The organism is Gordonia aquimaris (assembly GCF_026262595.1).
In the GTDB taxonomy this organism is placed as follows: domain Bacteria; phylum Actinomycetota; class Actinomycetes; order Mycobacteriales; family Mycobacteriaceae; genus Gordonia; species Gordonia tangerina.
Genome location: NZ_JAPKFM010000015.1, coordinates 55,906 through 113,576, shown reverse-complemented (window position 1 = coordinate 113,576; position 57,671 = coordinate 55,906). Strand labels below are relative to the sequence as shown.

The following is a 57,671-nucleotide window of genomic DNA, read 5'->3' as shown; positions in this document are numbered from 1 at the left end:
GCTCGTGATGGCAGATCGACAGCCCCGCGCGGCCTTGCTCGCGTCACTGGGTCCGAAGACAGTCTCGCGCAGCGTCCGGACCGCGCGGCATATACGCCAACGCAAACAATCTCGGATTGTGATGCAAATCTCATTTATTGCCAGGCGGGCCGCGGCTCGCAACGCTAATGCAACTAAATGGCGCTCGTTCATCCATACGTTCTAACGCTCAGCGGCGTCCCGGATGGATGTAACGCCAGAACTGCGGCGATGGACGACTAAGGGGGTCCACTAATGGGACTCTCAGGTCCTGAATCGCACGGAAATTTACGATAGTGAAATATCGCTAGGCATTCGGTTGCGTTGTCGGTGAGTGTGGATATGCTCTACCCACTGTCGTCTTGGAGTCGGACGACTTGAGGTGGCGTTGCTCACAGAAGGGCTGTCTGACATGCAATTACAGGCGGATGAGCGGCACGTGTCGGTTGCGTGTCATCGTCTGTTGGCAAGGTGTGGCAACCGGGTAGCTGGCCGGCACGCAACGGTAGTTGTGACTCAACGGTAAGTGGAAAATCGAATTTGAGTACACGCTCTTCAAGTTGTCAAACTGCGAAGTCTGTCTTACGCTCTCAGCATCCGCTTAGGTCAAGAAAATGGCCGACTATTGCCGGTTGAAAGCCATTTCTATCCAGAACCTGTTGTTCATCTTCGGGTGACAGTCTCTTCTAGTTCTATGTCGGGGAGGTATTGCGGTGGTCAACAGTCGAGCCTTCGGGGGGGCTCGCGAGGATGACAGTCGTATTCAGCGGTTGCGCTTCGTGAGTCGCGTACAGATGCGCTCGCGGTCGTGGATGCATAGCTATTTGGTGTGCCTGGCCTGGTCGGACGCAATTGTGGTTGCTATCGCGATCGCGGTGGCCCAAGTCGTTCGCTTCGGTACGGACAGCGCCACCACGCCCAACGGTGCGATCCAGGCGCCGGCCGCACTGGTGTCTGTGGCCCTCGGCTTCGCATGGGTGTTGACACTGCGTGCCTTCCATACGCTGGACCGTCGTGTGGTCGGGTCGGGCTCGCAGGAATACAGCCGCATCGTCACTGCTTGCCTCTCAGTGTTTGGTGTTCTTGCCATGTTGGATCTGCTGTTCAGGTTGAACATCGCGCGAGGATTCCTGGCCTTGGCGTTGCCGATCGGAACGGCGGGACTTCTGTTGTCCAGATGGCTCTGGCGCCGGCGGCTATCGAAGCAGCGTGCACAGTCACGCAACTTGGAGCATGTACTCGTGGTAGGAGAGCCGGGGTCGGCCGTCACGCTGATGGAGCGATTGATGGACAATCCCAGTCTTGGCTATCGAGTCGTTGGGATCTGTCTGCCGACTCACACAAGTCGGCGTGAGACGGTTGCCGTCCGAGGCCAGAACGTTCCGGTCTTAGGCACTTTCGACGATGTGTGCCAGTCGGTTGCTGACGCCGGCGCGACGACGGTGGCTATCACGTCGGCTGAAGCGCTGGGCCATCACGCGATGCAGAGCCTCTCATGGGACCTCGAAGGGCTTGAGGTGGACATGGTTGTCTCGCCCGGCGTTGTCGACATCGCTGGTCCGCGGATGATGCTGCGACCGGTTGCGGGGCTGCCGATGCTGCATATCGACAAGCCGCGCTATGAGGGTGCCAATCGTTTCCGAAAGGCACTTGTGGACCGGGTGGGCTCTGCAGTGCTCATTCTGATGATCTCTCCGTTGCTGGCTGTTGTTGCTGCCGCGATCAAGCTTGATTCGCCGGGGCCTGTCTTCTACAGGGCGACGCGGGTGGGGCTGAACAACGAGCCGTTCCAGATGTGGAAGTTCCGGTCGATGGTGCAGGACGCGGATTCCCTCAAGGCCAACCTTCGCGCGCTCAACGAAGGGTCCGGTGTTCTATTCAAGATGCGCGACGACCCACGCGTCACAAAGGTCGGCGCGTTCATCCGGCGCTACAGCATCGACGAGCTCCCTCAGCTGTTTAACGTGCTCGAGGGAACGATGAGCTTGGTGGGGCCACGACCACCATTGCCCGACGAGGTCGAACGATATGACGGCCGTGTGGCACGTCGAATGCTCGTGAAGCCCGGCATGACAGGGCTTTGGCAGGTCTCAGGCCGATCTGATTTGTCATGGGAAGAGTCAGTGCGACTGGATCTCTCGTATGTCGAGAACTGGTCGATCATGCAAGATGCGTTGATTATGTGGAAGACAGCACGCGCTGTCGTGGGTAAGGACGGAGCCTACTAATGCGAATCGTCGTCTTGGGACTCGGATACCTGGGGGCAACTCATGCAGCTTGTATGGCTGAACTGGGACACGAGGTTCTCGGAGTTGAAGTGGAGCAGAGCAAGCGAGAGATGCTCGCAGCCGGTGAGGTTCCATTCTATGAACCAGGGCTGCCCGAACTTTTAAGCAAACACATCCAGTCCGGGCGAATGAGCGTGACAGGCTCGTACCAGGACGCGGCAGACTTCGGGGACGTGTTCTTCATAGCGGTCGGTACGCCGCAGAAGAAGGGCGAGTATGGAGCTGATCTCAGGTATGTAGACGCGGCACTGGAGGAACTAGTCCCACTGCTAACCCGGGATGCGCTAATTCTCGGAAAAAGTACGGTACCTGTCGGAACATCGCGGCGACTCTCCGAACGAGCAGATGAGCTCGCAAAAGATATCGATGTAGAGATCGCCTGGAACCCTGAGTTCCTGCGCGAGGGGTACGCGGTCAGGGATACACTGACGCCAGATCGTCTAGTGCTCGGAGTCTTTCCTAGCGGGAACGCCGAATCGGTCGCGCGAGAGATATACGCAACAGCCTTAGGGAACGGAACACCACTGGTCGTCACGGACCCGCCGTCCGCTGAACTGGTGAAGACGTCTGCTAACGCATTCTTAGCAACCAAAATCTCGTTCATTAATGCGATGGCTGAGGTGTGTGATGCGGCGGGAGCAGATGTGAAAGCGGTAGCGGATGCTATCGGCTACGATGCGAGAATTGGCCGGAAATTTCTCAATGCAGGACTCGGATTTGGCGGTGGCTGTCTACCGAAGGACATTAGAGCCTTCATGGCACGTGCTGGTGAACTTGGTGCGGCGGAAGCGCTCACATTTCTGCGTGAGGTCGATAATGTCAATATGCGCCGTCGAACCAGAATGGTCGAGCTGACGCGTGAAATTTGCGGCGGTTCATTGCTTGGAGCACGGATAGCCGTCCTCGGCGCTGCGTTCAAGCCAGAGTCGGACGACGTCCGAGATTCTCCTGCACTAAATGTTGCTGGCCAGATTCAGCTGCAAGGGGCTTCGGTGACTGTCTACGACCCTAAGGCTATCGAGAACTCTCGGCAACTCTTTCCTACGCTCGACTATGCGACCACAGCGCTCGAAGCATGCGAGCAAGCCGACGCGGTACTCGTGCTTACCGAGTGGGACGAGTTCATAAAGCTCGATCCAATGCACGTGCGTAACGTCGTTCGTCGCAATCGAATCATTGACGGACGGATGTGTTTGCGGGGAGAAGAGTGGGTCGCCGCTGGATGGGACTACCGCACTTAGGCATTCAGAACGAACTTGTTTTCCGATATACCGCGTGTTCACCGCTCCATACAAATTCCGATCGTGACACAGAACCAATGAAACGAACTGAACAATCACCGGTGAGTCTGCAGGGTCCGCAGCGCACGCACTCCGACCCCGCATCGAAAGGCTGTCTACATGATAATGTCTAGAGCTTCCGGACACCACGGCACCGAACGCGCACAGAAAACGCGATTCACCAGGTTGGTCATTCATCAGATAGATTTGCGAAACCCCGCGCCAGGCGGGATTGATACCTGTATTCGCGGACTCCTAAGTTACTCCGATAGCGCGGTTAACTTCGCCGTTGTTGGGGTGGATGCGCGTGGCGACAAAGAGCGCCTTGGCAAATGGGAGTCATACCAATTCAATGGCAACACGGTCATGTTCATGCCGGTCGTCTCACTTGACCCAGCAGATCAGCGGCGAAGAGTACCGCATTCATTGCGGCTCATCCTGGGAACAATAAGAAACAGGCGGTACATTCCGAAGTCTAATTGGATTCAAACACACCGCGCAGACACTGCTTTTGCGACTCTGCCGTTCTTCCGACGACGTCGATCATACTTTATCCATACCCAAGAGGCGGGAATATCATCTAGCGACTCAGACTCTCTTTGGCGACGGGCCGCGAAGGCTCATAGAAACTTCGAGCGATTTGTCATCTCTCGCTCGCAACAAATTGTTGTGTTCAACCCCGACTATCAACGCACCGTTGAAAAGTGGAATCCAAGTACAACAGGGTCACCAACATGGTTCGACCCGCAAGTATTCTATTCAAATGACTCCACAAAAGAACGAAAAGGCGCCAGTATTAAGGTCGTCTGGGTTGGGCGTCTCGAAAGGCCGAAAGATCCAGCGTTAGCTGTCGAATCTTTCAAACACGTGGCTAGCAACTTGAAGGGGACTGGCCGTACTATCGAGCTCAGGATTATTGGTGACGGAACACAGCGAAAACGACTGGAAGATAGAGTAAACGAACTTCCAGCCGATATCCAGAGCCGCATCCACCTAACAGGTCGGTTAGATCCGCTCGAAGTTGCATCTCATCTTCGGGACGCAACAGTCTTCCTTATGACATCTCATCCGGGATATGAAGGGTATCCTCGTGTACTCGTCGAGGCGATGGCATGTGGAACGCCAGCGGTTGTGACGACTGGTTCTGACACGGGATCCCTGGTGGAGCAGGGAGTGTCTGGATATGAAGTAACGGAGCGAGACGCGGCCGGCATAGGCCGTGCAATCATCAGCGCTGCCAATCTGGATAGATCTGCGGTTAAAGAGCGAGTTAGTCATCTTAGCGCTGAAAGCGTCATTGGCAAATTTATATACAACGAGACTGCCAAAGTAGACGGATTACCTAAAAAAACAATCGCCAGAACGCGCAACGGCTATTTAACTATAGCAGGACGTTCAGTCTTTTGTGGCAATATTTGTCAACTCCTTGATCAATTTGATCACACACTGAGCTCCATGCAGAAGAGCCAGCTTATCGTAACCGCCAACGTTGACCAGGTCGTTCGGCTGGAATTGCCAAACCATGACGAGGCGCGCCGAGTCTTTGAAGCAGCTGCAAAAATAACCATCGACGGTAAGCCCTTAGTCTGGCTCGGTTCGATGATGGGTGCTCGCGATCTAAGTCGCATCACAGGAGCAGATCTGTTATCAGAGTGTGCAAAACAGTCCAAGGTACGTCAATGGAATATTGTAGTTCTGGGTGGACAGGAAGGAGCCGCGGAGCGCGCAGCTCTCCGATTGAGTAACGAGCATCCGGGCGCGTCTGTCGTCGGCGTCGATCTCCCTCAAAACATCAGTGAAGAGGAGCAAGCATCCTCAGAATTGCTGAATCGTCTGAAGGCGCTCCGGCCGGCTATAGTTTTTATTTGCGCGGGATTCCCGAAACAAGAAGTTTGGTATTTGAAGAACATGGACCGCCTGCCACGCGCGATTTATGTTGGTGCCGGCGCAGCGGTTGACTTTGCTGCAGGCGAAAGAAGGAGGGCGCCGGTGATTATTCAGAACGTGGGGCTAGAGTGGATGTATCGCCTCGCTCAGGAGCCTCGAAGACTTGGAAAGAGATATCTCGTAGATGACTTGAGGTTCGCGCCGATTGCAGTTCGTTCGTTGGTTGGAGGAGTTCGAAAGTGATCGCACTTGTGACAGGAGCGGCAGGGTTCATAGGAAGTACACTCGTACGGGAGCTTCTAAAAGATGACGTAGTCGAACAAGTCATTGGAGTTGACTCAGTAACAGACTATTACGATCCACAGTGCAAGAGGCGAAATCTCAGCGAACTGCCTTCGTCATCAAGGTTCCGGTTCATCGAAGCCGATTTAAACGTTCTAGATCTGTACGAACTACTCAAAAATATCGACGTGGTATACCACCAGGCCGGGCAGCCGGGGGTACGGAAGTCTTGGGGAACTTCGTTTGCCGATTATATCGATAACAATATCGCCGCCACGCAAAAGCTTCTGGAGGCGGCGAAGCAAAGTGCGAAACTTTCGAGGTTCGTTTACGCGTCGTCTTCTTCTGTCTACGGGAACTCGGAAGAGTACCCTACTACTGAAATATCAGTACCTCGGCCGTATAGCCCGTACGGTGTAACAAAGTTGGCAGCCGAACACCTTGTGTCCTTGTATGCACAAAACTACGGATTACCGACAGTATCGCTGAGGTACTTCACCGTCTACGGTCCAAGGCAGCGACCCGATATGGCAATGCACCGATTCATAGCTTCTGCCCTAAACGGCCGGAAAATCGAACTGTATGGCGACGGAACTCAAGTGCGTGACTTTACCTTTGTCGACGACGTAGTTAACGCCAACATTTTAGCGGGGAATTCGACCGCCGTATCTCCGGGAGCGGTCTTGAACATCTGTGGCGGAAGTACGGTTACTGTGAACGACGTTCTTGACACTATCGGATCGCTTGCCGGAGTCAAGCTACAGATCGTGCGTACAGCTAAAGTCGCTGGAGACGTCTTCAAGACAGCAGGAACGAATGTCGGTGCTTTGCGGGAGATCGGATGGGCCCCCTGCGTGTCGCTCGAGGAGGGCCTCGACCGACACATTCGCCACTTGCGTGCGAGCCTGATATGAGTGGCCGATGTGCTGACGTCCGTGCAGCACTTTCAGAGACCACGCGGAACCTAACGCCGGGATCCCCGCTTCGGAGCCTGAAAACATCGCTCGAATGCGATCGGGTTGCATACGGTGTCAAGCGATGGTCGCCGCTGGTGGCTTTTCGATACCCCACACTTAGCTACCAGCGCTACTTGCGCTACGTGGAGTTCTGTGCCGCAATCGATCATCCCGTAGGGGCGGTTGCGTGTGCCATCCTACGGTTGCGATTGAAAAGGCTAGGCCAGCGGATCGGTGTAACCGTACCACCCGGTGTCTTCGGGCCCGGTCTCAGCATCCCCCACTATGGCAGTGTTGTCGTGAATGACAAGGTTCGTGCAGGTTGGTTTTGCCGGATACACTCGGCAACCAACCTAGGCGAGTCTGAAGGCGCTGCACCATGTCTAGGCGATGGGGTCTATATAGGCCCAGGAGCAGTTCTTTATGGAGCAGTAACGGTAGGTAGTGGATCGGTAATTGGCGCAAATTCGGTAGTAAATCGAAACGTCCCTGCAAATTCCCTCGCGGTCGGATCGCCAGCTCAGGTACGACCAATCGGTAGTGCTTATGAGAAGGTTATGCCGGCCACGATAATTGCCGGCATTCGCAAGTATGGCAAACAGGGCCCCGTGGAATGATAGCCACCGCGCGCAAAGGCCTAGATTCTAGACGGTCTCTGTCGAACCTCGGCGCCTTCGTGGGACCTGCGATGCTACAGAAACTAATTCCGTTCATCGCACTTCCGCTCATTGCGCGAGATTTGTCGTTCAGCGAGTTTGGGATGTGCGGGATTCTAACAACCATTTTCTTGCTGGGCAACAGCGTTCTTGGATTCGGTCAAGATACGGTGATGTTTCACGAATCTCGTGGCCGATTCATATCGGCGAAGACCTCCGGCATTTCGGAACCGCTAACGATACTGTTCTGTGGAAATCTGGCTTTTGCAGCCGTATGTTGTGGAACTCTCCTGCTTGGCTCGATACTGGACTGGCACGGTTTGGTTACCGCAGTGGTCGTAGAACTCCTCGCAGCAGCGGTCTATTCGGTGGGGTATATGCCACTCGCGACTATGACACGGATCAACTATCGCCCAAGAGTATTTGCGACCGTGGTGATTGGTTTCAGCGTCACCCAGTATGGATCTAAGGTTGTGCTTCTTCCCCGTCTCGAGAATCCTGTGTTGGGCTGGGCATTAAGTGACTTAGCTGCATCGACTCTGATCTTACTCAGTAGCGCTGCAACATACTCCGCGCTAACGGTGTTACGGCGATCCAGCCGGCGACGTCTTTCGGCTGCGGCGTTACTTGGACTACCACTTGTGCCCAGCAAGATATCGCAGTGGTTTCAGACGTCTTCGGATCGTTCTCTGGTGTCTTTCAGTCTGGGGACCTCTCAGGCAGGATTGTATACCGCTGCGAGCCAGTTCAGCAACGCTGCAATGGGGCTTGTGGTGGAAATATGTAGATACTTTATGCCATCGCTTTCGGAGTTTTCTCGAGACTACGGAGAAAAAAGGTGGTTCGATCCGAGGATAGTGTGGATAGTCTACATTCAAGTCGCGATGGTCTCGCTTCTGTGTTCTATGATGGCAGCGCTATCTCCGATAGCGCTCGAGATAATCTTTCCACCTAGTTACGGGCAGGTTCGGAACGTCGTAGCCGCAATGGGACTAGCAGTTCTTTTCGCTGGAGCTGGCTTTGTTGCGATCAACTTTATGACAGTCGCTGTCGGCGTTTCGACCCGGATTTGGCTGTTTAGCGCGTTAGGGGCTGCTGCATCTGTAGGCGGCAATCTTCTGGTCGTTCCGCACCTCGGACTGATGGGCGCTCCGTATGCATCGGCATTTGGCTACGCAATAACCGTTTGCTGTGTAGTGCGTCACTCATGGGGTCACTTGCTCATTGCCGGGGTTGTTCGTCCATGGCTAGCATTACCGATCTTTGTTTCAATTGTGATTGTGGTCGTTTCTATAGTTTTCTGCCACAACGACGCAGTTTTGTTATCGCTAGGCGGGACCGTTGTACCTGTCTTCTTAGTTTTAATATGGCAAGGCCGGCTGAGGCTCATTGAGCCGAGTGGACATTCACTCGGCGATAAACGCCTTTTAGACCAGGAAGTTGTCCGCTAACAATGCCGAGACTATCTGTAATCATGCCTGCACATAACGCTGAGAGAACTATCCACTCTGCAGTCTCGTCCACGCTTTATGCTTTACCGCGCGATTCGGAGCTCGTTGTCGGGTTAGATGGTAGTACAGACGGCTCGCTTGAGATCTTGGGTAGCACTAAAGACCCGCGTCTTCGCATACTTGAATCATCAACTAAGTTGGGCGTGGCATCTACGCTAAATAGGCTACTCGACGCGACAGATAGCAAGGTAGTAGCACGCATGGATGCTGACGACGTGAGCCTTCCCTGGCGATTCAGACAGCAGGAACGTGCATATGTGCCTGGCACGATACAGTTTGGGAATGTTGCTCATTTTGGCGACGGCTTTCGTGTACCGCGTCCTGTAGCGCCCCTACCGATTCGTCCGCATGTGAGCGTGGGACTGTTGCTCTTCGAGAATCCTTTCGCCCATCCGACGATGTTTGCGAATAGGGAGGTGATAGCACGCCTTGGTTCATACCGCGAGGTGCCGGCTCAGGACTATGACTTATGGATGCGAGCCGCCACGTCTCGCGTCGCGATGTCTAGGGCAGCGCTACCGGTTGTCGCGTACCGGCATCATGATTCGCAAATTACGGGGTCCAGTGCATCCGACCGCAGGAAGGCCGAATCAGTGGCGCTAGCGAAGGCGCATCGCGATCTGTGCGATGCGATCATTGGCGTCAGTCTTGAGTGCTGGCCTACGTTGCGACAGATAACTTCGGCGAGCGTGGGTGATGAGCGCGGTGACGAGGTTCGGACGTTGGCCAAGTATGCGCGCGCACTTTCTGCAAACTGGTCAAGCACGGAGCGGCGATTGCTTGAACGAGCGATCTCTCGAACCCTTAACCGCGCCACCCGGGTCGGATAGACGTGAGCCGTCCTGTTCATCGGCATCCGCAGTAGAATAGAAGGAGCGACGAATGGTTTATCTCCTTCTTGGAGTCTTTGCGATTCTCGGCGTTATGATGATTCTCGTGTTGCGTCCTATCGCGATTGTTTCAGTGTTGGTCTTGTCTCGTGCGCTCGCTGATATCGGATACGCGGCTGGCCATGCGATCCTTCCCTCCGGGCTCTTAGCTCTTTCGTTGGCGGTTCTGGCCTGGCTAGCGGTGGCAGTAAAATTTCCGTCACGCGTGCTAGAGGCGAGGCTGTTCTCTACTAGCCTTTTTATCTGTGCGGCTTTGTCTATTTTGAGCTATTTCTACAGATTCGGCATTGCTATTGAGCCGTTAGTGTTCTTTCTGAATTTATCTAGTGTAGTACCTTTATTCCTATTGGGTCGTTCCGCTGGATCAAGCGTGCAGGTTGGTTTGTCAACCAAATGTATTGTTTTTCTATGCTCGGTTCCTTGTATTATTATGGTTATCGGCCTGTATCTGTTCCCAAGTATGACTGTTGGCACCAATGGCCGCCCAGCTGGAACGTTTGTTCACGCGAATGCTGCCGGAAGTTTCATTGCGGTTGCCGTTACTTGCTTGGTATGGGCAACCTTGACAAATGGTGTGCGGCACATTGTGCCTTTACTGTTCTGTTTGTGGGCGCTCGTTCTGACCGGCAGTTTGAATGCGTTAGTGACAGCCTTCGCTGGCGTGTCAGTAGTGTGTTTGCTGGTCCCGACATCCGTACTTGCTCGTACGCTATCGGTCTTCCTTGGCGTCGCTGGCGTGTGGGCAGCGTTAGCTCTGACGGAGCTTGGAGAGCGGGTGAGCGGTGTCTTGGCTTCCGATTTTTCGTTCACAATCGCCTCGGGGACCAGCCGGAACAGTATTGAGTGGCGTGTATTGAATTGGTTCGAGCTATACGAGTTGTGGCAACGTTCTCCTGTTGTAGGGTTCGGGTTGGGGTCTACCCTCTCTAGGATTCAGCCATTGAGCGGGCCGGCCCATAGTCTCTATGTCCAACTGCTGGTTGAGACTGGCGTTGTCGGACTCTTCGCGCTTGTCCTAGTTGTCGCGCATTTTTCTGTTTATGTTTTTCGGGTCCGGAGGTCAAGTCCGAGGTCGCAGTTCGTTTCGCTCTCTGTAGGTGTGGTTGTCTGCCTTGGCGTGAACGGTCTCGCTTCAAATCTCTTGAGCAGTGGTGCTGTGCTGTTCCTAGCCTCAACGGTGCTGGGTCTGTCGGTTGGGATGACCGGACTAGTTTTAGGGTCACGTCTTTCCGGCAATAAATCGGTTGATCGGGAGTTGTCAGTTCTAGGTACTGCGGCACCCGATCGTGATGGCAGCATATCTAGTGTTCCTATGCCTTCGCGAAAGGGTTGTTAGCGTGTCGAAATGGTTTGGTACCCCAGACGGTTTTCGTTTGGATTTGATCGCGAATCGCGGACGTCCGCATCTCGCTGGACTCCTGGTGGCGTTTCGTGTCGCTAGTCGATTTCGGAAGTCGCGACGGATACTGGTGCGTCTCGGCTTCGGTTTGCCGTTCTCGTTTCTCTACAGGTTGGCTGGTTTGTTCCTGTTCGGAATCGATATCCCCACGAGGACGTCAGTTGGAAAGGGAATTTCGATCCATCATGGATTTGGCATCGTCATCCATGCTGATTCGGTTATCGGTGATTTTGTGACGATTCGTCAAGGTGTAACGATTGGTGCCACTTCCCGCGGCGCACCTATCATCAGAAATCAGGCCAATTTGGGAGCTTCTTCGCTCGTTATTGGTCCAGTCATTGTTGGCTGTAACGCGGTTGTAGGCGCGGGCGCGGTCGTCGTAAAAGATGTTCCGGACGGGGATATTGTTGTGGGTAATCCTGCTAAGTCGATTCGCGACAACGCTAACGCTGACTCGAGAGGTGAATTATGATTAATGATGACAGGGATACGGTCTTTGAGAAGGAGCAATTGCGGTCTTTCTTAGGCGGGGTCCGAGATAACTGGTTTATCGTCGTTTCCGCTTCGCTGGCGGCGGGTGTTTTGGCGTTAGGAGTTAGCGCTCTGCAAACGCCGTTATACGCTGCTACTGCAACTATGTATGTGACTTCAGGTGATGACTCTGATGTGCAGGCGGCGTATCAAGGCTCGCTGGCGTCACAGCAGCGAATCGCGTCTTATGCGCACCTTGCTTCGTCCGACGCCGTGGTGTCACGTGCTTTGACGTCTCACGGATTGAGTGGGGATGCTGGAGTCATCCGCGACAGTATTTCAACGTCGTGGGATCCGGAGACTGTGCTACTAAATGTAACTGCACAGAGTGCAGACCCCGGTGAAGCCGCGGTGATTGCGAACGGTATAGCCCAATCGTTGAGTGGTTATGTTAGCGAGCTTGAGACGCCGGCTGCCGGTGGTGAGCCGCTCGCAAAGGCATCTGTCGTTACGCCTGCGTCGGCCCCGGATTCTCAGGTCTCGCCTAAAGTAGCGCGAAATCTTGGTATAGCGTTAGCCCTTGGGTGTGCTCTCGGATTGCTCGTCGCTATGTTTGCGTCGCGTTTAACTCTGCGGCTGCGTTCGGAGGCTGACGTTTCGGAAGTGGCAGCCGCTGCAGTTCTGTCCGTCGTTCCTAGAGATCCGGAAATTGAAAGAGGCATACTGGACTTTAGTAGCGGTTCGAGTTCTGCAAGCGAGGCATACAGGAGGTTGCGCACTAACCTTGAGTTTGTAGATGTGGATAAGGCGAATCGTAGGTTTTCGGTGACAAGCGCTATGGAGAGGGAGGGGAAGACGACAACGTCTGTTAATCTTGCCGCCTCCTTAGCGGAGGCTGGAAAGTCCGTCATCGTTGTGGACGCAGATTTGCGTCGTCCTATGGTGGCGACGCGAGTAGGCGCGAATCCGACAGTTGGTCTAACCGACTATCTTTCTGGCAAGGCTGGCCTTCGAGATCTTTTGCAGTCAACTTCAGTCTGCGGTTTGGATGTTCTCGCCAGCGGCAAGATTCCTCCTAATCCGGCCGAGTTGCTCGCATCAGCTCGGGCTCAGGAAGCTATGGATCTGCTGTCGGAGATTTATGACTATGTCATAGTGGATACACCGCCGGTTCTGCCAGTTACGGACGCAGTTGTTGCTTCAAGGCTTGTTGACGGTGTGATTGTGGTTGTGAGGTCGGGTAAGTCGAAGCGGCCTGCGTTTATGTCGGCGGTAGAGCAGATAACGGCGGTTAATTCAAGGGTAATCGGCGTCGTTCTCACCGATGCTTCGGGGCGTGGTGATTACTACGCGCGTAGCTACTCGTCTTCTGGCGATGCACCTCAATCACTCCGTCCGTAGTCTTGATCTTCTGTTGTGTGACTACTTGGAGCTTCATTGCTGTCGTGAAGCGGTGAAGTGTGCTAGACACGTAAGTTGGAGCGTGCTCGGATGAATTCCTCTTCGTCGCAGTCCAATTTCACTCTGTCCCGAGCTCAGATGGACATGTGGTCAATTCAATGTCTGAATCCCAGTGCGCCCATTAATACAGCGCAGCTGGCTGATATTTACGGTTCTATCGACCTCGATGAGTTCGTCCGGAGCACCAGCAGGGTGGTCGCCGAGGCGAAGTTCACGCAACTGCGGTTTGAGGGATGTGGGGACGGTCTAGTCGGCGTGTACGACCCGACGCTGCACTATTGGGTAGAGCTAATTGACCTGCGGCACAATGTGGCTCCGCGCGCTACCGCCGATGCGATGATGCGCGAGGACTACTCGCGCCCTCTTGACCCGCGAACTGATAGAACTGCGCGCGGTCTTCTCTTCCGTCTCGCCGATGAGCACTTCCTGCTCTACAACCGTGGCCACCATCTGCTTTCCGACGGGATGGGTGGCAAGGACAAGATGGTCGAGGCCCTCGCGGCGTATTCGGCGGCGGTCCGCGGTGAACCGCCGCCACCGTTATCCCCGGTAGACCTAGATCTTCCGGCGCGAGCCGACGCGCAGTACCGGGCGTCGACACGGTTCGACACCGATCGTCGCGCATGGCAACAGGCCATGGCCGGCGTCGGCATCGGTAAGACACTTGCCCACCGTGGTGGTCTACCCGAGTCCGTTGGCGTTTCTACGTCTGCTGAAATACCCGCGCGAACGATGGAGCGGTTGCGGACTGCTGCCGCTTCGTCCACAACTATCGCGCCCACAATCATTGCCGCGGCACTGAGCTCGTACATCGCGCGTAGCGCCAACGGTGACGAAGTGATCATCCGGTTCCCGGTGGCCGCACGCACGACCAAGGAGTTGCGCGCTACACCGCTGCCGGTCGCGAATACCGTTCCGCTTCGGACACATGTCGAGCCGCAGTCCTCGGTGGCATCTGCCCTGCACACCACGCAATCCGCGCTGATGAATGCTCTCCGACACCAGCGTTACCGGGGCGAAGACATTTGGGAGGACGTGGCTGCCGACGAAGTATCAGGGCGCACACCACGTACGGCCGGACAAGAGAAGTCTGGGCCGATGCTCAACCTCATGTTGTTCGACCGCGAGGTGCCCTGCGGTGATGCGACCGCGACCTTCCACATCCTGACCGTCGGTCCACCCGAAGACCTGACCATCAACATCTATCCGATGCCGAAGACATCGGGGTCTGAGTCGCTGATGGTGGCGTTTGAAGCGAACCCGAACCGGTACAGCCAGGCTGAGGTTGAGGTGCATCATCGGCGGTTTCTGGAGATGCTTGATACGTTTTCGCGGGCTCTGTTGGGGGAGCCGGAGCGGTTGGTGGGGGAGTTGGGGCTGGATGTGGAGGAGGAGGTCGGTTGGGGCGGTGGTCTCGATACGTCCTCGCCTAGCGGCTCGGACTACTCGACCACCAGTACGGGCTCCTCGACCGGCGGTGGGGGGTTGCGTGGTCTCGATACGTCCTCGGCTAGCGCCTCGGACTACTCGACCACCGGCGGGGCTAGCGGCTCGGACTACTCGACCACCGAGAGGGACCTCGAGAGCGTCGCGGTGCCGGTGGTTGTTCGGGATGAGCGGGGGGTGCGGCTGCCGTCGGGGTTGATGGGGTACATCTACGCCGACGGGGAGGCGACCGGGGACCTCGGGCACATCGACGTCGAGACGGGGCAACTCGTTGTCGATCATCGAGGCGACGATCTGGTGACGGTGGGCGGTGCACGAGTTGATCTCGGGGACCTCGAACGCGCAGCCCGCGACATCCACGGCGTGACCGCAGCGGTGGCGGTTACCACCGACGCCGGTCTGGGTGTGGGGATCATGGCGGAACCGGGCGTGGACCGCAACCATGTGCGGGCGGCCGCTCGGCGACGGGTCAACTCGGTGGTGCCGCAGGTCATCTGGCCTAAGTTCGTCGACATCATCGACACCATCCCCAGCAACGGACGCGGGGAGGCAGACCGGGCAGCGGTGGCTGCCGCGCTGGTAAATCTGCCGCGCATCCAAGCCCGCTACAGCGCTCCGCAGAACGCTACCGAGCAGGCGGTGGCCGATGCGGTGTCGACGGTGGCCGACGTCGAACAACCATCGATGGACGACGAACTGGTGCAGCTCGGCATCACCTCGATGGGGTTCATGCACCTCGCAGCGCAACTCGGGAGTGCACTGCAGGTTCGGGTCGAGGTGCGGGACCTCGCCGACGTCACCACCCTGCGCGAACTCGCGAAAGTCATCGAGAAGGCGTCTCCGCTCACCGCGACAAGCTCGATGAGCAATCAGTCGGGTGGTGCCGTGCAGTATCGGCCGACGCGGACGCAGCGGGAGATCTGGCTGCTCAACCGCAGCGACCCCTCTGCAATCGTCTATCACCTGCCGATCCACTTGACCTTGGCCGACACCGTCACCGCCGTCGCTGTGCAAGCCGCCCTGCGCGATGTCGCCGCCCGACATGAGGCACTACGGACCATCTACCCCGACGCCGGGGGCGAGCCGATAGCCGTGGTGCGGTCGGCCGACGACGCGGTGACGAGCACACCGGTCACCCTTGCCACATTGGATACGGGCGGATTCGAACGCGCCGTCGCCGCACCATTCGACCTCACCGTCGACCCGCCGTGGCGAGCAGTGCTCGACACCTCCGGTGACAGTGTCGAACTCGTCCTGGTGGCACATCACATCGCCGTCGACGAGTGGTCGTTGCCGATCGTGCTCGCCGACTTCGCCGCCGCGGTGCACGCACGCATGGCCGGCCACGAACCCGTGTGGTCAACCCCGGCGGTGGGTTTCAGCGCAACCCTCGCGGGACGCGACGAGTCGTCGTCGGGGTTGTATTGGACTCGCACGATGCGCCGCGCACCCGAACGGCTCGCCCTGCCGGCCCCGGCGGTCACCGCACCCACCGGACTGACACGCGGGTCGGCGGTGTATCTGAACCGCACCATCGGCGCCGACCTCCGCCACCATGCCGTGCGCGCAGCACAATCCGCCGGCACCACGCTCAACACATTGCTCAGCCTGGCCGCGGCCACCACTCTTGGCGACTACACCGACACCGACGACATCGTGCTGTCCATGCCGGTCGCCGGTCGTGATTCGAGCGACGAACTGCACACGGTGGGCATGTTCGTGCAGACCGTCCCGTTGCGGCTCAAAGGAACCCAGACACTGCGGATGGGCGATGCGCTGGGCCGGGTGGCGAAAGCCATTGGTGACGCCCAACGGCATGCCTCGTCCGCGCCGTCTGGGCTGGCCGACGTCATCTTCGCCTACCACGCCGAACAACCCGACCCGTCCGCCTCCGGGGTCATCGTCCGTGGTGAACCGCTACCGACACATCAGGCGCGGACCGCGCTGGAGTTCAGCGTCATCGACGACGCCACCGAACTCACCGTCACGCTGACCGTCGCCGAGCAGCACGTGGATGTGGTTGCCGCCGAGCACATTCTTGATCGGTTCGTGGAGGTCGTCGCGGCGCTGGTGGCTGCCGCCGGCCGTGATGTGACGGTCGGTGGGTGTGCGCTGATGCCCGCGTTGCCGGAACGCTCTGAGCGGCGTACACCGTCGATGGATCCGATCGAGGCGTTGCTCGCGCATGCGGAGCTTCGCCCGCATGCGCTAGCTCTGGTGGCTGGTGAGGATCGGCTGACGTATGGGCAGCTGGTGGCCCGGGCTCGTGACCTGGCCGGGCGGCTGCAGGAGATGGGGGCGCGGCCGGGTGATCGGGTGGCGTTGCTGCTGCCGGGGGGCGCCGATGCGGTGGTGGCGATCGTCGCGTCGTTGATGGCCGATGCGGTGTACGTGCCGATCGATCCGGAGTATCCCCAGGCGCGCATCGACCTCGTGATGGAAGCAACGCAGCCGGCGGTGGTGGTACGGCCGGGGCTCGAGCTGTCGGCGGGTGCGGGTCATGGTGTGGCCGAGCCGGTTCCGGGTGGGGCGTACATCATTCACACGTCTGGGTCGACGGGCGTGCCGAAGGGTGTGGTGGTGACACGGGCGAACGTCGCGGCGATGCTGGGGGCGACGCTCGACGTCGTTGAGGCGGAGCCGGAGGACGTGTGGAGTTGGGTGCACTCCTATGCGTTCGACTTCTCGGTGTGGGAGATCCTTGGGGCGTTGGCGTCCGGTGGATGTGTGGTCGCGGTGGATCGAGATGTGGTGCGTGATCCGCGGCGGTTGGCGGCGAAGCTGGATCAGCACAGGGTGACGGTGTTGTCGCAGACGCCGACGGCGTTTGCGACGTTGACTGATCCCGGAGTGGTTGGGTCTGGGGGGCTCGGGTCGGTTCGGGTGGTGGTGTTTGGTGGGGAGGCGTTGGAGCCGGTTGCACTTCGGGGGTTCGTGGGGGTGGGGGGTCTCGATACGTCCTCGCCTAGGGGCTCGGACTACTCGACCGACGGTGGGCGCGGTGGGGCTGGTTTCGATACGCCCTCGGCTAGCGCCTCGGGCTACTCAACCAGCGGTGGGAGCGCGCGTGCGGGGGGCGGGGCCCTTCGTGACGCCCCTCCGCAAGCTCCGGGGCTCCTCAAGGATCAGGGGAAGCCTGTTCGGCTGGTGAATATGTATGGGATCACCGAGACGACGGTGCATCTCACGGCGTGCGACGTGGATGTCGACGATGAGCGCAGCATCATCGGGGCACCCCTCGATGGGGTTGGGTGGGCGATTCTGGATTCGCGGCTGCGGCCGGTGCCGTTCGGGGCGGTGGGGGAGCTGTATGTGGCGGGCGACCAAGTGTCGCTCGGATATCTGAACGCACCGGAACTGACGGCGGCGCGGTTTGTGGCCGACCCGGCCGGAGGCGGCGGGCGGATGTACCGCACGGGTGACCGGGTGCGGGAAGTGACGCCCGGAAAACTCGCCTACCTGGGGCGCGCGGACGACCAGGTGCAGATCCGCGGGCACCGCATCGAACTCGGTGAGATCACCAGTGTGCTGCAGGCGGTCCCGGGTGTGGGAAATGTACGGGTCGTGGTGGCGCCGGGGCAGGCCGCGGGAGATGAACGGCTCGTCGCGTTCGTCACCGCCGATGGTTTCGCTGATCGTGAGGACGTGGCCGCGCTGAGTGAGAGCGCACTGCTCGCCGCGTGCTCGGCACGACTGCCGACGTACGCGGTGCCGGCACGGGCGATGGTGGTCGACGGGTTCCCGATGACCAGCACCGGCAAGCTGGACCGCGTCAAACTGCTGGCGCAGCTCGATGATTCGGCCACACCGTCGCGGCCGCTGACGCCAGCGGAAGAGACCATCGCGGAGGCGATGCGGGGCGTCATCGGCGACACCGTCGACATCGCCCCGGACAGCAACTTCTTCGCGGCGGGCGGCACGTCGCTGTCGGCAGCGCGATTCGCCGCTGCGCTGGCCGCCGACGGGCATCCGGTGGGTGTCGCCGACATCTTCGACCACCCCACCGTGGCAGGGCTCGCCCGCTTAATCGCGGGTGCGTCGTTGGCGGAGGCGTTGCCGTTGCTGGCGGAACGTCGTGCGGAGCCGGATCGGTTGCCGCTGACTCCCGAGCAGATGGACGTGTGGTTGCGGTGGCGCACTGAACCCGACTTCACCGGCTACCTCATGCACGCGGCGCTACCGGTACCGGCGTCGGTGGATGCGGTGCGGCAGGCCGTCGGGGCGATCGTCGTCCGACATGATGCGTTGCGCACCAGCTTCCCGGTGGTGGATGGTGATCCGCATCAGCGGCGGTGGAGCGACGGCGAGGTCGCCGGGTTTGTGGCGGCGCAGCTCGATGCCGACGTCGATGTGTCGGCGGGGCTGGATGCGGCGCTGACCGGGTTGGTGATGCCGATCGATCTGGCGGAGTCGTTGCCGTGGCGGCTACGGGTCGTCGAGCACGATGGGCAGACATGGCTTCTCGTCGTCGGGCATCACATTGCGGTGGATGGGGAGTCGTTCCCGATCCTCGCCGACGAGTTGGCGGCGGAGGTGACCGATCAGGCTGTCGAGGGGTCTGATCGGGTCGACTACCGGCAGTACTCTCTGTGGCGCGCGGAGATGGTGGCGGCGCGGCGTGACGAGTTGGTGGCGCACTGGACGCAGGCGTTTGCGGAGCCGGTGAGTGCGTTGCGGTTGCCGGAGGTGAATCTGCGGGCGGCGTCGGAGCGGTCGGCGCAGGTGGTGCGGGCTGAGGGTGTGCTGGGGGAGTCGGTGACGGCGGCGCTGGATGCGCTGGCAGTGTCCCGGCGGACCACGGCGTTCGTGGTGGCGCATACCGCGTTGGCGGCTGTGCTTGCGCGGCAGGCGGATACGTCGATGGTGACGATCGGGACCGCGGTGTCGGGGCGGTTGGATGCGCGGCTGGCGAAGGTGCCCGGGTTGTTTGCGCGGGCGGTGCCGTTGCATACGGCGGTTGATCTGGAGGTGGCGTTCGGGGAGTTGCTGGCTTCGGTGACCGAGGTGGATCTCGGGGCGTTTGCGCATGCGGATCTGCCGCTGACGGAGATTGCGGAGATCGCTGATCCGGGTCGGGCTGGGGCGGGGACGGCGTTGTTTGAGGTGTCGTTTGGGGTGGTTCCGGAGGAGGTTGCCGAGCTCTGGTCGAGTAGCGGCGACGAAGGAGGCGCGTATCGAGGCCAGGTGGGTGGGGCTGGTTTCGATCTCGACAAGCTCGATCCGGCGGATACGTCCTCGGCTAGCGCCTCGGACTACTCAACCAGCGGTAGGAACGGCGCGGGGGACTGGTCTCGATACGCCTCCTCGCCTAGCGGCTCGGAGGCTACTCGACCAGCAGCGGGTGGTGGGGGTGCTGGTTTCGATACGTCCTCGGCTAGCGCCTCGGACTACTCAACCAGCGGTTTTGGCTCGCGCCTTGCGGTATCGGGTGCTCGTGGGGACGTGCCGCTGTTTGGGATTGATGTGTCGATGTATCGGGTTGAGGGGCAGGTGCATCTGAGCATGACCTGCACCGACCGGGTGGCGTCGGCCGAGCGGTTGGAAGCGCTGTGCGGGGCCGTGGTCGACGTGCTGTCGGGAGCGGTTGCCGATGTCGATCGGCCCACTGCGGCGTTGCTCGCGGGAGAGACGGCGGTGGCGACGGCGGCTCCGCCGGTGGAGACGTTGGCGGAGCTGCTCAGTGGTGGGCTCGCGGAACGGCCGGACGCGATGGCGGTGGTCGATGGCGGCGTGACCATGACCAACACGGATCTCGATCGGCGGTCCGCGGCGGTCGCGCGGGAATTGATCGCAGCTGGTGTCGGGCCGGGAGATGTGGTGGTGCAGCTGCTTCCGCGGTCGATGTGGGGTGTGGTGGCCACCCTGGGCACGGCACGGGCGGGGGCGGCGTTCGTCAACATCGATCCGGCCGATCCGGCGGAACGACGGCGCACGATTCTGGAGCGGGCGAAGCCGGCGGCAGTACTCACGATCGGTGACTCGGGGGTGGACGGGATCGCGATCGATCAGCTCGCGCCCGACGAGCGGCCCTTCGAAATGGCCGAGCGGACGCGGCTGCTACACGTCGACGACGCCGCGTACATCACCTTCACCTCCGGGACGACGGGTGTGCCCAAGGGTGTCGTGGTCACCCATCGTGGCCTGGCCGGCTGGGCCCGCGACACCGTCGAGCGGCTGCGTCTGACCGCCGACGATCGTGTGTTGCACACCTACGCAGTCGGATTCGACGCCCACCTGATGGGGTTGGTGCCGCCGCGCATAGTCGGCGCACCCATCGTGATCTGTCCGCCCGACGTGATCGCCGCCGACGACCTTCGCGACACCGTCGCACACCACGACGTCACCGTGCTGCTCACCACCCCGTCGGTGCTGCCGACCCTGCACCCTGGCGAACTGCCCGGCGTGCGGCACGTCGCCGTCGGCGGTGAAGCGCTCGGCGCCGGTTTGGTCCGTGACTGGACCGCCGCCACCACCCTCAGCAACGAATACGGTCCCACCGAAACCACCGTCGCCATCACCAGCGCCCGCTACATCGACACCCCCGACACGGTCAGCATCGGCCGCCCCCTCGCGGGCGTCATCGCCCACGTGCTGGATGCCCGGCTGCGGCCGGTGCCCGACTACACCGTCGGCGAACTCTACGTCGCCGGCCATGCGCTGGCCCGCGGCTACCTGCACGAAACCGGGCGCACCGCAACATCCTTCGTCGCCGATCTGTCCGGTACCGGCGACCGCATGTACCGCACCGGTGACCTCGTGCACCGCCGCGGCGACGACACGCTGGTGATCCACGGCCGCACCGACGACCAGGTGAAAATCCGCGGCATCCGCCTCGAACCGTCCGAGATCGACGCGGCGCTGTCACGGCTGCCGGAGGTGGCCGCTGCGGTGACTGCTGTGCGTGCCAGCAGCAGCGGCGAGAAGGTGCTGGTGTCGTGGGTGGTCGGCGAGCCCGAGCATGACCTGAACGCCGACACGTTGCGCGGCGAGCTGGCGCACGTGTTGCCGCGCAGCATCGTTCCCGCCGCCATCATCCCGGTCGAGACGCTGCCGATCGGACGCAACGGGAAGGTCGACGTCGCCGCGTTGCCGTCCCCAGAATTGGGGGCATCAGCGCCGGCCCGGGTGGCGTTGGCGGAGGGGACCCAGCATCTCGTCGCGGCGGTGTGGGCCGAAGTCCTCGACGTGCCGCTCACCGAGTTCGGCGCCGATACCGACTTCTTCGAGGCGGGCGGCACCTCGCTGTCGGCGACGCGGGTGACCGCCCGACTGTCCGCGGCCACCGGAGTCGACGTGCCGGTGCGGGTGCTGTTCGAGGCACGCACCGTGCGTGAGGTGGCCGCACTCGTCGACGACCTGCGGGGCACTAGCACCGACCCGCGGCCCGAACCGCTGCCGACGCCCGAACATCTCCCGCTCGCATACTCGCAGCGGCGCATGTGGATTCACCACCACTACGACCCCACGTCGACCGCCTATCACGTGCCCGTGGTGATCCGCATAGACGGCGACATCGACCTCACCCGACTCCGCCATGCCGTGGACGCCGTGGTGGACGTGCACGCGGTGCTGCGCACCACCTACCCGGACGGACCGGCCGGACCGGTGCAGCGGATCGTCGAACGTCGCGAGTCGGTGCTCGGACACGAGACGGTGGACGCCACCGCGATCCGGCCGGCCATCGAGACGTTCCTGTCCACCCCGTTCGACCTCGAACACGAACCCGGCTTCCGGGCTGGCGTCTTCGACACCGACGACGCCCGGTACTTTGTGGCGGCCTTGCACCACATCGCGATCGACGGCTGGTCGATGCGTATCGTGCTGGCCGACCTGCTGCGCGCCTACGAGGGTGAGACACTGACGGCGGAGCTGAGCTACGCCGACTTCACCCAATGGCAGATGCGGCGACTCGGCGGCCCCGACGACCCCGCCAGCCGCTACACCCGCGAACTCGACCACTGGCTGTCGGTGCTGGACGGCGCCGGTGAGCCGGTGCAGTTGCCGGGACGTAGCGACGTGGCGGGCGCGGCTGGGCGGATCTCCGGACGGCTTTCCGCCGAGCTGGCCGGCGGGTTGCGGGCGACGGCGGACGGGTTGTCGGCGACGGTGTTCCACCTGGCGCATGCGGCGCTGGCGGAGCTGCTCGGGCAGTGGACCGGACGGTGGGACACCGTGATCGGCGTACCCGTGCACGGCCGTAGCGCCGCCGACTGGGAATCGGTGGTCGGCATGTTCGTTAACACAGTTGCGTTGCGTACCCGGCTGTCGGCTCGTCAGTCGATCGCCGCTGTCGTCGAGCAGGCTAGGGACGTCGCTTTGGATGCCGCCGACAATGCCGACGTGCCCTACGACGTCGTCGCCCGCGCGGTTCGACCACACGCGCACGCCGGCTTCGACCCGCTGATCTCGGTGCTGCTGGTCAACGAGGATGTGCTGCCGACGGTGTCGGGGGATGTGCTCGGCGCCGGTGAGTGGCAGCCGACGGTGCTCGAAGAGGCCAACGCCACCGTGGATGCGAAATTCGATATTGAAGTGGTGCTCGCCGAGGACTCCGATGGGCTCGCGGTGACGGTGGTGCACTCCGGGTTCGTGCCGGGGGAGGTGGCGCAGGCGTTTCTTGATGGCTTCCTGACGGTGTTCGGGGCTGCGGCGGGTGATGTGTCTGGGGCGTTCCCGGTGGTGTCCGGGGGTGTGGATGCGGATGCGCCGGCTGCTGCGGTTGTCGAGGGTGCGGTGGCGTCGGCGGATGCCGCGTTGGTGCGGCAGGTTGCGACGGTGATGGCCGAGGTGCTCGAGGTGCCGGTCGACGAGATCGGTTCCGCCGATGACTTCTTCGCACTCGGTGGGACGTCGCTGTCGGCGACACGGGTGACGTCGACGCTCGGGCGGGAACTCGGAGTGCGGGTGCCGACGCGGCTGCTGTTCGAGAATCCGTCGGCGGGGGAGTTGGCGGGGGTGGTGGCGTCGCTGGTCGGTGGCGCTGAGGCCCTTTGTGACGCCCGCTCGTCCCTCGCGGGCTCCTCAGGGGGCGGGGGTGGCGATGATGGTGCCTCGGCGAGCGGGGGTGCCGTAGAGCTGGCGCCGACACAGCGGCGGATGTGGGTGAATGCGCATCTGCTTGGCGACCTGCCGATCTATGGGGTGCCCGTGATCGTGCCCGTGCCCGACGGCGCCACCGGTGATGCGGCCGCGGCGGCGATCGAGACCGTGGTGGCACGTCATTCTGCGTTGCGGATGCGGTTCCACGCCACACCCGACGGGCCGCGTCAGCAGGCCGTTGACGGGTGGCGGCCCGAGGTCCGGCACATCGACTCTGCTGAACTCGCTGCGCGCGTCGGGGAGTTCGCCGCGCCGTTTGATCTCGAGGCTGCACCACCGGTGCGGGCGTGGGTGATCGAGTCCGAGTCGGTTCCGGTGGCGGTGGTGCTGGTGGCGCACCACATCGTGCTCGACGGGGAGTCGGCAGCTATCGTCGCCGCTGAACTCACCGACCTGCTGGCCGGCGTTCCGCTGAACGCTCCTGCGGCAGGATTTGATGTTGTTGCGGGGCGGTTGGCAGCCGAGGACCGTGCGATGCGTGACGAGCAGCTCGCGTTCTGGGCGCAGACCCTGGAGGGGTACAGCGGGCAGCTCGACCTGGTCGCCGAGCGGCCTGCGGTGCGTGATTTGCGCACGGGGTCGGTGGACGTCGAACTGGGCGACGAGGTGTCGGCGGCGGTGGCCGTGGCCGCCGAACGCGGCCAGGCCAGCGAATTCCATGTGCTGCACGCCGGATTGGCGCTCGCGCTGGGCGTGCAGGGCGGCGCCGACGATGTCGCGGTGGCCACCCCGGTGTCGATGCGCCGCGACGCCGACACCGCCGGCACCGTCGGCATGCTGATCTCGACGGTCGTGCTGCGCACCCAGATGGCGGCCGGGCATACCGTGGGGGAGCTGATCGGGCAGGTACGTGATGCCGACCTCGCCGCGATCGATCACGGGCTCGTCGCCTTCGACGACGTGGTGGCGTTGGTGGACCCGCCGCGCGAGGCCGGACGGCATCCGTTGGTGCAGGTGGCGTTCTCCGTCGGGGGAGTTGGCGGTGCGCTGGGTGACCTCGGCGAGCTGCTGGAGCAACGCAGCGAATTCGATCTGCATGTGGTTGCCGTGGAGGACGGCGGCCGGTGGCGGCTGCGGGTGGAGTATGCGCGGGGTCTGTTTGACGACGCGGCGATTGCGGTGGTTGCGGAGCGGGTTGGGGCTGGGGTTGCGGCAGTTGTGGGGGATGCGGCGACGCCGGTGGCTGCGGTGGAGTTGTTGAGTGAGGGGGAGTGGGGGGGCTGGTCTCGATCCGCTTCCTCGCCTAGCGGCTCGGAGGCTACTCGACCAGCAGTTGGGAGCGGCTCGGAGGCTACTCGACCAGCGGTTGGGGGTGCGCCTTCTGGTGGTCGAGTAGACCGAGGCGCTAGCCGAGGTCGTATCGAGACCACTGCCGGCTCTGAGGGGGACTGGTCTCGATCCGCTTCCTCGCCTAGCGGCTCGGAGGCTACTCGACCAGCAGTTGGGGCCAGCTCGGAGGCTACTCGACCAGCGGTTGGGGCGCGTCCCGAAGCGGTTTTCCCACGCGCCTCTGGGCTGGATCGGCAGGTGGGGAAGGGGAGTCCGCCGCTGTTGGGGGAGCTGCTCACCCGTGCGGTCGCGCGGTATCCGGACAACATCGCCGTGGACGACGGGCGCAGGCGGCTCACCTACCGCGAGTTCGACGACTGGGTCTCGGTGACCGCGCGGGCGCTGCGGGAGCGTGGGCTGGGGCGCGGGGACGTGATCGCGGTCGAGATTCCCCGCTCCATCGAATCGGTGGTGGCGCTGTGGGCGGTCACCCGCATAGGCGCGACGTCCGTGCCCGTCGACGTCACGTATCCGGCGGCGCGGCTCGAGCGGGTCGTGCAGGTGACCGGCGCGCGGGTCATCGGACCGGATGCGGTGCCGGCGCAGCCGACGGAACTCGTTGCACCCGAACCACTCACACCGATGCGGCCGGACGAACTCGCCTACATCATCACCACGTCGGGCACCACGGGCACACCGAACGTCGTCGGGGTGCCGCACCGTGGGGTGCATCGGGTCGCTTCGCTCGGCGACGTCGTCACCACCGACCGGGTCGGCATGGCCATCAGCGCCGGCTTCGACGCCACCTTCCACGACATGCTGCTGCCCCTCGCCGCCGGCGCTGCCCTCGTCGTCGTACCAGCCGACGTGTCCGGCGGCCGTGACCTCACCGACTTCCTTCGCGCACAACGGGTCAGCGTGTTCACCGCCACCCCGTCGGTGATGCGTACGCTCACCCCTGCCGCGCTGACCGACCTGCGCGCGGTCTACATCGGCGGCGAAGCGCTCACCGCCGACCTCGCCGACACTTGGTCACACACCGCGCAGGTCATCAATATCTACGGGCCCACCGAAACCACCGTCACCGTCTCCACCTCGCACCACACAACCGGGCAGCGCATCCGGATCGGACGGCCCCGTCCGGGAATCGGTGCGGTCCTGCTCGACGGGATGCTTCGGCCCACCCCGCCCGGCGTCGTCGGGGAGCTGTACATCGCCGGAACCGGCGTCGCCCGAGGCTATCTGGGCGACGCGGCGCTCACCGCCGCCCGCTTCGTCGCCGGCCCCGACGGGCAACGGCTCTACCGCACCGGTGACCTGATGCGCCTCGACGTGGCCGCCGACCAACTCGTCTACGTCGGCCGCGCCGACCGGCAGATCAAGATTCGTGGACAACGCGTCGAACTCGCCGAGATCGACGCCGTCCTGACCGGCGCCGGCGCCGACCGCGCGGCCACCGTCTTGCGCGACGGGCCCGTCGGACCCGCGCTGGTGTCCTACGTCGTCAGCCCCGGTACGTCGTCGGATCGGCTGTGGGCGGCGTGCCGACGCACCCTGCCGCGACACATGGTGCCCGCCCGCATCGTCATCGTCGACCAGCTGCCGCTGTCCGGGGCGGGCAAACTCGACGAACGCCGCCTGCCCGAGCCGCAATGGTCGCGGTCGCGGCGCGCACCCGGCACGCCGGTCGAACAGGCGGTGATCGCCGCGTTCGACGAGGTGCTCGGCGTCGAGGCCGGCATGGACGACGACTTCTTCGCCCTTGGCGGCAACTCCCTGGCCCTGCTGTCACTGCGGGATGCGCTGGTGCGCAACGGCATCGACGTCTCGGCGGCGCAGCTGTTCACCCACCCCACGCCGGCCGACATCGTCGACCTGCTCGACGCGGGCACCGGCGACGACCGGATGGTGCGGCTGTCGCAGACCGCTGACGGCACCCCGGTGTGGTGTGTGCACACCGCGGCCGGGGTCGTCGAACAGTTCCGGCCGCTGGCCGAGGCGTTGGCGTCGCCGGTGTTCGGGTTGCAGCTGCCCGAACTCATCGACGCCAGCCGCGACATGCCGGACACCGTGCCAGCGTTGGCGGCGCGGCACGTCGCCACCCTGCGCGAGGTGCAGGAGCACGGGCCGTATCGGTTGGTCGGGTGGTCGTTGGGTGGGGTGATCGCCCACGAGATCGCCCGGCAACTCGTCGACGCCGGCGAAGAGGTGACGCAGCTGGTGCTACTCGACCCGCGCACCCCCGCCGAACTGAGTACCGTGCGCGACGACGAACTGCACGCCGCCCACCCGCTACGGGCCGCGGCGCAACAGCACGACCCCGAGGTGGTGGCGCGCTTCGACGCGCGCTCGGCGACGATGGCGCAGGCTGCCCGCGACTATGAGCTGACTCCGGTGGCCGTCGGACGCACCTGCTACGTTGCGGCAGCCGACAATCCCGACCCCGACGCGTGGGGGCGGATCGTCGGACCGGTCGAGGTGGTGCCCGCAGACACCACCCACGCCGGCCTTGGCGAACCCGACACCCTGCGACGCATCGCGCGACTACTCGAGGAGGAGCCATGAGCACACCCGACACACCGGCATCGGTGCTGTTCATCTGCACCGGCAACATCTGCCGGTCGCCCATGGGTGAACGCATCCTGGCGCGTCACGCGGAAGAAGCGGGACTGTCGGTGACGTCGACGAGTGCCGGCGTCGGGGCGATGAACGACCACGAAATGCACCCGTTCGCCGTCGAGGTACTCGGCGAACACGGCTACGACGGAACCGGATTCGCCTCCCGCTACCTGCGGCCGCCAATGCTGCAGGACGCCGACCTGGTGCTGTGCCTGACCCGCGACCACCGGGCCAAAGCCCAACAGCTGCTGCCGGTGCGGTGGAAGCGCATGTTCACCCTCACCGAGTTCGCCGAACTCGCCGACGGGGAGTCGGGATCGCTCGACGACATCATCGGCTCGCGCGCCCGCATCGACACCAACTCCGCGCACCTCGACATCGCCGACCCCATGGGCAAACCCAAGGACGACTTCGAGCGGGTGTTCGGTGAGATCGCGCCCAAGGTGTCCACCATCGTCGACTGGATGGCCCGATGATCCGACGCATGCTCGGCAACCGCGTCGTGCAGATCTGCCTGGTGCTGGGGGTGCTGCTGGTGGCGGTGCTGCTGTGGCTGGGGTTTTCGGCGCTGAAGGTGCGCGGCGATCTCGATGGTGCGCGTGATGATGCATCGAAAGCTCGGTCGTTGGCGCTCGACGGCGACCAGGAAGCGGCCGGGCAGGCCGCCGACGCGGCCGCGGACAAGGCGCAGAGTGCGTCGGACTGGTCGCACGGCATCGTGTGGTCGGCGGCCGCGTCGATCCCGTGGCTCGGTGACCCGCTGGAATCGGTGGCGCAGATGAGCGACGCGGTCGAAGCGTTGGCCACCGACGTGCTGGTGCCGTCGGCGCAGTTGGCGTCGGTGCTCAACCCGGCCGAACTGCGGGACGGCAGCACCCTCGACACCGCGCCGCTCGCGGAAGCGGAACCGCAACTGGCGCAGGTGGCGGCCACATCGTCGGAGATCGCGGCGCAGGTGGAGGCCATCGACCCGAGCTGGCTGGGTGTGGTGTCGGATGCACATACCCAGTTGCGGGAGCAGGTCGACGAGGCCGCGGCCACCATGACCGGGACGCATGTGGCCGCGCAGTTGGTGCCGACGATGCTTGGCGGAGACGGCCCCCGCAACTACTTCCTGGCGTTCCAGACGCCGTCGGAGGCACGCGGAACCGGCGGTCTTGTCGGTGGTTTCGCGATCCTGAATGCCCGCGACGGGCGGGTGACGATTCCTACGTTGGGTGCCAACTCCACCTTCGAGGATCCGGTGCGCCCGCAGATCGACCTCGGGCCCGACTACGACGCCATCTATTCGTCGTACCGGCCGTACACCGACTTCCGGAACAACAACCTCAGCGCCAACTTCCCCGACGCGGCGAAGATCTGGATCGCCAACTGGAAACGGCAGTCCGGCCAGCAGCTCGACGGGGCGATGGCGCTCGACCCGATCGCACTCAGCTACGTGCTGAAGGTGACCGGGCCGGTGACACTGCCGGACGGGGAGAAGATCACCGCCGACAACGTCGTACCGATCACCCTGTCCACGTCATATGAACGGTTCCGCGGCGACAGCGCCGAACGCAAGCTGTACCTGCAGTCGATCGCGAAAGCCGTTGTGGATCAGGCGGTGTCGTCGGGCGGGGACACCGGTGCGCTGCTCGAGGCGCTCGGGCACGGTGTCCAGGAACGTCGGATCATGATCTACAGCACCCGCCCCGACGAAGAACGCATCCTGCAGTCGACGGAACTGGGGCACCAGATCTCCGACACGTCGGCGCCGTATCTGCAGGTGGCGATCGGTAATGCGGGTGGCAACAAGCTCGACTACTACCTGCGGCGCGACATCAGCTACACGGCGGGCGAATGCAGCGGGGATACGCGTGAGTCGAAGGTTGTGGTGAAGCTGACGAACACCCTCGACGATCTGACGCTGTCCGACTATGTGATCGCCCCCAACGGGACGGTGCGCAACCTGCCGAAGGGCACCAACCTGTCCAACGTGGAGATGCTGACCACTAAGGGGTCGGTGGTCAAGGAGATCACCGTGGACGGGTCGTCGCCGATGCGGGTGGAGCAACCGCTCAACGGGCGGCCGTATGTGGCTACGGCGGTGCAGATTCCGCCGGGCGAGACGGTGACGATCGAGATGACGCTGGACGAACCGACGATGGCCCGCGGTGAGGCCGTGGTGCCGATTCAGCCGTTGGTGGATGAGCCGACGGTGCACGTTGATGTTCCGGTGTGCGGGGGTTCATCGTCGGAGTGAGGTGAACGTTCCGGTTTCCGGCACGTTCACCTCACTTGGGCCGGGGGTCGCATGCCGACTGAGGTGAACGTCGCGGAAAACAGCACGTTCACCTCACTCGGGTGGGAACCATCATCTATCGCGAGGGCGTGGCGGTGCGGTTGATCGTGTGGTTCCCCGACGACGAGCATGTGGTGGTGGCCCTGTTTTCCGGGACAAGGCGCGCATGGGGGATGTGTTCTACGAGAGCGTCGGACCGCGCGCCGATGCTGCGATCGAGGCGTGGAAACAGCAGACCGAGACTGAGAGAGGTGAGGGCTGATGAGTGAGGAGAAGCAGGTCACGTTCCGTCGTGGCAATGAGCGGATCGCGCAGCTGTTGGCGGACCCGGATACCGCGGCGCGGGTCGATACAATCTGCGCGGAGATGGCCCAGGCGGACCGCGCGCACGCGATGGGGTTGGCGGCGATCCGCCGCGCTGCACAGCTGACCCAGACCGAGCTTGCCCAGCGGATGGGTATCAAACAGACCGCGGTGTCGGGGTTGGAGGCACGTGAGGACCTGTTGCTGTCGACGCTGGTCAACTACCTGGCCGCCGCCGGCGCCACCGACGTCACCACCACAGCACGTCTGGGGGAGCGCACTATCGAGGTCGCGTTGCCTCCCGGACCCTGAGCCCAGTGCCGAGTGAGGTGAACGTCGCGGAAATCAGCACGTTCACCTCACTCGGATCCGGGGCGACATCGGGTGGAACCGGATGGCTCTCCGATGCGTCTGAATCGCATGGGGATACCACCGGAACTTCGGAAGCTGGCACTCGAGCGCGACGGCATCATCACCGCTGCGCAGGCGCGTGAGCACAAGGTGAGTCGCGGGATGGTCGCGCGGCGAATCGCGGCGGGCGACTGGGTGGATGAGGGGCACCGGATCTACCGGCTCGTCGACCATCCGGCCACCGCGCGCACCCGAACACGAATCGCCACATTGTCGGTCTCGCCGAGTGCCGTACTCGGTGGTGTGATGGCCGCCTGGTGGCACGGCGTCATCGGCAGGCGCCCGACGTCGGCGACGGTGACCGCGCCGTTGGGGTGGCACGGGTCGTCGGTCGCCGGGGTGACGGTGGTGCGGCGTCCGCTGCTCGACGTCGACGTCGTGGAGCGAGACGGGTTGCGCGTCACCGCACTTCCGCTGGCGGTGCTCGAGGCTGCGGTCGAGGGCGGTATGGACGTGGTCGATCGGGCGCTACAGAAGCACCTCGTGTCTGTCGAGGACATGATGTCCACGTACGGACGGCACACGACCGGCAAGAACGCCGCCCAGATGGCACGCATTCTCGAACTGCTTGGCCCCAATGCTCACTCGGAGGCGGAACGGCTGGCGGTCGCCGTGTTCACCGAGCACGAGATCGTCGGCTGGGAAGCGAATTACCAAGCGGCAGGTTATGAACTCGACTTCGCATTCCCGGCGCAGAAGGTGGCGGTCGAGATCGACGGCATGGCCTACCACTCCGATTCTGACGCCTTTCAGCGCGACCGTCGACGACGCAACGCGCTGATCAACGCTGATTGGACGGTACTGAACTTCACCTGGTCGGACCTGCTGGAGCGACCGGGTTACGTTGCCGCGCAGATCCGGTACGCGCTTGCTCACGCGGCGGCGTGACGCGGCCGTGTCGAGTGAGGTGAACGTTCCGGAAATCAGCACGTTCACCTCAGTCGAACAGCGCCACAGCGGTCGAGTGAGTAGAACGTCACGGAAACCGCGACGTTCTACTCACTCCGCTGGGCTACGTGCGTGTGGTGGACCTCTGCAGCGGCGGCATGCTCGATGTCGGTCCGGGCGGCCGACCGGCGGGCGCTGGACGGCGGCTCACCCGAACCCGGGGTGAACTCCGCCAGCCACCCGAACAGGGGCCGGGCCGGCTCCAAGGGTTTTGCGGGGACGAGACCGAGTGGGTTCATGGTCGGTGGAAGCTTCTCGGGGAACAGCGGGTTGCTGATGGCGTGGCCATCGTCGAGGGGTGTGGCTGTTCGCCATTCGCCACCAATGTGGACCAGCGCGACCAGGTGTCCGTGATCGGTCACCGCGGCACCCGCTTCGATGCCGAGGGTTCCGGCGAGCGCGAGGAGGGCGCACTCGAACTCACGAGGTGACGCGCGGCCGGCCTTCAGGACAGCGGCCGCCGGGCGGGGAGCGTCGGCGGCCGACGCGTCGATGCGCAGCACCTCCTCCAGGGCGGCCCGAAGCCTGACGACGCGGGTTTCGTCGTCGTCGTCGGCGTCACCGCTCAATGCCTCGGCGATCGACAGCAACTGCGGTTCCGGGATGGTCTGCGGCAACAGATCGGACAGGAGTCGTTTGCGTTTGCCCTGAGCCGTTACGCGACGACGACCCGGTGACGTGACCACCGCGGCTGGCGGCGACAACCGGGCGATCAGCTTCCGGGCGTCATCGAGGGCCGACGACGCATCGACGGCACCGGTCTCCGGCAGGTCGACGACGGCGTTCTGATAGGCGACATCACCACGGCGCGAGAACAGGATCACGTCGGCGGCGAGCACGGTGGCTCGGCTGGTGTGCGGCACCGGCAGTTCGACGTTCCGCGGAACGGTGTGGGTGCGCAGGGTGGCGCGGGCCGCGCCGTCGTTGCCGAGGACCACGAGGGTGGAATCGGGTGGTGAGGCGTCGAGCGGCAGGTCGGTGTCGTCGGCCGGACCGAGCGCCAGGTGCGCCCGGCTTGCGACGAGGTGGTCGAAGTCGTTGCGGGGGAGGTCGACTCCGCGGGGCGGGGAGTTGATGCCGTTCGGGTTGGTGAAGTCGGCGCCACGGGCTCGTCGCCACAGCAGTGGCACCCGCGTGCGCCGGGCGTCGTCGTCTTGGAGCTGTTCGAGGAACCACAGCAGCCGCCCACTGCCGCGCTGTGGATGAGGTGTGAGGTGCCACCAGGTCAGTCGGCGGGCGAGGTCGCCGGCCACCACCGGCTGCCACGAGCCGATGCCGATATGGCCCAGTGCGGCGATCCAGCCGAGGTAGCGCGGCAACGCGTCGATGGCGCGGATGAGTTCCGAGCGGGACATCGCACCGGAGACCCGCAGACGATCCGGGCTGTTCAACGCCGCCACGGCGGCGGCCGCGCAGAACTGGCTGCCGAACTCGATGTCGAGCCGACGGTTCAACGTCGGGGCCGTCGCCAGGGTGTCGTCGACCCATTGACCGTACGGTTTGGGATTGACCGGCCAATCACGCAGTGCCGGGACACTGTTCGCGATTGCCGCGAGGACGAGCTGTTCGGCTTCGGCGGCGTCGGTGGGAGTGGGCAGCGCGGCGAGGCGGGAGTGCAGGTTGCTCGCCGCGTCGACCCCCACCATCAGGCGGGTGGTGAGCGCGCCCAGATCGGTCACGGTCAGGGTGTCGTCGGCGTCGGTGACCAGCCGGTGGGTGACGAGGTGGTCGAGCACGCCCTTGAGGTCGCGGCGCTTGCTGTCCTGGGCGTAGGCGAAGGTGCCCTCGTACCAGAGTTGTGCATCGGCGCGACGGGTGATGCTGCCGAGGAGGATTTCGGCGAGCACGGCGTCGGCGAGTTTGTCGTTGAGCCGGCTGTCCACCCGGTAGCCGGCGACAAGCCTGCTGCGCCAAGCGAGTTCCTCGCTGTGCGGCACCATGATGAATCCGAAGCCCTCGGCCTCGTGTCCGGCGCGCCCGGCGCGGCCGAGCATCTGCTGGGCCTGGCTGGTCTCGAGCTCGTTGATGCCGAGCGTCAGGTCGCGGATGATGACCGTGCGGGCCGGCGTGTTCACCCCCGTAGACAGCCCGGATGTCGCCACCAGCGTGTCGATCTGGCGCGCGTTGAAAGCGGCCAGCGCCCGTTGGGCTTTCGGTGCGTCCCGAAAATGGATGCCGACACCTTTGGCGAAGGCTTGCTCCACCAGGGTGTCGTCGTCGACGCCACGGTAGCGCACGCCGGCCAGTTGGCCCGCGGTGCGTCGGACCGCATTCTTGCTGCCGCAGAAGATCAGCACACTGCCCGACGTACCGGCGTCGTCTTCGGACAGCTCATGCACGAGGTCGGTCAGGGCCTCGTCCTTCGTGTCCTCGTCGTCCCAGGGTTTGCCGGGCGTCGAGTCGTAGGTGACGAACTGCGTGATAAGGCGGGTGGGCCGCCAATTCACCGTGATCAATTGGGCGTTGAACCACGCGGCCAGTTCTTCGGCATTGCCCGCCGTGGCCGACAGCGCGACGATCCGCGTCCGGTCGGCCGACGCTCGCAGACGTGCGAGCAGCGACTCCAGGGTGGCGCCGCGCTCATGATCGCCCACCAGGTGCACCTCATCGACGATCAGGCAGCCGACGCTGTCCAGGAACGATCGCAACGACGAACGGCGATACAGAGATTCGAACTTCTCGGTGGTCGCCACCCACAGCTGCGCGGTGCGGATGCGGTCGCTGGACATGTTGGTCTCGCCGGTCAGCTCGATCGACGCGATGCCGTGCTCGCGCCAGCGTGCCGCGGTCGCGGCCACCTCGGCGGCCAGGGCCCGCGCCGGCAGCAGCCACACCGCCGGCCGGTTCTCCAACAGGATCGACCGCAGCGCGGCCACTTCGCCGATCAACGTCTTGCCCGAACTCGTCGGCGCCACCACCATCACATGCCCCGAGGTGTTCAGCACCGCGGGAACAGATTTCGACTGCAGCGGATTGAGCTGATCGAATCGATCCAGGTAGGGCCGCAGCGGCGGGGGGATCAGGGCGGCGGTGGGAGTCCAGGTCTCCTCGCCGCCGGTGACCCGGTCCTGGCCGTCGCGCATCAGGTCGAAACCGGCGACGAACGCATCGACCAGCCGCGACGCGGAGTGTACGGTCCCGGGGTTCTCGTCGACCGCGAGCGCCGTGCGGGTGAAGTTCGTCGACGGGTTGAGGACGCGGTCGTCGGCGAGCACGACCTTCTCGTGCAGGTTGCGCACGGTCACCACGCGAACGCCGGCGCTGCGCAGGCGCCGCAGCGCGGCATCGTTGGACGCGTCGGGGCGGGTGAACACGATGACGTCGACGTGTCGTCGGTGCGCGGCGATCGTGTCGTCGAGCAGGGTGGCGGCCTGCGGCGAGGCATCCCACCAGGGGGTCGTGATCCACAGGCGATGCTCGGCTGCGCCGACGAAGGACCGGAGGGTGCGGTAGCTGACCAACAACGCCTCCTGTGTCGACTCCATGTCTCATTGAAGTGGGGGTGCGGGTGGGAATGCAAAAGTGGTGGTGGGTTGGAGGCGAGTGCGGTGAACGTCACGGTTTCCGGCACGTTCACCTCAGTCGGGTCGGGGCAGCGGAATCGTGAAGCACGCCGATATGCCGTGTTGTGACATGGGCAGTGGCTTTTTGTGCCGGATTTGTGGGCGTTTCCGGGCAATCGCGGCATCGGTTCGCCGGGTGCTGCTTAGCTGGGCCCGGCGGACCGTGACATTCGGTCGGGTGTTCGCCGGCGGTACCGCTCGTTCGATCTCAAGGAGACGCTCAAGACTATGTGCACGCGCGTGATGTGGCCGGATGCCAACGGATCGGTGATCGTCGGCCGTAACATGGACTTCCATCAGGACCTCCACACCAACCTGTGGAAACTTCCCCGCGGCATCAAGCGCGACGACCGTATCGCCGGCAAACTCCAGTGGACCGCCAAGTACGGAAGCCTCATCGCCGGTGTGTACGACCTGCTGTCCACCGACGGCCTCAACGAACGAGGACTGGGTGGCCACATCCTGTGGCTGGCGGAGTCGGACTACGGCACCCCCGACGACTCGAAACCGCAGCTGGCCATGTCGGTGTGGCTGCAGTACTACCTCGACAACTTCGAGACCGTCGCCGAAGCCGTGGCGTGGACGGAGTCGGCGCAGCCGCAGATTGTTCCGATCGCCGATCCGACGGGCCACAGCAAACCTGCTCTGCACCTCGCGATCGAAGACGCCAGTGGCGACTCTGCCATCTTCGAGTACATCGACGGCGAGCTGCAGATCTATCACAGCCGCGATCACCTGGTGATGACCAATTCGCCGAGCTACGATCAGCAACTCGAACTGGTCAAGAAGTACGACGGTCTGGGCGGCGACGACCCGCTGCCCGGCACGTGCCTGGCCGCCGACCGCTTCGCCCGCGCGCTCTACTACGTCGGCGTGCAGCCGCAGCCGACGTCGCAGCTGCAGGCGACGGCGGCGATGATGAGCATCATCCGCAACTGTGCTCAGCCGTTCCGCAATCCCGAGCCCGGCAAACCCGATGCGTCGCAAACGCTCTGGCAGGTCGTCCTCGACCTGACCAACCTGCGCTACACCTTCGAATCCACCACCCGACCCAACACGGTGTGGGTCGATCTCAATGACCTCGACTTCTCCGAAGGGTCCGGCGAGACCAAGCTGGACCTGATCGGCAAGCTCGCGCTCGAGGGCGGCATCGCCGGTGAGGTGCACAAGGACTTTGCCAAGCACCACAAGTTCCACATCGTCTCGATTGAGCAGGCCAAGCTCATCGGTGAGCTGGTGCAGAAGGCGAGCGCCGACATCAAGCACATCACGAAGCCGGTCGAGGAGTACGAGAACAAGATTCAGGATCTGGTCACCGAGAAACTCGCGTCGTTCGTGAACGCGGAATAACGCCGTCGCGGCCGACTCCGGTGAGGTGAACGTGCCGGAAACCGGAACGTTCACCTCACTCGGGACGTCGGGTGGCGACTTGTGCCTCCTGTGAGGCCAGAAGTGTGGCTAAAATGAGGCGATGACGACTGTGCCGCTGGGCGAGGCCAAGGACAAGCTCTCCGCGCTCGTCGACAGCGCGGAGTCGACGCACGACATCATCACGATCACCAAGCACGGCAAGCCCGCTGCGGTGCTGATGTCGGCTGACGATCTCGAATCGCTGCACGAGACGATTCACTGGCTCTCACGGCGCGGAACGGCCGATGCGGTCGCCGGCGCGGATGACGAGCACGCAGCCGGGCACACCATCTCCCTCGACGACCTGCGCGCCGAGCACGGTCTTCCCCCACGATGAGCGATTCGACGCCGCAGCCGTTCGACGTCGCCATCGCCTCACCCGCCCGCCGTGCCCTTGCGCGCCTTCCCGGTCGCGTCGCGCACGCCGTCATCGAGTTCATCTCCGGCCCGCTCGCCGAGAATCCACGGCGGCTGAGCAAGCCACTACGCAATGAGCTCGAGGGTCTGCATAGTGCGCGTCGTGGCGACTATCGGATTCTTCTGCGCATCGACGATGCCAATCGCTCCGTGCTGATCGTCGACATCGACCACCGTGCGCACGTGTATCGGACATGAGTCGTGAGGTGAACGTGCCGGAAACCGGAACGTTCACCTCACTCGGGACGTCAGGTCGACGGCATCAGATTGTGCACGAAGCGGATCTTGTCCAGCACCGCCGGCGGCAGCACGAACGGGTAGAGGTCCGGGTGGCCCATCGACCGGTTGATCTGGTTGAGCGCCCAGGTCAGCGGCAGCCACCAGCCGATGAGCTGTTCGAAGCCGACGTCGCCGGGTAGCACGCTGTCCAGGGTCGATCCGGCCGGCGCCATGGCGAAGGCGGCGGCGGTGTCGAGGGTGTCGCGGATGTGCAGATAGTGCGCGAAGGTCTCGGCGAAGTCCTCGGCCGGGTGCATCGTCGCGTATGACGACACGTAGGTCTGCGGCCAGCCGTCGGGGGCGCCCTCGGAGTAGTGGCGGTCGAGCGCCGCCTGGTAGTCGTCGTCGGGGTTGCCGAAGAGTTCCTCGAATTTCGGGCGCACGTCGCCGGTGATGAGGACGAGTTGGTAGTAGTGCCCGATCTCGTGGCGGAAGTGGCCGAGCAGCGTGCGGTAGGGCTCCTCGAGCTGCACCCGCAGCTTCTCGCGGTGCACGTCGTCCCCCTCGGCGAGGTCGAGGGTGATCAAACCGTTGTCGTGGCCGGTGATCACCGACTGCTCGGCACTCGAGAGCAGGTCGAAGGCCAGGCCGGTCTGTGCATCCTCGTCGCGGCCGGTGATGGGCAGTTTGAGTTCGTCGAGCTCCAGCACGAGCCGTCGTTTGGCGGTTTCGGCGCGGCCGTACTCGGCGCGGGCCTCGATGTCGGTCTCCGGCGGCAGCGTGCGGGTGAGGCGGCAGGACTCGCACAGGGTGGGGGTGCCGGACCACGCGACCAACCAGTTGCACTGTGCGACTTTGGTGTTCTCGCATCGCTCGACCAGCGTGCCGTCGATCTCGGTGCGCTCTTTCTCGTCGAGGTTGTAGATGGTTCGGGTCTCGAGCCAGAAACCCAGTGGTTTGCCGCAGTTGAGGCATTTGCTGTTCTCGAAGGACAGACGCTGACCACAGTTGTGGCAGGTGAAATCGCGCATGATGTGTCGTCGCTTTCTCGCGGCAGGGGACACGCACAGTTGTACCCGAGAAGGGGGGCTTTCAACCACTGGCGCGCAGTGAGGTGAACGTACCGGTTTCCGGCACGTTCACCTCACTGCTCCGCGCGCCTATTTGATGACGGCGTCGATTGTCTTCTTCAGTGCGGATGGCTGTGCCGGCGAGTGCGGCGCCTTCTTCTTCAGTTCGAGCATCTCCTCGCCGATCTGCTGGAGTTCCTTTCGGCCCAGCGCTTTGCGGACCTCGGGAAACCACTCAGATTCTTCCTCTTCGATGTGATGCTCGACGTTCTCGATGAGGACGGTGGTCTTGGCGTCGAAGCGCTCATCGTCGGGCTTCATCGTCATGAGCTCCATCACCAGCAGGTCCGCGACGTGGTGCTCCTCGTAGGACTCGAGGATGTCGCCTTCGACGTCGGGGACGGCCTTGCGGACGGCCGGATACATCCCTTCGTTCTCGATGTACGTGTGCACGGTCAGCGCCTCGATGATCTTCGAGACGATGTCGCCCTTGGTCTTCGTCGCGTTCGGACCCGCCTTGCGGAAGTCGTTGAACAGTTTCTTGATCTGCTTGTGGTCGTCTTTCAGCAGCACGATGGCATCGGTCGACATCGGATGGCCTCTCTGGCGGTGGTGAGCGGGGCTGGCAGCGGAATCGCGGGCACCTTTGCGTGCGAAACCGTTGCGAACCGAATGCCCGCGGCGGGGCGGAGCCAAACCGTCGGGTACTAACGAGCCGCTCACCGGCCGACGCCGTGACCGAGTGAGGTGAACGTTCTGGTTTCCGGCAGGTTCACCTCACTGGTCTGAGAACCGCGCCCGCAACGCCCGCCGGTCGACCTTCCCCGGACCACGGGTGGGGAGTTCGTCGAGCTCGATCACCTCGCGCGGTGCGGCGTAGCGGTCGAGTCGTTCGGCGACCGCGCCCCGGATCCTCGCTGAGTCGATGGTGCCGGCGGCGACGACGAAGGCGACCACCTTTTCGCCGAGCCGCTCATCGGGCAGGCCGACGACGGCGCATTCACGCACGGCCGGGTCGTCGAGGATCACGGCCTCCACCACCTGCGGCACCACGGTCAGTCCGCCGGTGCTGATCGCTTCGTCGGCCCGGCCGACGATGGTGAGCACGCCGTGATCATCGACACGGCCGAGGTCGTCGGTGCGAAACCAGCCCGGTTCGGCGAAGGCGGGATGGTCGGGTTTCTTGCGGTAGCCATGGGCGATCATCGGGCCGCCCAGAAGCACCCGGCCGACGCCGTCGGGGTTGGGGTCGTCGATGCGGATGGTCACGCCGTTCAGCGCAACGCCGTCGTAAACGCATCCGCCGGCGGTCTCGCTCATGCCGTAGGTGCGCACGATGGGAATGCCGGCATCGATTGCCCTGTGCAGCAACGGGACCGGGGTGGCGGCCCCGCCCACGAGCAAGGCGTCGGCAGCGGCGAGGGCCGTGGTGGCGCGCGGGTTGTCGAGGACCTTGATCAGCTGGGTGGGTACGAGTGAGGTGTAGCGGCGCGGGCCGTCGAGGGCGTCGAGGGCGTCGGCGAAGGCGTTCGGGTCGAAGCCGTCGGTGACGTCGAGGACGGTGGGTGTGAAGCCGGCGGCCAAGCCGCGCAACAGGACCTGTAATCCGGCGATGTGGTGGGGGGCGAGTGCGAGCAGCCAGTTGCCGGGGCCGCCGAGGTGGGTGGCGGTGGCCTGCGCGGAGGCGGTGAGGGTGACCGCGGTGTGCTGGGCGCCCTTGGGTGTGCCGGTGGTGCCCGACGTCGAGATCACCAGCGAGATGTCGTCGGCGATCGGGTCGTCGACGCCGAGAGCGTCACGCAGTGTGGCGGTGTCGAGCGGGTCGTCGGGGACCGGGACGTAGGCGGCCGAGCCGTCGAGGATTGTCGTGAGCTCGCCGCGACGGTCGAGAACGTCGGGTCGTGCCGGAAGGTGGAGGGAGCGGAGCGTTTTCAGGGCTGCTCACCGGGCTCATCGTCAGGAGCGGCGGGTGGGGTGAGCGGGGAGTCGTCGAAGGGCCAGCCGGAGGCCTCGAGATGATCGCGGACGCGGGCGATGTCGTCTTCGTGCGGCATCTCCTGGGTGATCTCGATGATCTTCACCGCGGCGTCGACCTTCGAGATCGGATCACCGTTGGCCGGGGCGTCGGTGATCAGTGCATCGGCGACCTGGGCCACCTCGTCGTCGGACAGTTGCCGGCGCAACAGCGCCACCAGCGGGATGTAGTCACCCTGCGGCACACCATCGGGGTAGCCGGCGCGCAACCATTCGATGACGCGCTGCAGGAATTGTGGTCGGTCCACGAGGGCAATTCTAGGGCGGTCAGCGGTCGCTGGTCGCGGCGAGCGGCCAGCCGGCGGCGGCCAGACGCGACGCCACTTGATTGATCTCTGCCTCCGAAGGCTTCTCGTCGATGACCGAGGTGATCGCCGCGGCGATGCGGTCCTCGGTGAGCGGGTCGCCGTCGCGGTCGCGGCCGAGCTCCAGCACCACGTCGGTCACCTGCCGCTCGTCGAGAACCCGCACCAGCAGCGCCAGCAACGGCGGGAACTCCGTGGGCGGGATGCCCTCGGGATAGCCCTGACGAACCCAATTGATGGCGGATTCGAACAGCGATGTGCCGTCGGACATGAGTGGTGGAACCTCCGGGTCGCGTCGATCAGGTCGTCACTTGTAGCCGAACGGGAAGATCTTGATGTCGAAGTAGTAGTAGATGGTCTGGCGGGTGATCCACAGCAGCGCGGTGGCGATGATGAGCAGGACCACCGCGAAGATCACGTAACCGGCCGCGCGTAGCGCCGGATTGCCCGGCGTCACAGTGCCGTCGGCGTTGGTCTCGGTGGCGCCTTCGGCGTGGAAGCGCAGACCGAAGGCGAACAGCGCGGGCAGTCCGGCGCCGAACAGCAGGCCGACGACCAGCACCTTGCCGATCGATTCGACGATGTCCATCGGGGAAGTCCTTTCAGAGGTGGCGTCGAGGCCGTCAGGCGATCGGGGTCTTTGCGGCGTCGGCCGCAGCCGTGTCCGCCGGGATGATCGAGTTGGTCGATTCGTCCCAGTCGGCGTTGACGTTGCTCGAGTCGACCTTGTTCTGCTGTGCGCGCCAGTACATGTAGGCCGATGCGGCGATCAGGAGCGCGAAGATGACGATGGCGCCGGTGACGTTGCCGAGCAGGTTGGCGATCAGGTAGCAGATCGCGCCGACGGCGCCGGCGGCCGGCAGGGTGGTGACCCAGGCGACGGCCATCCGTCCGGCGACCGCCCAGCGGACCTGCGCGCCTTTCTTGCCGACACCCGAACCGAGGATCGATCCGGTGGCGACCTGTGTGGTGGACAGGGCCATGCCGGCGGCGCTGGAGGTGAGGATGATCGCCGCCGACGACGCCTCGGCGGCCATGCCCTGCGGCGAGCTGATCTCCACCAGGCCCTTGCCCAGGGTGCGGATGATGCGCCAGCCGCCGAGGTAGGTGCCCAGCGCGATCATGCCGGCACAGCTGAACACGATCCAGAACGGCAGACCGTGCTCCACGCTGGAGGATTCGAGGTGACCGGTGACGATCAGGGCCATCGCGATGACACCCATCGTCTTCTGCGCGTCGCCGGTGCCGTGTGCGAGCGACACCAGTGAGGCGCTGGCGATCTGGCCGTAGCGGAAACCTTCTTCCTTGCGGCTCTCGGCGATCCGCTTGGTGATGGCGAAGACCATCCACGTGCCGCAGGTGGCGACCAGGCAGGCGATCACCGGGGCGAGCAGACCGGGGACGATGATCTTGGCGAACACCCCGTGCCAGTTGATGCCGGAAATGCCGATCGCGGCGATACCCGAACCGATGAGGCCGCCGAACAGGGCATGCGAAGAACTCGACGGCAGCCCGAACAGCCAGGTGAACAGATTCCACAGGATGCCACCGATGAGGCCGGCGAAGATGATCAGCAGGCCCGTCGTCGGCGTGATGCCGCCGATGAGCTCGCCCGACCCGTCGCCGGAGGTCTGCTGGATGTTGAGCACATCCTTGGTGATGGTGGCGGCCACCTCCACCGAGAGGAAGGCGCCGACGAGGTTGAGGATCGCCGAGAGGCCCACGGCCACTTTCGGCTTGAGCGCGCCCGTGGCGATGGAGGTCGCCATGGCGTTTCCGGTGTCGTGGAATCCGTTGGTGAAGTCGAACCCGAGCGCGGTGATCACCAACAGCACCAAAATCAGCATTTCGCCGGTCATGGTGATAATTCTGTGGTTCGCGCGACGCGTCAGCCTAATGCCCGGGTGTCTGAAATGTCGGAATCGACGTGGGAGTTTCCATGGTGGCGTCAGATGTTCATCTGATGTTCATCGAAGCGATTTCGTTCGTCTATCGGGCGTGGTCGTTCGTGACACTCCCTCGTTCCTTGGTCGTTCCTCAAGGGGGCAGGTGGTGGGGGTCGGTGTTTGGGGAACGTGATCTCGATACGCCGCGGGCTCGCTGCGCTCGCTCGCGGCTACTCGATCACCGACGGGGGCTCGCGTGGTGGTGGCTCGATCATCGAGGGCCGCAACTGGCGCGGGAGACTCTAACGATCGTTCGCCCGGCTCTGTGATGCAGATGACTCCTGTGGAAGAATCCGACCATGACTGCGATGAAGCTTGGTATGCCCATCAACTACGCGGGCGACTTCCGCGAGACCATCAACAATCTCGTCGACTACGAAGCGGTCGGCGTCGAGCGCATCACCGTCCCCGAGGCGTACAGCTTCGACGCGGTCAGCCAGCTCGGCTACATCGCCGCCAAGACCGAGAAGATGGAACTGCAGACCGGCATCCTGCCGATGTATTCGCGCACCCCCACCAACCTCGCGATGACCGCCGCCGGCATGGACTACATCAGCGGCGGCCGGTTCGTGCTCGGCATCGGGGCGTCGGGCCCACAGGTCATCGAGGGCTTCCACGGCGTCAAGTACGACTACCCGGTCGGCCGCGCCCGCGAGCACGCCGAGATCTGCCGGATGGTGTGGCGCCGCGACAAGACCGAATACCAGGGCAAGCGCTACACACTGCCGCTCGATGAAGAGCACGGCGGATCGGGCCTGGGCAAGCCGCTGAAGATCATCAACCACCCGATCCGCGAGCGCATCCCGATGCTGCTGGCCGCGATCGGGCCCAAGAACACCGAGCTCGCCGCCGAGCTGTTCGAGGAGTTCCAGCCGATCCTGTTCCACCCCGAGCAGATCGACGCCGCCTTCGGTGAGTCGTTGCGCGCCGGCAAAGCCAAGCGCGACCCGTCGCTCGGCGAACTCGGCATCGTCGTGCAGGCCACCGCCCGCATCTCCGACGACCCGCAGGAGATCACCAACGCCAAGACGCTGGTGCGCCACCACGCCGCGCTCTACATCGGCGGCATGGGCGCCCGTGGCAAGAACTTCTACAACACCCTCGCCCAGCGCTATGGCTACGTCGAGGAGGCCAAACTCATCCAGGACCTCTACCTCGACGGCAAGAAGCAGGAAGCCGCCGAGGCGGTCCCGGACGATCTGGTCAACTCGATGTCGCTGATCGGGTCGCGCGCCGAGGTCGCCGAACGCGCCGACGCCTTCCGCGCCGCGGGGGTCACCTGCCTGCTGGCGTCACCCGTGGCGAGCACCCACAAGGAGCGCGTCGCCGACATGGAAGTGTTGCGGGGGATCTTCGGCTGATCAGCAGGACGCCGGTCGCCCGGCCGGTTCGCGCCGGCTGGGCACCGGCGTCTCGTCGGTGCGGGACAGGCGCAGGACCATCGTCGGCACCTCGCCCTCGTGCAGCGGCCACGCCGTCAGCATCGAACGGCGCAACTCGACGAGTTCGTCGCCGTGCCGTGCCGACAATCCGCGCGCGGTCGCGTCATCGGTGGCATACAAGAACGTCGGGGTCACCGGATGCACCGCGAACCCCAACGACTCGGCGGTCACCCACACCTGCTGGGTGATCTGACCGGCGTTCACATAGGCAGCGAGGTCGTCACTGTCCTGCACCACGATGACCAGCGCCGACGACGACATCACCCGGGCAGCGGCGTCGGCACCCAACGCCTCGCCGGCATCCCATTCGTCGAGCAGAGCCATCACGTCGGGGCGCGCGATCACGTCGAACATGCCCTGCATCGCCGGCGGCAGCGCCAGTGATTCGACGTCGATGCCAGTCGGGTCGCCGGGACGGTCGGTCAGTTCGGCGAACATCTCGCGATGCAGCTCGGGCGTCAGGAAACGGATGCGATCCGAGCGCGCCGCGATCGCTGCGTAGCGTTCGATGTCCGCCCGATCGGTGAGCACGATGGCCCGCGTGCGGTCGGTGTCAGCCGCGGCCGCCACTCGCTCGGCGTCGTCGCCCGACATCGGCGAACCGTCCCCAGGTCCGCGACGCGTGTGTCGGTCGAGCACCGCGGACAGATCGGTGACGGCGGGTGCGTCGTCGGCGGACGGCGAATCGTCGCCGTCCAGTGCGACCCGCACACCCAGCCGGTCACCTGCGCCGACGACCTGTGTCCGCGTCGACAGTCCGCGGCTCGCGGCGGCCACCCGGGCGTTGTAGGCCGCAGCCCCCACGGCCAGTGCCGACGCGCGGTGGTCGACATCGAGGATCGAGGTGCGGGTCGGGTCGAGCGCGATGGTCACCGATTGATCGTCGGCGTCGATCTGCCACGGCTGCTGGTTGCCCGCCGACGGCGCCCGCGATGCCGCGTAGCGAAGGAGTTCAGGCCCGGACATCGAGTCGACGTCCGGCGGGTCGGCAGCGATTGTCGGCGTCGGATCAGTCGGCGTCGGATCAGTCGACGGCGGTTGCGTGGCCGCGATCGGATCGGTGAGCCCGTCGAGCCACGCGTCGCGGTCGAACCGCACCCGGCCAGACGGCAGTGGCCTGCCCTGCACGAAGCGTCGAACTGCGGCAGCCACGGTGGCGCCGCCGAGCAGGACGTCGCCGCCCAGCTGCGGCCACGCCGTGACGGTCTGGCCGAGTTCCAGCGCCGAGGCGGCCATCGCCGCGGTCACCTTGGCCGGCTCCAGAACCTTGACCGCGAGCGGGGTCGTCGCCGCTCGATCCAGACCCACCAGGTCGGCCGCCCGCAGATCGCCGGCGAGACCGTGGAACAGGGGACGCTGCGGGTCGAGATCGAAGCGTTCCACGTCGAGGGTGCCGCCGTCGCTCGTTTCCATCAGCACCGGAATGCCGAGTTCGCGGCACCGGTCGCGCACCAGGACCTTCACGTCGAACGAGTCGCACTCCTCGATGACGAGGTCGAGGCCACCGATGAATTCATCAATATTTTCCGTCGATATTCCATCGGTGAAACAAATTGTCTGAACATAAGGATCAATTTCGGCGATTCGGCGTGCCGCGATCACAGCCTTATTGGTATCCACGTCGATCACCGAACTCGGTACTCTATTCAGGTTGGTCAATTCCAGGGCGTCGAAATCTGCCAGGCGTAATTCACCGACGAGGCCCTCTAGGGCGAGGGTCAATGCGATGGAATGGCCCACGCTCAAACCGACGATGCCGATCCGCAGGCTCGCGGCGCGATCGAGGTCGCTGCTCGTCATCTTGTGGCGGTTGCGGTCGAGCCGGAGTCGTCGGTAGGTGTCCGGGCCGGGTATCCGGACCAGGGTCTTGCGCCACGGAAAGTGGGCATACCGTGGCGGTTCATCGGATAGATTTCTCAACGAGCGTTGTAGAAGCCCGGCGAAGGCGGCCGCCGACGATTCGGTGATGTCCAGCACGGAAATGGTCGGGTCGGAGAGGAGGTCTGCGGGCACCGTGTCATCGGTGTAGATGGTCGCGACGGCGCCGTCGGGGTTCTGCATGGTCGTATCTTCGCTCACGCAACAATAGTTTGCCACGCTACCAATCCGGTAAATTCATGTCCTATGACCGCGCATACTGTGCAGTATGGCAAGCCTGCGAATCAGTTTCGCGCAGTCATTCGACTCAATGTGAACTGACGAAAGGTTGACCTGACCATGACTGCGATTCTCGACGCCAACGAATTCTCCGTATCGGCTTCTGCTCGAACCGGTTTCTTCCGTACCCCCGACTACACCCTCGTGACCGCCACGCCGCGTGCCGAACGTCGACTGTGGGAACGCTATCTGCGCGGCGCGGCGCAGGCCTACACCCGACACGGATGCGCTGCCGCTCTCGACTACGACCTGGTGGCCGACGGCGCGAGCACGGCGCGTTTCTTCGCCATCCTCGGCGAGGAGCGCAAGGTGATCGGTGGGCTTCGCGTGCAGCATCGCTTCGAAACCGCAGCTCAGTCGCATGCGCTGGAGGAGTGGGCGGGGCAGCCCGGACGGCGGCCGCTGGTGGACGCGATCGACGCCCGGCTCGACAAGGGGGTGGTGGAGGTCAAGACCGCGTGGGTCGACGAACGCTCGCCGCTCGCCCGCGACGTCGCCGGACAGCTGTCGCGGCTGGGCCTGCCGATCATGGAACTCGCCGGAGTCGGGCACATGATGGCCACCGCGGCCGATCACGTGCTGAAGCGTTGGGAATCCGGTGGTGGCCGCGTCGACGAGTCCATCCCGCCGACCCCGTTCCCCGACGATCGCTACCGGACGCAGCTGATGTGGTGGGACCGGGCGCGACTGACGGAATTCACCACGCCCGAGACGTGGACGCGTATGCGCGCCGAGGCCGATGCCCTATGGACGTCGGATTTGTCTCAATTGCGTTCGGCGGCTTGATTGTTCGGTCCCAACTCACGCGTGAAGAGTTCCAGGACGGTGTGCTGCAGGGCGTCGGCCGGCCTGGCCGCATCGGGGTCGGTGGCCGGCCGTCGCCAGAGCACCGGGTCCATCGGTTCGACGACGGCACGGTCGCGACCCTGAGTCTTGGCCTGGTAGACGCAATGGTCGGCGCGGTCGAGCATCGTGGCCACGACGTCGTCGGTGGATGCCGCGTGGGTTCGGACCGAAGCGATCAGTGGTGCGCAGACGCCGCCGACACTCGCCGTCACCGGAGTGGCGTCGGAGACCGCGATCCGGAAACGGTCGGCCGCCGCGCGCAGCTCGGCCTCGTCACGAACCACGCAGAACACCAGGAATTCCTCGCCGCCGAAGCGGCAGACCACCGATCCGGGGGGTGCGACCTCCCGGATCGCGGCGGCGGTGGTGAGCAGGACGCCATCGCCGGCGATGTGGCCGAGTCGATCGTTGACCCGTTTGAAGTGATCGAGGTCCATCAGCAGGATGCCAATCCATCCGGTGGAGACGTGCGCGGCCGACAGCAGGTGTGACACCCGGCTGAGGAATCCACGGCGATTGAGCAGACCGGTCAACGGGTCGATCCCGCTCAGCTGCGTCTGACGTTCCAGCGTGGCCTCGAGTGAGCGGCGCAGGGCGATCACCAGGAACACCGGGACGGTGATGGTGCCGATTACGGCGCCGGTGCCGATGATGAACGCGGCGGTCGTCGTGGCGATCAGCGCCAGCACCGTGATCGCCCCCACACAGGCCAACGACGACAGCCCGAGTACCAGCGGAATCGACGGGGAGATCGCCGCGATGGTGGGGATCACCGCGACCAGCGCGAGGACCGCGGTCGCCGACGTCTTGTAGGACAGGATCAGGGCGGTGCCGCAGATGCCGATGATGCCCATCCCGCCGAGGACGGCGAACTCGGCATCGGTGAGATGGCTACGCATCGCGGTCACCACGAAGACCGCCGCGATGAAGGCCCAGATGACGAACAGCAACACCATGCCGCCGGGTCTCAGGGCGTCGGGTGCGAGCACCGCGACGATCGGCAGCGGTAGCACGCCGCCGGTACTGATCAGGGTGGCCAGCGAACGGGCGTCATAACGATCGAGTAGTTGCTTGAAAAAGGTCACACTTCTGCTCCCCGGCGACCCCGACCGTGCTTTTAGTCTGTAAAGCTTTGTGAACGAAACGAATTCAATGATCGACCACGGATGGCCCGGAAACGAACAGCTCAGCGATTCGAGACTAACGTAAGACGCCGCATCTGGCGACCGAGAGAACGACAATACCTTGATGTATTGAACTTCGCTGGTGACTCGCCGAAGAGATTTGGTTTCCGGCAACAACTGAATACACGTCGACTCGACGCCGTCGACAGATCCGCGTGAAACGGACGTTGAGCACATAGACTCGAGAGATGCACATGGGGGAACCCAGCCGCGGAGGTCAAGACTGTGCCTCGGAAGCAGCGATCATCTCGTTCTGCGCGGATCCCTTTCATCGTGCCGCCACTGCGTATGGTCATCCGACCTCGGCGACGATGGCCGAACGGTTCGTCGAACGCGTGCTCAAGCCGCTGAGCCCGAACAGCAGATTCGAGCGGCGCTCCGATCTGGAGTGGCTCATCAGTGTATCGGCGGTGGACGGAACCCCGGACGCATTTGTCACCGCGTCACGAGTCCGGTCGGGGGCCCATCCGGTGGACGTGGACGGACAGACCACGTTCCTCGACGTGTGTATGGGTGTGGCCGCACGGGACCAGTTGCCGGAGGTCACCGATCGCGTCGACCTGGTCCAGTGTGCGGATGCCGCGTTGTGTATGGCCCTCATACGGCAGCACCATGTGGTCTTCGCCGACGCGGAGACCTTACCGCTGGTGCGGGAGCATGTGGAGATCGGCAATCGGCTGGCGGAGGCGAAACCGGAGGACTTCCGTCTGCACTACCAGGCGATCGTTCGTCCCGACGACCGCAAGCCTGTCGGGTTCGAGTCCCTGCTGCGATGGTACGTCGACTCCGAGGTGCTGACCCCGCAGACTTTCCTGCCGGCCGCACAGGCGACCTCGCTGATCGTGCCGATCGGGCAGCACGCGATCGGCACGGCGATCCGCACCTTGGCCGGTGAGATCACCACGGCCTTCGGCGACGACGCGTTCGTCTCGGTCAACCTGTCCGCCCAACAGCTGTGGGCCGACGACATCGTCACCCACATCGATGAGCTGATCGAGGCCAACAGTGTGGCGCCGCAGCGGGTGTGGATCGAGGTCCGCGAGGACGAGGTGATCAAGTTGGGCAGCGCCGCTGCAACCGCGATCGAAGGGCTCGACGAACTCGGCTGCACGATCTGCATCGACGATCTCGGCGCCGGTTACTCGGCACTGCGTTACGTACGCGATCTCCCGGTCGACGTGGTCAAGGTGGATCGTAGCCTCATCAGCGGGGTGGCCGGTGACGCGTCGGATCGTGCCGTCGTGCAGGCCATCTGCGACATGGCGCGTGCGAGTGGGATGACGACCCTCGCGGAGGGTGTCGAGACCGAGGAGATGCTGTCGGCGGTCGTCGAGTTGGGTTTCGACCTCGCGCAGGGATATCTGTTCGGCAGACCAGAGCCCGCGTCGTCGGTCTTCACACGGTGATTCGGCGGGCGTCCGGCCCGATAGGGGGTGGCGACGCCCGTGGCCGCGAACGGGTTACTGTGGCCACGACGCCTGAGCGCAGAAATAATCGAGTTGTCGCGCGACCACCGCGACAAGTCTGTCCTGCCGGACGAAAGGGGGCGCTGTGAGCCGCCGTTTCGATCAGCGGACACTGGCTGTCCTCGCCAGCGAGGTCGGTGCGATCCCGTTGTTGGTCGTCGCCTATCTCTCACCGGATTTCATTCGCCCCGGCCACCGGTGGTGGGTGGTCGCGATCGCCGTCTACACCGTCATCTCGATCGTGGTGACCGTGGCGGTGCGACCGTTGAACGACGCGCAGTTCGCGATTCTGAGTTTCGGTGGCATGGTCGGAATCGCGGCATCGGCCGGCGCGATCAGCGATGACGGGGCGGCTCACGCGGTGCTGATCTTGCTGGCCGCCATCCCCGCGCTCTCGGCGATCGAGTCGCCGCCGCGCACAGTTGTCACCTTCGTGCTGATCGCGGCGGGCCTCGCGTGCACGGTGGTCGCCACCCGGGCGCATTCGTCGACGGCGATGTTCGTCGCCGGCGGCGCGGTGATCTTGGCGATCCTGGTGCCCACCTATCTCGTCACCACCCTGCGCAGGTCGCTGTCGCGAGCGCTCGAGGCGCAGGCGGCGATCAGTGAAACAGACCCGCTGACCGGCGTGCTCAACCGGCGCGGACTGGCCACGCGGTGGGAGCAGATACTGCGCGACACCGTCGAATCACGATTGCCGATCGGCTTCATCGAGGCCGACATCGACTACTTCAAGTCGGTCAACGACAGGTACGGGCATTCGGTGGGCGATGCCACGCTGGTTGCCGTGTCGCAGGCGCTGTCCGAGGTGGTGCCACCGGGCACCTTGGTCGCCCGAACCGGTGGAGAAGAGTTCGTGATCGTGCGCAGCGTCGCCAACGCGTCCGAGTTGCACCGGTTGTGCGACGACTTGAGGGTCCATGTCGCGGCGAGCACCAGTGTCACGGTGAGCATCGGAGCGGTCAGTGCGTCGGTGTCGATCATGGTCGGTCGGCCACCGGCGGTCACTCGGGACATGGTGGACGAACTCTTCGCCATCGCCGACCGACAGCTCTACATCGTCAAACGGGACGGACGCAACAGCGTGTCGGTGACGAATACCGATCTGATCTCCGGGCCCATCGCGAATGTCGCGCCCGGGCGATCCGCGTCCTGGCCGGTAGCCGACGTCGACGAGCCCCTCGACCGCTGCCCGGAATGATCGGGCCGAGTCAGTACGCCCCGTCCTTGGAGACAACCGCCCGGAAGGTGCGCCACAGGATCACCAGATCCTGCATGATCGACCAGTTCTCGACGTAGGAGACGTCGAGACGCACCGACTCCTCCCACGACAGGTTCGATCGGCCGGAGACCTGCCAGAGGCCGGTCATCCCGGGCTTCACCAGCATGCGGCGCGCCACCCGGCCGTCGTAGGTGGCCACTTCGGCGGGCAGCGGCGGACGCGGGCCCACCAGACTCATCGATCCACCCAGCACATTGAACAACTGCGGCAGCTCGTCGAGGCTGTAGCGGCGGATGATGCGGCCGACCGGTGTCACGCGCGGGTCGTCGCGGATCTTGAACAGCGGTCCGTTGCCCTCGTCGCGGTCGGCGAGATCGGCCACCAACGTTTCGGCGTCGGGCACCATCGACCGGAACTTCCACATCCGGAACGGCCGGTTGTTGACGCCGACGCGGACCGACCGATGGAAGACCGGACCTCGCGTGTCGGCGACGATCGCCACCGCGATGACCAACAGCAGCGGGGAGAGGGCGAGCACGATGAGAGCCGCGCCCACCCGGTCGAGGGCCGCCTTACGGAATCGATTGGCGCCGGCATAACTCGGGCGGTCGATGTGCAGCAGGGGTAATCCGGCGACGGGGTGCACCATCATGCGCGGGCCCGCGATGTCGGCCACACCGGGTGCCACCAGGAGGTCGATGTCCATCTGATGCAGATTCCACGACAGATCCTGCATGGCGAGATGGCCGAAAGCATCGGGGGAGGTGACCGCAACTGTGGTCGCGTCGCAGCCCTCGGCGGCGCTCGCCACGTCGTCGAGGCCGCCATAGACGGGGACGCCGGCAGTGCCCACCGACCTGCGGCCCGCCGCTCGTGCGGTGGGGTCGATGGGAACGCATGCGCCGACGACCGTGAACGGTTGCTCCGGAGCCTGACTCAGCCGATCGGTCACGATGGCCACCGACTGCGGCTCGCCCACCACGAGGAGTCGTTCCAGTCCGATGCCCCGAGATCGCTGACGGCTCAGCTGTCTACGCCACGCCCATCTCGACGCCAACAGTCCGACGGTGCCCAGCGGCAACGCCAGCGCGAAGTATCCGCGCGAGACGTCGAGATGCAGCACCAGCACCAGGATCGCGAGCACGCCGAACACGCTCAGGCATGCGGTGGCAACCCGGCTGTACTCCTCCGGACCATCGCCGAGGATGCGTCGATCGAGGGTTTGATACACCCGCAGCGAGAACACCCATGCGGCGATCAACACCGCCATGACCACCAGTGTTGCGCCGTGGACGCCGCCGAAACCATCCGACTCCAGATCTGAGCCGAACCGAAGTAGTTGCGCCACAACGACGGCCGCCGCTATCACGAGAACGTCGGTCAACGCGATCGCGGCCACGTACCGCGGCGCCCACGCTCGTCTGGCCCGCAACAGCGTCGGCAGCGGCACGGCGCGATCGCGGCCGAGCCGGCGGCGGCGCGTGGCAGCCAGTGGCTCGTGACCGGTGGTGCGGTACGCGGTCATCATCCCCCAAATTGGTCGTCTGACTCTGTGTTTCGTTCCGCGACGGGACAGCATGCATGGACGCGAAGGCCGGACTGTGCGCAATGGGCGGTGCACTCCCGGCAAACGCATCACCAATGTAAATATGGAATCGACAACCTACAATCACAGGGTCGTGGACAACTGACAAGGACACGTTGATGAAGAGTCGAGACGATCTGGACCTGCGGCGTCTGCGCATGTTCGTGACGGTGGCCGAGGCGCCCAGCCTGCGGGTCGCGGCCGAGAAGATGTTCATGACGCAGCAGGCGGCGTCGTCGGCGATCAAAGAGCTCGAACGAACTCTCGGCGTCGAGCTGTTCTCGCGGACGCGCCGCAGCCTGATGCTGACCCCGGCAGGTGAGACGCTGTATCGCGGTGCCGCAGCACTTCTCGCCGGCGGTCATCAATTGACCGCAAAGGTGCAGGCGGCAGGCGCAGACAGCGTGCCGCCGTATGTGATCGGCCACACGCCGAATCTCGCACCGTCGGAGGTCTTCACGATCATCGAACCGGTGGTGGTGGCCGATCCTTCGGTGCCGATCACGGTGCGACCCATCTTCGCCGATCAGATCCGCAGCGCCCTGCTCGACGGTCACATCGACCTGGCGCTGCGGCGTGGGATTCAGCCGCCGCCCGATCTCGCCGGGACCGTCGCCGGCCGGCACCGGCTGCGGCTGGCCGTCGGCAGCGAGCACCCGCTGGCCCAGCACGATCAGGCCAATCTGGCTGACCTCGCCGACCACGAGATCGTGGTCGCCGTCGCCGAACCGGAAGAAGACAGCGAATACCTCCGATTGTTGATCTCCATCTGTCAGGCCGCCGGCTTCGAACCCCAGATCACGGTGTCCCGCCTGCGCGGTACCCCACCGCACACCGCGGTCATCGCACATCCGCAGGCCGCGGCCTTCGTCACCAACGAGCCGGGATGGCTCTACGACAACCGGATTCGGGTCATCGAGCTCGCCGAAGCGCCGACGGTGCCGGTGCAGGCCATGTGGCTGCCGCACACCACCTCCGCGATCCGCACCAAGATTCTCGCCTCGCTGCAACCCTGACTCCGCTTGGTCCCTGAGGAAGGCAGGAGCCTGCGGAGGCCGGTCTTGAAGGGCCCCTTCGATACGCTCGCAAGCTCGCTACTCAGGGCGGCGCGCTCGCAGGTTCGCTCCTCAGGGGGCGGGTCGTGACGCTGACCGCCCCCTAGCAGCGCAGACAACGGCAAGCTGTCAATTGTCACCGGGAATCTGATTGTGGCAGGCGGTGGCGGTCCATACATTTGGACGTGACCACTTCGTCGAGCCCGGTTCATCGCCGAATCGTGCTCGATCACTCGCGCATCCACCGTCCAGTGTCTCTGGGGGACAGTAACTTTGACGTGCCAAGAATACCTACTGCCATCGTGTGGCAACTCGCCGGTTCCGGGTTCGACTGGACTGTGCAACGTTTGCGGGGTGTCACGATGAAAGTCCTCGTCACCGGACACCTGGGGTACCTGGGATCGGAGATGGTGCCGGTTCTGCAATCGCGCGGTCATGACGTGATCGGCTTGGACACCGACCTTTTCGGCAACTGTGACTTTCACGGCACACCGGTCGACGTCCCGACGCTGAACATCGACATGCGCGATGTGACAGCCGCCGATCTGACCGGACTCGACATCGACGCGGTGATCCACCTCGCCGCACTGTCCAATGACCCACTGTCGGATCTCGATCCGCAACTGACCTACGACATCAACCTCGACGCGTCGGTGAGTCTGGCCGAGGCCGCGAAAGCTTCCGGGGTGCAACGGTTCCTGTTCTCGTCCTCGTGCAGCCTGTACGGCAAGGGCGGCGACGCGGAACTCGACGAGAACGCCGAGTTCAATCCGGTGACACCGTACGGCGAATCCAAGGTGCGGGTGGAGCAGGCGCTGCACACGCTGGCCTGCGACTCGTTCTCGCCGGTGTACCTGCGCAACGCCACGGCCTATGGCCTCTCGCGTCGGCTCCGTGCCGACATCGTCGTGAACAACCTCGTCGCACACGCGGCCACCTCGGGCAAGATCCTGATGGAAAGCGACGGCACACCATGGCGACCGCTGGTGCACGTCCTCGACATCGCCGACGCATTCGCCGCGGTGCTCGACGCGCCGGCCGAGACGATCCACGATCAGGCCTTCAACGTCGGCCGCGCCGGGGAGAACTATCAGGTGCGCCAGATCGCCGACATCGTGGCAGACGTCGTACCCGACTGCGCGCTCGGATTCGGCATGCACGCGTCCCCCGACATCCGCGACTACCGGGTCGACTTCAGCAAGATCCACCGCATGGTGCCCGGATATCAGCCGCAGTGGACCGTGCGTCGGGGCGTCGAGCAGCTGTGGGCGGCCTACCGCCAGGGCGGGATGACCGCCGACATGTTCGCGGGACCGTCCTACATCCGGTTGCGCGAAATCCAGCGCCTATGCGCCGCCGACGCGGTGGGGCCCGACTTGCGTTGGAGCGCAGCATGACCGATCTCGCCGATCTGTCCACACCGGTCGTGTATCCGACCGGCCCGCGCATCCCGGTCGCCGGACCGTGGGTCACCGACCTCGAGGTGCGCTACGTCAGCGAAGCCGCTGCCAACGACTGGTATGCCGACGCAGGGCGGTCGGTCCCGATGTTCGAGCGTGAGTTCGCCGATCATCTGGGCCTACGCCACGCGATCGCGGTGCCACACGGCACGTCGGCGTTGTACCTGGCGATGCTGGCACTCGGCGTGGGACCCGGCGACGAGGTGGTGGTGCCCGAGGCGACGTGGGTGGCCTCGGCGGCACCCATCGTCTATCTCGGGGCGACCCCGGTGTTCGCCGACATCGACCCGCACGGTTGGTGTGTCGACGCCGACTCGTTGCGCCGTGTCGTCGGACCGCGCACGAAGCTCATCGTCACCGTCGACCTGTACGGCAACACCCCCGACATGGCGCGAATCCGCGCCGTGGCCGGCGACATCCCGATCCTCGAGGATGCCGCCCAGGCGATCGGTGCCTTCCGAAGCGGCACTCCCGCCGGAGCGCTCGGTGACATCGGGGTCTTCAGCTTCCACGGCACCAAGACGATGACGACGGGCGAGGGTGGCATGGTCGTCACCGACGACGACGCGGTCCACGAGCGGATGTCGCGTATTCGCGATCACGGACGCACGCCCGCCGACCACAAGTTCTTCGTCACCGACGAGATCGGTCACAAGTTCCGGATGAGCAGTCTGCAAGCGGCTTTCGGTCGTGCGCAGCTGGCCCGCATCGACGAACTCGTGGACAAGAAGCGCCAGATCTTCGACTGGTATGCGCAACGGTTGGCCGGGCTGCCCGGTGTCACACTCAATCCCTCGCAGCCCGATGCGGTCAACACCTGTTGGATGGTCACCGCCGTGGTCGATCGGGCCCGCGGGCTGTCCACCCACCGGATGATGGAACTGCTCGATCGACACCAGATCGACAGCCGGCCGTTTCTGCCGCCGCTGAGTTCGCTGCCCGCATTCGACGGCTACCAGACCGCCGTTGCGGCGGCACAGAACAACCCTGTTGCCTACGACATCGCCTCGCGGGCAATCAATCTACCGTCGGCGCTCATGCTCACCGAGGACCAGGTCGAGGCAGTGTGTACCGCCTTCACCGAAATCCTCCACAACGGAGAGGACCCATTGTGAAAGCAGTCATTCTCGCGGGTGGACGCGGCACGCGGATCAGCGAGGAATCCCAGACCCGCCCGAAGCCGATGGTGGAGATCGGCGGGCGCCCGATCCTGTGGCACATCATGAAGATCTACAGTGCCGCCGGCATCAACGAATTCGTGATCCTGCTCGGCTACCGCGGATACATGATCAAGGAGTACTTCGCGAACTACTTCCTGCACATGTCCGACATCACTGTCGATCTCGGTGACGGGGCGGTCAGTACCCACAGTTCCAAATGCGAGCCGTGGAAAGTGACCCTGCTCGACACCGGCATGGAAACGATGACCGGTGGCCGGCTCCTGCGGGCACGTGACCACATCGGCGACGACACCTTCACCTTCACCTACGGCGACGGCGTCGCCGACCTCGATGTGGGCGCGGTGATCGACGCCCACGAGCGCAACGGCACGGTCGCGACGGTGACCGCAGTACAGCCGCCGGCACGGTACGGAACGCTCGACATCGAGGATGGACTCGCACAGTTCCAGGAGAAGCCGCACGGCAGCTCGGGCTGGGTCAACGGTGGATTCTTTGTCGCCTCACCCAAGTTGCTCGAGTACATCGACGGCGACGACACGATCTTCGAGCGTCAACCGCTGGAGAAGTTGTCGGCCGATGGTCAGCTGTCGGCGTACCAACACGGTGGCTTCTGGCGCGGCATGGACACACTGTGGGACAAGGTGATGCTCAACGACCTCTGGGAGAGCGGCAAAGCTCCCTGGAAGATCTGGAACGACTGACATGACATCACCCGTATGCCGGTCGTGCTGGACCGAACTGACCGAGACCTTCTGTGACCTCGGACTGTCACCGATGGCGAATTCCTATGTCGCACCCGAGAACCTGGACCGACCGGAAACCTTCTACCCGCTGCACGCGTATGTCTGCACCGAATGTCTGCTCGTTCAGCTCGGTGAGTTCGAAACCCCCGAGGAGATCTTCTCCGACTACGCCTACTTCTCGTCGTACTCGTCGAGTTGGCTGGAGCACGCGCGAAGCTACGTCGAGGAGGTGACCCGCCGCTTCGACATCGACTCGTCGACGCGGGTGGTGGAGATCGCCAGCAACGACGGCTACCTGCTGCAGTACTTCGCTCGCAACGATGTTCCGGTACTCGGCATCGAACCGGCCGCCAACGTCGCGGAAGTGGCCCGCGCCAACGGTATCGACACCTGCGTCGAGTTCTTCGGCATCAAACTCGCCGAGAAGCTCGTGGACGAGGGTCGTCAGGCCGACCATCTGATCGGCAACAACGTCTTGGCGCATGTGCCGGATCTCAACGACTTCGTCGCCGGCATGAAACTGCTGCTCGCGCCGGACGGTCGCATCACGATGGAGTTCCCGCATCTGCTGGCGCTGATCGCGCACACCGAGTTCGACACCATCTATCACGAGCATTTCTCGTACTTCTCCTTGCACTCGGTGACGCAGGTCTTCGCCCGCCACGGTCTGCGACTGTTCGACGTCGATGAGGTGCCCACCCACGGCGGCTCGTTGCGCATCTACGTCTGTCACGACGAATCGGAGCGGTATACACCGTCGGAGCGTCTGCACACGCTGGCACGTAAGGAATCGGCGTACGGCCTCGATCGGCTGGACGGCTATCGCGACTTCGCGCCGGCAGTCGAACGCACCAAGCGTGAACTGCTGAGCTTTCTCATCTCGGCCCGGGA

Annotated in this window: 38 protein-coding genes (1 of these 38 running past the window's edge); 27 read left to right on the top strand and 11 right to left on the bottom strand. The window is 64.0% G+C overall.

What is annotated here, in order from left to right; genetic code table 11:
• The first annotated feature begins 812 nt into the window (after positions 1-812).
• The 15 genes from OSB52_RS14940 (at position 813) to OSB52_RS14880 (ending at position 31,415) form a co-directional block, all read left to right on the top strand.
• Positions 813-2,246 (top strand): sugar transferase, encoded by a 1,434-nt coding sequence (locus tag OSB52_RS14940; protein ID WP_266062562.1) that lies wholly within the window; start codon positions 813-815, stop codon positions 2,244-2,246.
• Positions 2,246-3,547, top strand: coding sequence for a UDP-glucose dehydrogenase family protein (locus OSB52_RS14935; protein ID WP_266062534.1), 1,302 nt, complete (start codon positions 2,246-2,248; stop codon positions 3,545-3,547). The genes OSB52_RS14940 and OSB52_RS14935 overlap by 1 nt, the downstream gene beginning before the upstream one ends.
• 159 nt (positions 3,548-3,706) lie before the next feature.
• Positions 3,707-5,716, top strand: a complete 2,010-nt coding sequence (locus OSB52_RS14930) for a WecB/TagA/CpsF family glycosyltransferase (RefSeq protein ID WP_372512439.1) — start codon at positions 3,707-3,709, stop codon at positions 5,714-5,716.
• The gene (locus OSB52_RS14925) at positions 5,713-6,669 is read left to right on the top strand and encodes an NAD-dependent epimerase/dehydratase family protein (RefSeq protein ID WP_266062531.1); all 957 of its coding nucleotides are present in this window, start codon (positions 5,713-5,715) and stop codon (positions 6,667-6,669) included. Before OSB52_RS14930 ends, OSB52_RS14925 begins: the two co-directional genes overlap by 4 nt.
• Positions 6,597-7,328, top strand: coding sequence for an LbetaH domain-containing protein (locus OSB52_RS25170; protein WP_372512438.1), 732 nt, complete (start codon positions 6,597-6,599; stop codon positions 7,326-7,328). Before OSB52_RS14925 ends, OSB52_RS25170 begins: the two co-directional genes overlap by 73 nt.
• Positions 7,325-8,818 (top strand): lipopolysaccharide biosynthesis protein, encoded by a 1,494-nt coding sequence (locus OSB52_RS14920; RefSeq protein WP_308203674.1) that lies wholly within the window; start codon positions 7,325-7,327, stop codon positions 8,816-8,818. Before OSB52_RS25170 ends, OSB52_RS14920 begins: the two co-directional genes overlap by 4 nt.
• Before the next feature lie 2 nt (positions 8,819-8,820).
• Positions 8,821-9,708 carry a glycosyltransferase family 2 protein gene (locus tag OSB52_RS25165; protein ID WP_372512437.1) on the top strand — a complete coding sequence of 296 codons (888 nt, stop codon included), beginning with the start codon at positions 8,821-8,823 and terminating at the stop codon, positions 9,706-9,708.
• 52 nt (positions 9,709-9,760) lie between these two features.
• Positions 9,761-11,104: an O-antigen ligase family protein gene (locus OSB52_RS14915; protein WP_266062526.1), complete on the top strand. Its 1,344-nt coding sequence runs from the start codon at positions 9,761-9,763 to the stop codon at positions 11,102-11,104.
• A gap of 133 nt (positions 11,105-11,237) precedes the next feature.
• Entirely contained in the window at positions 11,238-11,639 is a 402-nt protein-coding gene (locus OSB52_RS14910; protein WP_266062524.1) for a serine O-acetyltransferase, read from the top strand.
• Complete coding sequence (locus OSB52_RS14905) at positions 11,636-13,039, top strand: tyrosine-protein kinase domain-containing protein (protein WP_266062522.1); 1,404 nt, start codon at positions 11,636-11,638, stop codon at positions 13,037-13,039. The genes OSB52_RS14910 and OSB52_RS14905 overlap by 4 nt, the downstream gene beginning before the upstream one ends.
• Positions 13,040-13,129: 90 nt before the next feature.
• Complete coding sequence (locus tag OSB52_RS14900; protein ID WP_266062520.1) at positions 13,130-27,478, top strand: non-ribosomal peptide synthetase; 14,349 nt, start codon at positions 13,130-13,132, stop codon at positions 27,476-27,478.
• Positions 27,475-28,008, top strand: a complete 534-nt coding sequence (locus OSB52_RS14895; RefSeq protein WP_266062518.1) for an arsenate reductase/protein-tyrosine-phosphatase family protein — start codon at positions 27,475-27,477, stop codon at positions 28,006-28,008. Before OSB52_RS14900 ends, OSB52_RS14895 begins: the two co-directional genes overlap by 4 nt.
• Complete coding sequence (locus OSB52_RS14890; RefSeq protein ID WP_266062516.1) at positions 28,005-29,774, top strand: DUF4012 domain-containing protein; 1,770 nt, start codon at positions 28,005-28,007, stop codon at positions 29,772-29,774. The genes OSB52_RS14895 and OSB52_RS14890 overlap by 4 nt, the downstream gene beginning before the upstream one ends.
• A 300-nt stretch (positions 29,775-30,074) precedes the next feature.
• Positions 30,075-30,428: a helix-turn-helix domain-containing protein gene (locus OSB52_RS14885; protein ID WP_266062514.1), complete on the top strand. Its 354-nt coding sequence runs from the start codon at positions 30,075-30,077 to the stop codon at positions 30,426-30,428.
• 93 nt (positions 30,429-30,521) lie between these two features.
• The gene (locus OSB52_RS14880) at positions 30,522-31,415 is read left to right on the top strand and encodes a type IV toxin-antitoxin system AbiEi family antitoxin domain-containing protein (RefSeq protein ID WP_266062512.1); all 894 of its coding nucleotides are present in this window, start codon (positions 30,522-30,524) and stop codon (positions 31,413-31,415) included.
• Positions 31,416-31,522: 107 nt separating this feature from the next.
• Here the strand turns inward: OSB52_RS14880 and OSB52_RS14875 are convergent, their stop codons facing one another.
• Complete coding sequence (locus tag OSB52_RS14875) at positions 31,523-34,960, bottom strand: DEAD/DEAH box helicase (protein ID WP_266062510.1); 3,438 nt, start codon at positions 34,958-34,960, stop codon at positions 31,523-31,525.
• A gap of 306 nt (positions 34,961-35,266) precedes the next feature.
• On the opposite strand from OSB52_RS14875, the gene OSB52_RS14870 reads away from it, so the two are divergent.
• From OSB52_RS14870 to OSB52_RS14860, 3 genes are all read left to right on the top strand, one after another.
• Entirely contained in the window at positions 35,267-36,388 is a 1,122-nt protein-coding gene (locus OSB52_RS14870) for a linear amide C-N hydrolase (RefSeq protein ID WP_266062508.1), read from the top strand.
• 121 nt (positions 36,389-36,509) lie between these two features.
• Positions 36,510-36,785, top strand: coding sequence for a type II toxin-antitoxin system Phd/YefM family antitoxin (locus tag OSB52_RS14865; RefSeq protein ID WP_235724931.1), 276 nt, complete (start codon positions 36,510-36,512; stop codon positions 36,783-36,785).
• A complete protein-coding gene (locus OSB52_RS14860; RefSeq protein WP_266062506.1) occupies positions 36,782-37,063 on the top strand; it encodes a type II toxin-antitoxin system RelE family toxin in 282 nt (93 codons plus the stop codon). Before OSB52_RS14865 ends, OSB52_RS14860 begins: the two co-directional genes overlap by 4 nt.
• Positions 37,064-37,113: 50 nt before the next feature.
• Here OSB52_RS14860 and OSB52_RS14855 read toward each other — a convergent pair whose 3' ends face one another.
• From OSB52_RS14855 to OSB52_RS14825, 7 genes are all read right to left on the bottom strand, one after another.
• On the bottom strand, positions 37,114-38,115 hold the full coding sequence (locus OSB52_RS14855) for a zinc-binding metallopeptidase family protein (RefSeq protein WP_266062503.1): 1,002 nt from the start codon (positions 38,113-38,115) through the stop codon (positions 37,114-37,116).
• A 129-nt stretch (positions 38,116-38,244) separates the two neighbouring features.
• Positions 38,245-38,745 carry a hemerythrin domain-containing protein gene (locus OSB52_RS14850; protein ID WP_235724928.1) on the bottom strand — a complete coding sequence of 167 codons (501 nt, stop codon included), beginning with the start codon at positions 38,743-38,745 and terminating at the stop codon, positions 38,245-38,247.
• Positions 38,746-38,931: 186 nt separating this feature from the next.
• Positions 38,932-40,089: an o-succinylbenzoate--CoA ligase gene (gene menE / locus OSB52_RS14845; protein ID WP_266062561.1), complete on the bottom strand. Its 1,158-nt coding sequence runs from the start codon at positions 40,087-40,089 to the stop codon at positions 38,932-38,934.
• Positions 40,086-40,436 (bottom strand): DUF3349 domain-containing protein, encoded by a 351-nt coding sequence (locus OSB52_RS14840; protein ID WP_235724927.1) that lies wholly within the window; start codon positions 40,434-40,436, stop codon positions 40,086-40,088. The genes menE and OSB52_RS14840 overlap by 4 nt, the downstream gene beginning before the upstream one ends.
• A 19-nt stretch (positions 40,437-40,455) precedes the next feature.
• A complete protein-coding gene (locus OSB52_RS14835) occupies positions 40,456-40,764 on the bottom strand; it encodes a DUF3349 domain-containing protein (protein ID WP_235724926.1) in 309 nt (102 codons plus the stop codon).
• Between the two features lie 36 nt (positions 40,765-40,800).
• On the bottom strand, positions 40,801-41,082 hold the full coding sequence (locus tag OSB52_RS14830; RefSeq protein ID WP_235724925.1) for a hypothetical protein: 282 nt from the start codon (positions 41,080-41,082) through the stop codon (positions 40,801-40,803).
• Positions 41,083-41,116: 34 nt separating this feature from the next.
• A complete protein-coding gene (locus OSB52_RS14825; protein ID WP_266062501.1) occupies positions 41,117-42,352 on the bottom strand; it encodes an inorganic phosphate transporter in 1,236 nt (411 codons plus the stop codon).
• A 386-nt stretch (positions 42,353-42,738) separates the two neighbouring features.
• On the opposite strand from OSB52_RS14825, the gene OSB52_RS14820 reads away from it, so the two are divergent.
• Positions 42,739-43,800 carry an LLM class F420-dependent oxidoreductase gene (locus OSB52_RS14820; protein ID WP_266062499.1) on the top strand — a complete coding sequence of 354 codons (1,062 nt, stop codon included), beginning with the start codon at positions 42,739-42,741 and terminating at the stop codon, positions 43,798-43,800.
• Here the strand turns inward: OSB52_RS14820 and OSB52_RS14815 are convergent, their stop codons facing one another.
• Positions 43,801-45,942 carry an Rv1355c family protein gene (locus OSB52_RS14815; protein ID WP_266062560.1) on the bottom strand — a complete coding sequence of 714 codons (2,142 nt, stop codon included), beginning with the start codon at positions 45,940-45,942 and terminating at the stop codon, positions 43,801-43,803.
• A gap of 156 nt (positions 45,943-46,098) precedes the next feature.
• Here OSB52_RS14815 and OSB52_RS14810 point away from each other — a divergent pair, with 156 nt between their 5' ends.
• Positions 46,099-46,824, top strand: coding sequence for a hypothetical protein (locus OSB52_RS14810; RefSeq protein WP_266062498.1), 726 nt, complete (start codon positions 46,099-46,101; stop codon positions 46,822-46,824).
• Here the strand turns inward: OSB52_RS14810 and OSB52_RS14805 are convergent.
• Positions 46,803-47,969 (bottom strand): GGDEF domain-containing protein, encoded by a 1,167-nt coding sequence (locus OSB52_RS14805; protein ID WP_266062497.1) that lies wholly within the window; start codon positions 47,967-47,969, stop codon positions 46,803-46,805. The genes OSB52_RS14810 and OSB52_RS14805 overlap by 22 nt on opposite strands.
• 293 nt (positions 47,970-48,262) lie before the next feature.
• Between OSB52_RS14805 and OSB52_RS14800 the strand changes: the two genes are divergently transcribed.
• Positions 48,263-49,474 carry an EAL domain-containing protein gene (locus tag OSB52_RS14800; RefSeq protein ID WP_266062495.1) on the top strand — a complete coding sequence of 404 codons (1,212 nt, stop codon included), beginning with the start codon at positions 48,263-48,265 and terminating at the stop codon, positions 49,472-49,474.
• A gap of 145 nt (positions 49,475-49,619) precedes the next feature.
• Positions 49,620-50,735, top strand: coding sequence for a GGDEF domain-containing protein (locus OSB52_RS25025; RefSeq protein WP_266062494.1), 1,116 nt, complete (start codon positions 49,620-49,622; stop codon positions 50,733-50,735).
• Between the two features lie 10 nt (positions 50,736-50,745).
• Here the strand turns inward: OSB52_RS25025 and OSB52_RS14790 are convergent, their stop codons facing one another.
• Positions 50,746-52,281: a sugar transferase gene (locus OSB52_RS14790; protein ID WP_372512440.1), complete on the bottom strand. Its 1,536-nt coding sequence runs from the start codon at positions 52,279-52,281 to the stop codon at positions 50,746-50,748.
• Between the two features lie 179 nt (positions 52,282-52,460).
• On the opposite strand from OSB52_RS14790, the gene OSB52_RS14785 reads away from it, so the two are divergent.
• The 5 genes from OSB52_RS14785 to OSB52_RS14765 all read left to right on the top strand — a co-directional run.
• Positions 52,461-53,357 (top strand): LysR family transcriptional regulator, encoded by an 897-nt coding sequence (locus tag OSB52_RS14785; protein ID WP_266062490.1) that lies wholly within the window; start codon positions 52,461-52,463, stop codon positions 53,355-53,357.
• Positions 53,358-53,758: 401 nt separating this feature from the next.
• Entirely contained in the window at positions 53,759-54,793 is a 1,035-nt protein-coding gene (locus OSB52_RS14780) for an NAD-dependent epimerase/dehydratase family protein (RefSeq protein WP_266062488.1), read from the top strand.
• Positions 54,790-55,971, top strand: a complete 1,182-nt coding sequence (locus tag OSB52_RS14775; protein ID WP_266062486.1) for a DegT/DnrJ/EryC1/StrS family aminotransferase — start codon at positions 54,790-54,792, stop codon at positions 55,969-55,971. Before OSB52_RS14780 ends, OSB52_RS14775 begins: the two co-directional genes overlap by 4 nt.
• Positions 55,968-56,738 (top strand): glucose-1-phosphate cytidylyltransferase, encoded by a 771-nt coding sequence (gene rfbF, locus OSB52_RS14770; RefSeq protein WP_266062484.1) that lies wholly within the window; start codon positions 55,968-55,970, stop codon positions 56,736-56,738. The genes OSB52_RS14775 and rfbF overlap by 4 nt, the downstream gene beginning before the upstream one ends.
• 1 nt (position 56,739) lies before the next feature.
• A protein-coding gene (locus tag OSB52_RS14765; RefSeq protein ID WP_266062483.1) for a class I SAM-dependent methyltransferase crosses the window boundary here: on the top strand, positions 56,740-57,671 show its 5' portion. 322 nt of this gene lie beyond the right edge of the window; 932 of the gene's 1,254 nt are visible here — the first part of the coding sequence; it begins with the start codon at positions 56,740-56,742; the stop codon falls past the right edge of the window.

Coding starts and splice junctions, on each gene's coding strand:
- OSB52_RS14940 (WP_266062562.1), top strand. CDS start 813: ATGCGCTCGCGGTCGTGGATGCATAGCTATTTGGTGTGCCTGGCCTGG.
- OSB52_RS14935 (WP_266062534.1), top strand. CDS start 2,246: ATGCGAATCGTCGTCTTGGGACTCGGATACCTGGGGGCAACTCATGCA.
- OSB52_RS14930 (WP_372512439.1), top strand. CDS start 3,707: ATGATAATGTCTAGAGCTTCCGGACACCACGGCACCGAACGCGCACAG.
- OSB52_RS25170 (WP_372512438.1), top strand. CDS start 6,597: ATGGGCCCCCTGCGTGTCGCTCGAGGAGGGCCTCGACCGACACATTCG.
- OSB52_RS14920 (WP_308203674.1), top strand. CDS start 7,325: ATGATAGCCACCGCGCGCAAAGGCCTAGATTCTAGACGGTCTCTGTCG.
- OSB52_RS25165 (WP_372512437.1), top strand. CDS start 8,821: ATGCCGAGACTATCTGTAATCATGCCTGCACATAACGCTGAGAGAACT.
- OSB52_RS14915 (WP_266062526.1), top strand. CDS start 9,761: ATGGTTTATCTCCTTCTTGGAGTCTTTGCGATTCTCGGCGTTATGATG.
- OSB52_RS14905 (WP_266062522.1), top strand. CDS start 11,636: ATGATTAATGATGACAGGGATACGGTCTTTGAGAAGGAGCAATTGCGG.
- OSB52_RS14900 (WP_266062520.1), top strand. CDS start 13,130: ATGAATTCCTCTTCGTCGCAGTCCAATTTCACTCTGTCCCGAGCTCAG.
- OSB52_RS14895 (WP_266062518.1), top strand. CDS start 27,475: ATGAGCACACCCGACACACCGGCATCGGTGCTGTTCATCTGCACCGGC.
- OSB52_RS14890 (WP_266062516.1), top strand. CDS start 28,005: ATGATCCGACGCATGCTCGGCAACCGCGTCGTGCAGATCTGCCTGGTG.
- OSB52_RS14885 (WP_266062514.1), top strand. CDS start 30,075: ATGAGTGAGGAGAAGCAGGTCACGTTCCGTCGTGGCAATGAGCGGATC.
- OSB52_RS14880 (WP_266062512.1), top strand. CDS start 30,522: ATGCGTCTGAATCGCATGGGGATACCACCGGAACTTCGGAAGCTGGCA.
- OSB52_RS14875 (WP_266062510.1), bottom strand. CDS start 34,960: ATGGAGTCGACACAGGAGGCGTTGTTGGTCAGCTACCGCACCCTCCGG.
- OSB52_RS14870 (WP_266062508.1), top strand. CDS start 35,267: ATGTGCACGCGCGTGATGTGGCCGGATGCCAACGGATCGGTGATCGTC.
- OSB52_RS14865 (WP_235724931.1), top strand. CDS start 36,510: ATGACGACTGTGCCGCTGGGCGAGGCCAAGGACAAGCTCTCCGCGCTC.
- OSB52_RS14860 (WP_266062506.1), top strand. CDS start 36,782: ATGAGCGATTCGACGCCGCAGCCGTTCGACGTCGCCATCGCCTCACCC.
- OSB52_RS14855 (WP_266062503.1), bottom strand. CDS start 38,115: ATGCGCGATTTCACCTGCCACAACTGTGGTCAGCGTCTGTCCTTCGAG.
- OSB52_RS14850 (WP_235724928.1), bottom strand. CDS start 38,745: ATGTCGACCGATGCCATCGTGCTGCTGAAAGACGACCACAAGCAGATC.
- OSB52_RS14835 (WP_235724926.1), bottom strand. CDS start 40,764: ATGTCCGACGGCACATCGCTGTTCGAATCCGCCATCAATTGGGTTCGT.
- OSB52_RS14830 (WP_235724925.1), bottom strand. CDS start 41,082: ATGGACATCGTCGAATCGATCGGCAAGGTGCTGGTCGTCGGCCTGCTG.
- OSB52_RS14825 (WP_266062501.1), bottom strand. CDS start 42,352: ATGACCGGCGAAATGCTGATTTTGGTGCTGTTGGTGATCACCGCGCTC.
- OSB52_RS14820 (WP_266062499.1), top strand. CDS start 42,739: ATGACTGCGATGAAGCTTGGTATGCCCATCAACTACGCGGGCGACTTC.
- OSB52_RS14815 (WP_266062560.1), bottom strand. CDS start 45,942: ATGCAGAACCCCGACGGCGCCGTCGCGACCATCTACACCGATGACACG.
- OSB52_RS14810 (WP_266062498.1), top strand. CDS start 46,099: ATGACTGCGATTCTCGACGCCAACGAATTCTCCGTATCGGCTTCTGCT.
- OSB52_RS14800 (WP_266062495.1), top strand. CDS start 48,263: ATGGGGGAACCCAGCCGCGGAGGTCAAGACTGTGCCTCGGAAGCAGCG.
- OSB52_RS14790 (WP_372512440.1), bottom strand. CDS start 52,281: ATGACCGCGTACCGCACCACCGGTCACGAGCCACTGGCTGCCACGCGC.
- OSB52_RS14785 (WP_266062490.1), top strand. CDS start 52,461: ATGAAGAGTCGAGACGATCTGGACCTGCGGCGTCTGCGCATGTTCGTG.
- OSB52_RS14780 (WP_266062488.1), top strand. CDS start 53,759: ATGAAAGTCCTCGTCACCGGACACCTGGGGTACCTGGGATCGGAGATG.
- OSB52_RS14775 (WP_266062486.1), top strand. CDS start 54,790: ATGACCGATCTCGCCGATCTGTCCACACCGGTCGTGTATCCGACCGGC.